This is a genomic window from Chitinophagales bacterium (assembly GCA_013816805.1).
Taxonomy (GTDB): domain Bacteria; phylum Bacteroidota; class Bacteroidia; order Chitinophagales; family UBA10324; genus MGR-bin340.
Genome location: JACDDS010000017.1, coordinates 1 through 57,671, shown reverse-complemented (window position 1 = coordinate 57,671; position 57,671 = coordinate 1). Strand labels below are relative to the sequence as shown.

Below are 57,671 nucleotides of genomic sequence, written 5' to 3'. Positions count from 1 at the left end.
GGAATATTAAAATCCTGGTCATTGCAGGTGTTTCTTACCGTAAGGGCTGGTGCGCAAGGCCCAATTGTATCTACCGGCATGGCGCATTTTTCTTCTGATAAATTTATTATGGGATTTACAAATCCCGGAGCTGAATAACTGCCGACACTTTTAACCACATAACAATGCTCGACCCCGTTTGCAAGGCTCTCATCGGAAAAAGAAAAAGAATTGCTGGTGCCAATAGAATCATATTGTGCCTGAGCATTTTTTCTGTAAATAATATAATAGTTATTAGTCCACGGCACGTCTAACTGCCACGAAAGAGTAACTGTGTTATCGCTTCCTGATGTTGTTAAATAGATACTTGATGCAGTGTTGGTTTCCCCAATCAGGTTTCCATTTGAATAAAAAACTATTTTATAGGAATATGGATTATCTGAAGTATTTAAATTTTTATCGTTAAAAACGGAATCGTTCAATAAATAAAAAGAAGGCGCTGAAAACGAATCAATCTTTTGCATAGCTGCTGCACCCGGAAAGCCAACAGATCGGTAAATCACATATTTATACGGCCCGGGATTTAGGAGGGTGTCTAAATCTGCTGCATTGGGTTTGGACCACGCAATAAACATATTGCCATTCACAACATCTGTTACAGTGACGCTTACATTTGTAATTACAGGGATTTCCTTACGCAAAGAAGCACAGCTTTCATCCGAAGGCAGGCTTTCCACATTATTGAAAAAAAAACCAGCGGGCGGCGCAGTACGATCTGCAAATTCTGCAAGCACCCTGTAACAGTATAACTTACCCCGCTGAACATTTTGATCGATGTACTGATAGTCGGTAAGATGTTCCCCAAGTTTGGTATATCCTTTACCTTCCAAACCTACATCACATGGGCCTGGAATAAAAGAGTCGCTTCCCTCCTTTCGCCACACTGAAAATCCTATAAAACGAGCAGTGGCAGCACAGGAATATGGATTTTGCCAGCTGACTATTATATTGTTACCCTGGGGGGTTACAAGCACATTTTGCGGGGGAGGAGCAACTACTGTTATCAGCCAATTCTTTAAATCAATGGCAGGTCCACCACTATAATTATCTTCTGCTTTAAAAACCACCTGATAAAAAGGAGCCCTGATATGTTCACATGTGGTATTCCAATTAAAGATTCCTGAAGCCCTGCCAAAGCCTGAGAAGGAGGTAAAAGTTGCAGGGCTTGACGGCACATCATAAGGGCCTCCGTTTGATATAATGCTAACTGTTTGGCCTGCATCGGGATCCGTTGCTGAAACATTCAGCACTAATGTAGAGCCGGCCACTATACACGTATCCCGTACTTCTGCTAATACCGGTTGACGGTTAAGTGCATTTAAAATAATTACTTCCATATCGCGCACCATAGTGCCTATTTCAAACCCATTCCTATATTCTTTAATCAGGATTGCAAAATTGTACACAATCCCTGCATCAGCAGGTGATGCACCAAACACAGGATGATCCCACACCACTTCCCCTGTGCGTGAGTTTATGGTAAAACTTTGGCAGCACGGAGTGCCCGGAACCTGGTTAGGTGGCACGTAACCATCCACATCATGTCCGGGGGCGGTACCCGGAACTATAAACTCAAAAGACAGAGAGTCACCATCAGGATCATATGCATTTGGGTTATGAATATAAACCTGCCCGGCATAACCGTAATCTACCGGAGGATTTAATAAGATCGGTGAATTATCGTACCCATAAAACTGGGGATCTAAAATCTTTAAGGTATCTGCAATAAAAAATGGCTGATTTACAGAATTAGGAATATTCCTGATGGTGGAGATCCGGTTAGGATCCGACATAGAAATTACAAAAGTCCCAAAGCCAGGATATCGGTGCACACCTGTATATTCATTATATTTTATATGGTTTTCAATTTCTACTCCGTTCCCATTTCCATTTGACCGGAATAAGGAATCTGTAGTTCCATCTCCCCAGCTTATTTGAAGTTTGGGTCTGTCTGCAGCATCAGACTCACCCCCAGTCTTGGTGTAAGTAATTATGGTGACCTGGTAAGTGAAACCATTTAAATGCTTGTAAACAATTTCCCCTGCCCGGTTATGAGTTGCAAATGCGGAATGAGTAAAAATTAATGATATAATCGAGAATAAAACCCGTATAACTATTTGTTTTCCGGATATACATTTATAGCTATGCATTGCGTATTCAGAAGTATGCAATTTACAACCTTTTTAAACGCTTAAAATTGTATTACCTCTTCTAAAAATTTGAACCGGGGCCTGTGATTTAAATCTGCGATAGAGAAGTGAATTAAAGCATCTATGGTTTACTGTAAGAAAGACTGGCTTTCATATATTCTCTATTCAGGCGGGCAATATTGGTAACGGAAATTTCCTTGGGACATTCAGCCTCGCATGCATTTGTATTGGTGCAGCCTCCAAATCCTTCCCTTTCCATTTGTACAACCATATCGAGAACACGGCCAGAATGTTCAACATCGCCTTGTGGAAGTAAAGCAAGATGAGAGACTTTTGCAGCCACAAACAGCATCGCAGAAGAATTTTTACAGGCAGCTACACAAGCACCGCAGGCAATGCATGCAGCAGATTCAAATGCAATGTCTGACTTATCTTTTTCGACCGGAATCGAATTTGCTTCGGGTGCCTGGCCCGTATTTACTGAAACATAGCCGCCGGCAGCTATAATCCGATCAAATGCAGAACGGTCTACCACTAGATCCTTTATTACAGGAAATGATTTAGCCCTCCAGGGTTCTACAACAATGGTATCACCATCATTAAAAAAACGCATATGGAGCTGACAGGTAGTGGTAGCCTGGCGCGGTCCATGGGCGCGACCATTTATATACATACTGCATGTTCCGCATATTCCTTCCCGGCAATCGTGGTCAAAGGCTACAGGATCCTTCCCTTCATTGATCAGCTTGTCATTCAGCACATCAAACATTTCCAGAAAGGACGCATCTGCATCAACATTGTCTAAAAAATAGTTCTCAAAGCCACCTTTATCCTGGGAATTTTTCTGACGCCAAACTTTTAATGTCAACTTCATAGCTCAGGTTAAACTTTCTACAATTGCAAGATATTAGCCTTAAAATCAGAATTGAATAATACGCTATTTATAACTTCTCTGTGTCGGATGCACCGTTTCATAATTTAATTCTTCCTTATGCATCTGAGCATTTCCGTTTCCTGCATATTCCCACGCCGCTACATACATAAACTGATCATCATTACGCAAAGCCTCCCCCTCCGGTGTTTGATATTCCAGCCTAAAATGTCCGCCGCAGCTCTCTTCCCGATGCAAGGCATCCTGAATCATTAACGCACCGAGCTCAATAAAATCAGCCACACGCCCAGCCTTCTCCAATTCCTGGTTAAATTCATTTTCCTTTCCCGGAACTTTGACATTTTCCCAAAACTCCTGCTCAATTTTTTTTACTTCTCCTTCGGCTCTCAATAAACTTTCCCTGCTCCGGGCCATGCCACAATCATCCCACATTACCTTACCAAGCATCCTATGAAAATAGTCAACCGTTTTTCCCCCTTTATTGTTTAATAATTTTTTAATGCGCGATCTTACATTTTCTTCGGCTTCTATAAACTCCATGCTATTGGTGTTTACATTTCCTGAAAGTATTTCTCCTGAAAGATATTCTCCAATAGTGTAAGGAAGCACAAAGTATCCGTCTGCAAGTCCCTGCATTAGTGCCGATGCCCCGAGGCGGTTTGCACCGTGGTCGGAAAAGTTGCATTCGCCAATAGCATAAAGCCCCGGAACCGTAGTCATCAGATTATAATCAACCCATAACCCTCCCATGGTATAATGAACTGCAGGATAAATCATCATTGGAGTCTTATAAGGATCGTCTCCGGTAATCTTTTCATACATTTCAAAAAGGTTCCCATAACGAGCACTTACTACATTTTGACCCAGTCGTTTTATAGCATCCTCAAAATCCAGGTATACTGCCAGCCCGGTAGGTCCTGCGCCTCTGCCTTCATCACACACTTCTTTAGCCGCGCGGGAGGCAATGTCGCGCGGCACCAGGTTTCCGAATGAAGGATATTTTCTTTCCAGGTAATAATCCCGCTCACCTTCCGGAATTTCACTTGCCTTTCTTTTGTCGCCTTTTGTTTTGGAAACCCAAACCCGGCCATCATTGCGCAGCGATTCGCTCATCAAAGTAAGCTTTGACTGATATTCGCCGTGCACGGGAAGGCAGGTAGGATGAATTTGTGTAAAGCATGGATTCCCAAAAAACGCGCCTTTTTTATATGCTTTCCAGATTGCGGTAACATTACATCCCATGGCATTGGTAGAAAGAAAAAATACGTTTCCATAACCTCCTGTGGCAAGAACTACAGCATGTGCACCATGCCGCTGGATCTCACCCGTAATTAAATCACGCGCAATAATGCCGTTCGCATTTCCATCGGATATTACTACGTCCAGCATTTCGTGCCTGGAATACATTTTAATATTTCCTAAACCTATCTGCCTTTCCAGCGCCTGATATGCTCCAATTAATAATTGCTGACCTGTCTGACCGCGGGCATAAAATGTACGCGATACCTGCACGCCACCAAAGGATCGATTATCCAGCAACCCGCCATACTCACGCGCAAAAGGCACACCTTGCGCAACACATTGATCAATAATGTTGACACTTACTTCAGCCAGACGGTACACATTTTCTTCGCGAGAGCGGTAATCACCACCTTTTATAGTATCATAAAATAAACGGTATATACTATCGCCATCATTACGGTAATTCTTTGCAGCATTAATTCCACCCTGGGCCGCAATGGAGTGCGCTCTCCTGGGGCTATCCTGAAAACAAAACGCTTTGACCTTATAGCCTAATTCGGCGAGAGATGCTGCTGCAGATGCACCCGCTAAACCCGTCCCGATTACAATAACTTCCAGCTTCCTTTTATTTGCAGGGCTTACCAATTTTATGGTAGAGCGATATTGTGTCCATTTTTGATCAAGTGCGCCAGGTGGGACTTTGGATTGTAATGCCATTCAACAGTTATTTATTTAAATATTGAGACAGATAAAAATATACAGGCATAGATAAAAAGCCTCCGGTAATGATTACAGTATATATTTTACCTATCCAAACTATTGCTGGAGTGTATTTTTTATGCATGATACCCAAAGAGCGAAAGGCGCTCTGGAATCCATGCCATAAATGGTAGCCCAATGCGATAACCCCTACGGCATATATAACGTCATAGTACCAAATAGAAAACACAGATATTACTTCAGGATAGAGATTAATTATTTCACTTTGAGCATCATCGGTTATTTTATCTGTAAACCGAAGATCCCAAAAGAAATTTCTCAGATGAACTACCAGAAAGAAAAAAATTAATGCGCCTAAGATTCCCATATACCTGGAATACCAGGGCGTAGCATTGGTATTCCTAACTACTATATAAGGGATCGGTCTTGCTTTCTGGTTCTGACGTGTTAAAGTATAAGATTGAATAATGTGAATAATGAAACCCGCAAAAAGGATATACTCCATTGCCCGAATCAAAATATTATGTTCCATGGAAAAGGTAAATGTGTTAAAGGTTTTTCCATTGTCGGGAACATATAGCAGCATATTTCCAAACCAATGAATAACGAGGAAGCTGCAGAGAAACAAACCGGTAAGCGCCATTACATATTTCCTGCCGAGAGAAGAATTAAGCATTTGAATCATCCAGCCCATAAAAACTGCATCCGGATTTAGTTAAAGACGCTGCAAAGCTAAATCACGAACGTTAATCTTTATAATATTAAACAGGAATGATTATGAATCAGGCAGACTTTGCGAGGGAAATTAAAACTGCTATCCCTTAAGGAAATAATCACACCATTAACAATAAAGAATTATTTGTACCAAATTGAAAGTCTGTAGATGAGGTCGGGCTTTATTAATAAAAAGGAATCACAATCTTAATAATGATACCATCCATTGATAGTGCGAAAGATGCTATTCCTTTAAGAGCTTAATCCGGTATAATTCCTTATTATACCCTATCTCTAAAATGTATAATCCCGAAGGATGGCGGGTTAAATCAATCGGTAAAACATTTTTTCCACTATCAAAAAAATGTGTGTCAGCTAAAATTTTTCTTCCCACAGGGTCAAAAACTGTATAACTGATAGTGGCGCTTCCTGGAAGTGAAAAAGAGGCATTAAACTTTTGGGCCGGATTGGGATATACATTTAAGAAATTTCCTTCCGCATAGGTAATGACAGCATCCGGATCAGGAGGATATTTGCAGTTATACTCCATCCGGTCACTGTCATTTAAAAGCCGTGCAATAAATGCATCAGTTTGTCCATGAAAAATATCAATTCGTGTTTGAAACTGAGTGCCTACAGCCTGCCGGATGTCGTCACTGTAAGTATTCAATGCAATATACAATTCGCCGGTGGTGGCCATTGCTAATGTTGGGCTGTAGCTAAACTGCTGGTTTCCGTTTATTTCCGGCTTTGATCCACCTAAATAAGACGAAAAAATAAGAGATTGACCCAATGCCGCATCGGTGAGCTCGGCAATATATGCATCCGTTTCGGTTATGTTAGGACAATATGCTGTATCCGCATATCCGCTAATATAGTTTTGCAAATCGCCCAGTATAGGAAAAACGGGAAAATGCAGACGGTTTGGTGTAGGAAGGCAACGGGGATTTTGCGAACTATTCGTTATTCCTGTTATAAAAACCCTGTCTCCTTTTGCACTACGGTTCCAAAGTACGCCCATCTGCTGATCGTCATTATAGCCGCCAAAGTATGTGCCCCAGATTGGCATACCTCCGTCATTGGGAATCTTAATTACGAAGCCATCAATATCACCGTTATAAGTAGAATCATATCCATGAGCCCACGTTAAAGAATCGCTTTGAGTTTGCCCACTCATTATTACATTACCTTTATTGTCAAGATCAATATCCCTTCCCCGGTCATTTCCGTCTCCGCCTATGTAAGTACACCAAATTCTTTCGAATTTTCCAGTACCAGAAGTATCTTCCCATTTTCCTACAAATGCATCAGGCGCTGCGGTTAACACACTATCAAATCCAGTCCCCGCGAAAATTCCATCCACGCTCTCGGTGGTACCATCAATAAATAATTGTACTGATCCCGTATCAGGCTGATAAATTTTAATTGCATGACACCGGTCCTGTCCGCGCCCCCCCACATATGAAAAATAGGATAGCGTATCAAGGTTAGCCGTAAATTCTGCAATAAAACCGTCTCCGCTCTGACCATACCTTGAAACACCTTTTATGCGTGCACCTTCATCCAGATCTTTGGACTCTGTGTAACCCACTGCGAACACATGATGGTTATAAACGGCCAGCCCAAGAATTTGATCAACGCTTGAAACAGAGTCCGGCTCAGTACCTCCAAGGTAGGTCCACCTCTGAAGATCTCCGGTTTCATCATATTTAGCAACAAAAGCATCCCACGTTGCAGCCGGCTTAATCTGGAAGGGAACATTTCCACCATCACAAATAACAGCCTTAGGGCCTCTGCCATTGGTCTTCATTTCACCTCCTATATATATGGTCGTGTTACCAAAAACATCATAATCCAAAGCCATATTATATCCATAATCCGTCTTGTTTTCATTGCCCAAATATCTTGACCATTGAAGTGCACCGCAACGGTCATATTTTGCAAGAAAGACATCTCCGGGACCGCCATAAAATAAAGTATCGCTGTCACATGGCATGCTGTAACCAAATGTAGATTTCGTCATTCCCACTACATAAACATTCTGCGGATCCTGCTGATCGAGCTTTATATCTTCAATATACTCTTCCTCTGCAAAGCTGAAGTCAGTTGTGCTATCAGCAAAGTACGCACCCCAGTCCACTATACGATATTGTGCTGCAGAATGGCCTGAAAATATTATAGATAACAGGATACTTAAAGTAAAAACGGAAAACCATATTCTTTTCCCGCTATAAGCAGTGATAAGCTTCATATATCTTAAAGGGCTGACTATTAAATGATATCTAAATTAGATTGAATCTATAATGTTATAAAAATTTTATGGTGATCTATTCACCTTTACAATAAAATATATGACATAATAAAGTGGTATTAGTTTAATCTTATAAATGCTGATTTATGCTAGCATTCATAATGTCATTTATTTATCACGGTACTTCTTATTTACAGGCACGGTGTTTGAATAAACGATTATCTAACCTTATAAATTTTAACACAATCAAACCTTAATAACAATGAAAAATCAAATAAAAAAAGGAAACCTTTATAAAAAAGGGATTTCCATCGCAATAGCTGCAGGAATGCTTTTTACATTGCCATCTTTTGCGCAAACAGATTTGCCGAATTCCACTACACCTGCAACTAACCCAAGCACTACTCCGGCTACACAGGATCCGAACCAGTTACAAACGCATCCTACATCGCCCACCAATACTTATCCAACACCAACGCAGACAAGTCCAAGTCAGCAAACGACTCCTGCGCAGCAGACAAATCCTACGCACCCTACTACAACACCTAATTCCACATCACCTGCGCAGGATCCTAATCAGCAGAACCCCGATCCGATGACCCCTTCTACAACGTCACCCACCAATACATATCCTACGCCTACCCAAACTACACCTGCCGAGCAGACTACTCCTTCGCAACAGACCAACCCGACTCACCCTACCGAAGGAGTAAATCCGACTCATCAAACCACTCCGGATACAAAGTCGACTCCAGCGGGTACCACCGGCAAATCTGATAATATGTCCAACCAAACTTCACATTCCAAGCTTTCCGACGCTCAAATGAAGAAAATTACAGGGACCGATCTGTCAGCAGGAAAAGATGCAAAAGGCCACATGCTGTATAAAGATTCCAGCGGAAAAAAATATTATGTTAGTGATGATGGAACGAAAATTTATGTTAAATAGAAATTAATTTTTAAAGAAAAAGGTCGTCTTTTCCGAGACGGCCTTTTTTTATGACTTATTGGTAAGGGAATTTCTTCAAACTTTTTTACTTACAATTCATCTAATAATGGCAGGCAGGAAAACCGGTCTCAGTGCTGAAAAAAATGAAGACACGCCTGAATGCTTGTTTTGCAGAATAGCTTCCGGGCTCGAAAATGCTCATATACTTCACGAAGATGAATTTACGATAGCCTTTTTGGATATAAAGCCCGTCTTTGCTGGACATACTCTAATAGTTCCTAAAATACATTATGAGTTGCTGGAAAATATACCCGACCATTTAATAAAACCCCTGTTTAAGATAGCCAGGTTATTTTCGGTAGTAATGAAAGAATCTTTGAATGCCCAGGGTTCTTTTGTAGCTATGAATAATAAGGTTAGTCAAAGCGTTCCTCATTTTCACATCCATGTGATACCGCGAAGCAAAGGAGATGGTTTAAAGGGATTTTTCTGGCCAAGAAAAAAATATGATGATGAACATCAGATAAACACCGTCGCCAATAAAATTAAAAAAGTGCTGAAATGCTATATTTAACTGACAGCATTTACTAATTATAGGTAAGCTTTCTATGCCGGTAAACCATCAGGAATATTCCCGCTATTAGAAACAGCTCACCTGCTGAGAATAACCACCAATTAAAATCCTGTGGGATAAAATGTGGTATTTCATCAAATAGTGCTGCCTGGCTCACCGGTGTCCATATGGAACCGTTATTCAAAGAAATGTATTGTAAATAATCCCAGGTAAAAGACAGGACTACCACTGCGGCCCCAAGAATAAAAATTAACCATTCTTTATTACTGATCGTGACCCGGATGTCTTTCTCATGGTAATACACTACGCAAAGGGTAAGAACTATCATTGTAAGAGATACCAGGCAAGGTGCAAGTACCGGTCCTACCCACGGTACAGGAATTACGAATAAAATATCCTGAGTAAAAAGAGAGGCTGGCCAATGCAATAACAACTTTAGAAATATATAATAAAATATATCCCACACACCAAAGCATAACAGAAAAAAAGAAAACCGCTGAGCAGTATTTTTCCCTGCTATAATCCCCATCATCAATAACATTATAATTGTTGCCGCTTCTCTCCAAAATTCTACCACTGCTATCTTTTGAGGAATAACCGCTAATGGGAATTGAAATCCATTAGGATAAAATAGTTCGCGCAAGTATATTACTACCACAGATTCAAAGTAGCCCATGGCGATACTAAAAACTGCAAGGAACAGTATTGTAGCCCGTATAGCTTTCATACTGGAATTCTAAAATTTAATTATCCAACTAAAATCCTGTTTAGAGGAAGAATAGTTACTGACTTTCAGGATAAGGACCATATTGCTCTAACAGGAGCTGTATTTTTGCAACCCATTGTTCCTGCGCTTCCGATACAATGCCATGCGCTGTTTCCTCATCATATTGTTCCTGTGTCTTGCCCCATTCCTTATTAATGCCTGAAAAGATTTCTTTAGATTTTGAAGCAGTAAGCTGCCCGGCTTTCGATTTCATTTCAGCATATAATTTACGGGCATATAGTTCCGTAATATCGAAATGAAGCTGCTCATGATGAAGCACCGAAGAGGTATCAATTTTTATCCATGATCTTCCAGGTTCAAAAGACGCATAGACCGTATAAGCAGAAATTTTACCATTTACCGTTTCATAAGAAAAAAAAATTTTGCTTGACGTCAATCCAGCCCAAGGCGTATTCTCAGGGATAGCAGATTGAAAATTACAATAGCTAAGTTTATAATCTTTATTCCATTTAATTTCATTTGCAGTCTCCGAACCTTCTTTATTCTGAGCATAAACAGAATGAATGGCACAAACGAATAATAAAATCTGGAGACTTCTCAATTAAAGCTTTCTGTTTGTACTGATTGAATATCCAGGCTTAAACAAGCGCTAATTACACATCATCGTGACGATCGCCACCCAGACTATACGTATTATTTTCTTCATCTTCTTCCCCGATCATCTCATTATCATCATCTAATTCAGTACCCGGAACATCAAGATCTTCCCCTGTCATGTCAACAGGCCATACTCTGTTTTTAAGTATTTCGTCGTCTCCAAGGTCGGCGTTAAGCTCATCTGATCCTAATATTTCCAGATCTTCTTCCGTAACATCAGCTTCAGTTCCGCTAACAATTTCCAGGTCGTCTATTGCATCTGGCGGCATGGGGAATTCAACCGGAGCCCCTGAAGACTTAATGGAACTGTTTTGATAAGGCGCAGCTTCCACTTTACCCGGTGTAATACTATTATCCTCACTAAAGGGTTCTTTTTCTATGGCGTTCTTGGGATCCATTATATCTTCTTTAGAAGGATAATGGGGATAGCCTGGAAAATTTTCCCCTGCCTGATTTCCATTGCCGGAATCCTGACTAAGATTATTGTTTTTATTTCTTGGTGTAGCGTTAGATCTTTTTTTCATCTTCTGAATTTAAAGAGTGATTTAATAGTGACATCTTTTATAGAAAAACTTATGCCGTAAAACTTCCTTTACAGACTTAATTAATTTTGCTTCCTTGAGTATAAATTGTAATGATTGATATCTGCAATGTACAAAGGGATAAATAAAAAAAGGGCGCAGGAAACACCAAAACCTGCGCCTCTTTACGCCTTGTGATATCGCTGAGAACGATAAATACCAAAGCGGGATCTTAAATACTGCTTAATCTATTGTTGGTTTATTTCAATTTCGATCTTAATTCAGTGAGCTTATCCAGGTGCATTTGAATCTTGGGCAAGCCTGATGAGATCCAACTCTTTAATTGCTGCTCGCTTACTTCAGTCATTGCACTCTTAAATCTATTTATAATTGCACGATGACCTTCTATCATCATATCTGTCCAGGTTCTATCAAAGTCATCCGGCTTACTATTAGTTAGCATTTTGACATCGGTCATTGCTTTGCTGGAATCTATATCTGGATGCATCATGTTTTTTCCGCTTGTCATGTTCCTAAGATCGTTCAGCATCTTAGTGTGATCAGTTACTAAAGTTTTCGCAATATTCTTCAGCTCAGAATTAGAGGATTTAGCCTCACCTAATTTTGCCAACTTTATTTCTTCAGCGTTGGAGGCCATAGCATCTGCTATAAACTTTATCATTCCCTGATTTCCCTGGCCTGAGTTCATTTGCTGATTGGAAGGTGATCCCTGACCTCCTTTCATAGTATCATTGCTTATTTGTGCTGTACTGTTCATAATCAGAATTAGAATCAGTACTGGAGTAATCACAAGAATTAGTTTAAAGTACATTTTCATGTTAAGAGACTTATTATAAATAAGAGGAGATTCCAACAAAATACATTAAGTGGTGATGGTTATAGGATCATAAAAAATCATACCGTAAATTTATACTCTGTAAGGGTTTTACAATTTTTATAATTGTAGAAAACCAATAATTTTCTGTAGAAAAATATTCCCAATTGTCTTACAGAAATAAGCACCAAAAAATTAAATTACCGGCAATACAAATAGGATAATACGTGATAAATTATTTTTGTTTAACAAAAGAAATTGTAACTCCTAATTTTTATGACTACCGATCAACTAAAAGATATAAAGAGCCGACTTGAGGCACTGAGGAGGTTTCTTTGACTACGCAAACCGTGTAGAAAAAATTAAAGAGGATGGACAACTCACTTCTGCCTCTGATTTTTGGAACGATCCAAAAAAAGCAGAAGCATTGATGAAGCAGATACAGATTAATAAGCAATGGGTAAATCTTTATAATACTGCAGAAAAAGAGGTGGGTGAAACTGAGGTCTTATTAGAATTTTATCAGGCTGGTGAAGGTACCGCCGAAGATTTAGAGTTGCAATATAAAACAGCGTTAGACGCTATTGACGACCTGGAGTTCCGATCTACGTTTACTTCCCAGGAAGATCAGCTGGGTGCCATATTGGAAATCAATGCCGGGGCCGGTGGTACTGAGAGCTGTGACTGGGCAGCAATGCTGATGCGGATGTACCTGATGTGGGGAGAAAAAAATGGGTATAAAATTCACGAGCTCGATATTCAGAACGGTGAAGTGGCAGGCATCAAATCCTGCTCCATAGAATTAGAGGGTGATTTTGCTTATGGCTATTTAAAATCAGAATCAGGTGTTCATCGACTAGTACGGATCTCTCCATTCGATTCCAATGCTAGGCGTCACACGTCATTCGCTTCGGTCTTTGTGTATCCTTTAGTTGACGATACAATTAAGATAGAAATAAATCTTAACGACATCACATGGGAAACTTTTCGCTCTGGCGGTGCAGGCGGACAAAACGTAAATAAGGTAGAGACCGCTGTAAGGCTGCGTCATAAACCTTCCGGCATTGTAATAGCCTGCCAGGAAGACCGTACACAGGGCGGTAATAAGGATAAGGCACTCAAAATGCTAAAGTCGAAATTGTACGAAGAAGAAATCCGAAAGCGCAATGAAGAACGGGATAAAATTGAGGCAGGTAAAAAGAAAATTGAGTGGGGCTCACAAATCAGGAATTACGTGCTGCATCCCTATAAGCTGGTGAAAGATGCACGGACCGGCTTTGAAACCAGCAATACACAAGCCGTGCTCGACGGCGGCATCGATGACTTTATAAAAGCATACCTGATGGCGGAGAAAAATAATTGAATTCTTTTTTGATTCATACCTTGAACAGCCTTGGGTGTTTAAAAAATATAAGTGGAGTATACTATTAATGATATGCAATTTTATGCAGGCACCCGGGAAGGAAAATGCCTTAGTAAAGAATATGCAGAAATGTTTTCCAAGCTTATCTGGAAATGCAAGCAAGGACACGTTTTTGAAAGAGCATTTGCACACATACAGCAAGGTTCATGGTGTATGCAATGTGCTAAGAATGATGAAAAGAAAATACGGCTTAATAAGTTTCATGAGCTGGCACATGAACAAGGCTGCGAATGCCTCTCCACCACATACGCTAATTTAAAAACCCAGCTTCTTTTTAAATGCCATAATGGACATTGCTGGAAGGTCCAGGCTGCCGGAATAAAAAGGAAAGGAATACGATGTCCGATTTGTTCTTATAATGAAAAAACTGAAAAAAGAAAAAAGAAATATTTTAATATATACACCAGGATTGTAAAGAACCGCGGGGGCCAGCTTTTATCCACTGACTACGTTAACAATGCTACACGCCTTCAATTGCGGTGTGCACAAGGTCATGAATGGTGGGCACTTCCAAACGCAATACAGCGAGGTCAATGGTGCTTTCGATGCTTTCACACTGATATTGCTGAGAAACAAAAGGACAGCATTAAAATATTCATAAAAATTGCAAAAGATCAGGCTGGCAAATTGCTGTCAAAAACTTATGTGAATTGCTATACAAAATTAAAATGGAAATGCAAAGCAGGTCATGTATGGTGGTCTAAACCTCACAACATTAAGAATGGGAAATGGTGTCCCCAATGTGCTACCATTCGCAGTCATAAAAAATCGCTCTTTCCACTTGAAGTGTACGCAAAAATTGCTGAAAAGCGCGGCGGAAAGATACTATCTAAGGAGTACAAGAATATTAACTCGAGAGTAGAATGGCTATGCGGTGAAGGGCACCGATGGGTAACTGCTTTAAGAACGGTGAGACGCGGGAAATGGTGCCCTATATGTGCAAGAAACAAACGGCGAAAGAAATAGAGCCTGCTGACTGTAATAATCGCTATTTAATGGGGCAGTCAGGTTCAACCTACATCACTATAGCTTGAATTGTGTTGTGATTTGATGCCAACGGTTGTGATTTGCTTTCAGAATTTTTCAAATGATCTTTGACATACAGTTTCCATGTTCCGGTTTAATACTTCCGTATTGTTGTGATTTTGTATCATGTCCTCAACCCTTGCCGGCGTTCCGCCATAGCGAACTAACACGTAAGGAAACAAGTCTATTGGGATATCGAAATTAAAGCTGCGCGCTATCCACGGCATTTGTGAAACCATATATTAAGTATCAATAACTTTTGATGAACTGATTTTTCAAGTAAATTTACCCACGAAAAAATGATCTCCATGAAAGATAAAGTTTTCTCTTCCCAGTTTATTATTTTATGTCTGATTATCCTATGCGCTTCCTTAAGCCGTCTTTTATCCAACCAGCTTCACCTGTGGAACTTCACTCCAATTGCTGCAATGGCTCTATTCAGCGGCGCTAGTTTTCGTGAAAAGAAATACGCTTTCCTTGTACCCCTGATTGCAATGGTGGTCACTGATTTTATTATTGGATTTCATCCGGGCATCTGGGATGTTTATGGAGCATTTGCCATCATTACCGTTATTGGAATATATCTGCGAAACAGAGTAAGCGTACCGAATATAATTCTCGCTTCTCTCGTTTCCTCACTTCTTTTTTTCTTCATTACCAACTTCTTTGTTTGGCTTGGAGCAGGGCTGTATACGCAGGATGCACAAGGCCTTGGAAAGTGCTTTGCAGAAGGAATTCCGTTTTTTGGAAATACCATTGCCGGTGACCTTTTTTATTGCGGTGTGCTTTTCGGAGGGTATGAACTTCTTAAGAAAACAAACCCTTCCATAATAAAAGTGTAGTCTTATACCGGGATAAGGTCGATAAACCAGTATCCGATTTTTTCTAAAGCTAGATTGCTGAGTTTAATTTCAAGCGGCCGGAACACCTTTTCTCCCCTTTTAAATTTTACTTCATTTTTAAAAAAAGGACCATCGAATACGAATGTGTGATATTCCCCATTTTCGCCGCTAACATCAATGGAGGATGGTAACCATTTCCTCGAAAAAAAGTCGAGCCTTATTCCTGCAAACGACTGATCCAAAAAAGCGCTGTTCACACAACAGGTGATTGCTTTATAGCCTCTTGTCAAAAAAATTTGTAAAAGAAATTCTGTATTTTTTTTCCAGAGAGGAAAGACACCTTTCATCCAATTATCCGCCAACAAGCTTTCTCTATAGCTTTTTATCTCTTCCAGAAAAATATCACCGAAAATAACGTGATGTATTTCTTCCGATTTAAGTTCTTCCATCACCTTTCCGAATTCAAATTCATATTCCGCATTGGTGCTATTCTTTACATAAATCTCTTTTAGAGGTATACCAATAGCGCCGGCTTGTTTTCTAAGCAATTCAACGCGAATTCCATGCGTACTAACCAGACAAGGTTCGCCGGAAAAGAAGGTAACCAGATAAGCCACCTGGTATTCTGAAGATTGCATTATCTCATCAAGGCACAACGCCGAATCTTTCCCTCCGCTCCAAAAAATTGCTGCTTTAATCATTAACTCCTTGATAAACTAAAATTCAGATAAAAGATAACAGCTGTAGTAATGGCATGGCTTGTAATTTTAAAATGATCCTTTCAAGGTTAAATAAACTGCCCGTCCCTTAGTAGTAAAACCATTGATTTCCGTGTAATGTGTATTCAGAATATTTTCAATTTTTAAACTGGAGCCAAAGTGTTCTGAAAATTCATAATTAAATAAGCCATCAAACAAGACATATCCTTTAACGGGAATGGAGCCGAGCGCTCCGAATGGTCCAAGGTTTGAATCATAATAAATATCCTTTTGGCGACCACTCCAATAGGCACTTAACTGTGCGAAAAATTTTTGAAGAGGAAACCAGGTCGTTTTAAGGTTGGCCGTATTGGGTCGCCTGATTAATCCATTGGTAGTTATTTCTGAAGACGGAAAAGCGCCGTTACTATAAAGCTGTACATGGTTGCTTTCTGTATGCATTGTATCTATTGAAGAAGCCCTGTAAGTAAGTTTTCCTTTCACCACACTGATGGTGCCATCCACCTTAATCTTAGCAACAGGTTTGTAACTGAAGCTTAGTTCGGCACCGTAATTAGTCTGTGTTCCGATATTTATATAAGTATCGCCACGGTAATCATCCCGTGAAAAATCCGTACCTAATAAATTGACCGGAATGTCTTTATCCCATAAGTACACGTATTCAATTTCATTATCCACCACGCTTCGGTATCCTGAAAGCGCAAGGGAAAATGTATTTCCAATCTTTTGCTTATAACCTGCTTCAATAGATTGCGATGTTTCCGGCTTTAATGACGGATTCCCCCTGGAGATATCTGAAATATAATAAAAGTCCGGCGCATAAAGCTGGTACAGAGAGGGAGCATTGAAACCTGTTGACCACGATAAATAAACCAAGGTATTTGCCTTAATGCAATAAGACGGATTTATTTCATACATCCATTTGTCTCCGAAGAGATCATGGTGGTTCCACCGGATGCCCGCGATAATATGCAAGGAAGACAATGAACGGGTGATAAGCTCACCAGAAAAATCGGATTGGACAAAAGCATTATAAATGAAGGCGTGAGGATGTATGGAATCTACATTAACAACCGATTCATATGGGCCAAATATTCCATTTGTGAAGTAATCTGTCAGAAAAGTCATCCTTTCCCTCATCCCTCCTGCTCCGGCAGATACTGTGATGTTTTTCTGATTCCAGGTTACCTGCATATCATTGCTTAAGCTGGTACCCCTGTAGAAGCCGGAGGAAATGGTGTGATCAAAAACTCCATTATAGTTTACAATGGAAGAATCATCAATAGTATGACGATCTATCACACTTATGCCGCCGTTTAATTGCAGATGCCAGTGCGGGTCTATTCGATACGCTGCCTTGTAAGTACTAAGATGCCTGGTGGTAAAGATTCTGGTGCTGTCCCCATCGTACCAGGCATCAGGGTTTACCCCGTAAGGATCATTATATTTAAAACCTTTTTTATCGAAATCAGTACGTTCATCAGTATAAGAATACGTTCCGGACACATTCCATTTTTTATCAGTAAACCCCAATTTTGCATTTGCTTTTGTTAACCCGAAATTATCCCTGTCAAAACGTTTGAATGCATTTATGCGGCTAACCGTATCAGCGGTGGCATCCAGGCCGTTTACATTTTTATTAAAAAATTCAGCACTGCCATACAAGCCCTTTTTTGAAGAATAGTTAAGCGCAAGGTTCTCATCGAGCAGAAACGTTTTTTTACCAAACGTTCCTGCCTTAACTCTTACTTCACCATGAAAACCGGTTTTAACAGGTGTCGCTGAAATCAAATTAATAACACCTCCTATTCCAGCAGATCCAAATAGTGTACTGTGAGATCCGCGTACTATTTCAATTTGCTGCAATCCTGAAACAGAAAGCTCTGCCAAATCAATTGCATTATTCACAGACGAGGGATCAGAAATGCGGATGCCATCGATTAGTATAAGGGTTTGATTGCTATTGGCACCACGCATAAAAATACTTTCCGTCATGCCAGGATTTTGCCCTGCACCGATCACGGAAATGCCGGCATAGTTGGAAAGCAATTGTGCAAGATCATTTGCTGAGCTTTTTATTTCCTGTGAAGAAATCAGTGTAACCGATCTGCCAATACTATCTATGCCTTTTGGTGTTCGGGTTGCTGAAATAATTACCCCTGGTATGGCGTGAACAAGAATAGAATCCTGGGCATTTGCAGAAAACCACTCAACGGCCTGGAAAAAAAATAAAAAACCAATTGTTAAATGTGATTTTATTTCCATAATGCCGGTGTGTGCAGTCTTTCAGCCTTTAAAAAACTTCCGGGAAAATGAAATGAGATTGCATCTCACTTTGCTTTTTACCCGAAAGCAGAAAATGATTAATGGAATTGGCAGGTCTTCTGACTCTCCTGGCTTCTAATCACCTTCCCATTTCATAATTTTGAAACAGTGGCTGAAGAATTAAAAGCACTTCAAATATTTTATTGCAGGATCACAGCAGCGGGAACTGTTGAGGCATCTCACCTCATTCCCTTTTAATCAATCATTTTACTAATGAACTGAACCAATTACCCGGCGAAGATAAAATTATTTATCTTATAGAATGCAGCATAAGAATTCCCTGGATTAAGTTGCTTTGTAAGTCAAATCAAATTTCTTTGCACATCAATCCGTAATCGTTGCAGCAAATTTTTTTGTATTCAGATGGAGCCTGCTCCGGCAATCCGGGGCCTGGGGGTTACGGTGTCATCCTTAAGTTCGGAGCATCTGAAAAAGAGCTTTCGGAAGGTTTCAGAAGAACTACCAATAACAGGATGGAATTGATGGCTGTAATAAAGGGACTGGAACAATTAAAGTGGGATCATTGCACTGTAAAAATCTTTTCAGATTCAAAATATGTAGTAGAAGCAATACGGCAGGAATGGCTGTTAAAATGGGAAAAAAAGGGATGGAAAAAGGTGAAAAACCCCGATCTGTGGAAACTCTTGCTTCCCTTATACCTAAAGCATAGCATCTCCTTTGAATGGGTAAAAGGCCATTCCGGCCATCCTGAAAATGAGCGTTGTGATCAGTTAGCCGTTGAGGCACTGCGTGGGCCAGGGCTGCAGATTGATGCTGGTTTTGAACAGATGCAAAAAGATAAGCAGCACCTGATATAACAGTTATTGATCCTGGTTATGAAGAAGATTTATTCCGAAGCTTTCAAGCTCCTTAACGAGCCGGCAAACCGGCAGCCCCATTACATTGTAATAGCATCCGGAAATTTTTTCAATTCCCACCAATCCTATCCACTCCTGTATGGCGTACCCTCCTGCTTTGTCAAACGGATGAAATGTTTCTACATAATGGTTAATCACTGAATCGCTTAACTTTCTAAAATGCACGCTGGTTAATTCCGAAAATGTAACTGCTTTATCTTTCGTTAATAGTGTTACTCCCGTAATCACCTCATGAATGTTGCCTGAAAGAATGGTTAACATTTTTTTTGCTTCTTCTGTATTTTCCGGCTTTCCAAATATTTGATCTTCAAACAATACAACAGTATCTGCAGCGATAAGAAGCTCATCGGTCTTAATGAGATTGCGAATAGCGTCTGCCTTTTTAGCAGAAAGGTATTCAGGCACTTTCCCGATATGTAAATCAGCCGGATACGTTTCATCTACTTCAGTAAGCAGCAGCGAAAACCGGATTCCAAGATCGGAGAGTAATTGCTGGCGTCGGGGAGATTTGGAGGCAAGTATAATTTTCAAAGTAAATATTAAACTGTGGGTAAGTGATTTCAAAAATAAATGAATATTATAATCACAACAGGAACTGTATTTGACTGATATTGTTAAAACCGTTATTCCATTCGAGCTATGACCCTTGGTTTTTCTCCCTGCCCCAATGATACCTTTATTTTTTATGCAATGCTTCATGGAAAAGTGGATTGCAAAGGCATTCAGTTTTCGCCTGTTATAGAAGATGTCGAAACTCTTAACCGCCGGGCAGTAAACGGAGAGCTGGATATAACCAAACTAAGTTATGCAGCTTACTCATACACCCGCGATCATTACTCCTTATTACATTCAGGAAGTGCTCTCGGCAGAAATTGCGGACCTCTGTTAATCTCAAAAAGAAAGATTGCATTAGATGAAATAGCTGGTTGCTCAGTGGCTATGCCGGGACGGCTGACTACTGCTAATTTTCTTTTTAACATTTTTTTTAAAAACCACGGCGACCTTTGGGAAATGGTTTTTTCTGAAATTGAAGATGCCGTTTTGAATGAAACAGCCGATCTCGGAGTTATTATTCACGAAAACCGGTTTACGTATCAGAAGAAGGGGTTGCAGAAAGTGGCTGATTTAGGTGAGATGTGGGAAGCTCAAACACAAAGCCCTATTCCGCTTGGCGGAATTTTTATAAGGAAATCTTTCCCGCCTGATCAGTCGGAAATAATAAATAAAATTATAAGATCCAGTGTAAAATATGCTTTAACACATTTCGAAGAAGCACTTAAATTTGTTAAAGAGTATTCTCAGGAAATGGATGAAGAAGTGATATGGCAGCACATCCGGCTGTACGTTAATGAATTTACCATCGATTTAGGCAGTGAAGGTTTAAGAGCGGTTGAATTGTTTTATAAATATTTCCGGCAGCCAAAAAATTCTCTTGATCCAATACCATTTTAAAATAAATCTCATTGTAACTTTTCTCAGCATACGCTTGAAATCTGATGTACTTTAGCATATAATCCTTTCAAAAAATTTTAAATATAAACTGATTAACCATCTTTTATTGATCATGTAGTATCAGTAGTCTTTTAAAATTTTGCTGATCAAATGTCAACCTGTAATTAACATTTCTGTATCCTATAAAATGAATAATAATGATGAAATATACGCTACTACTCTTAAGCTTAATTGTAATTCCATTTACCCATTCTTACGCTCAGTGCTTTCTTCAAAAGCCAAATAACCTCCAGGTTACCAGTGTTTCCAGCTGTGATGCTGTTGTGGATTGGTCTGCCGTAACAGGTGCAACTTTATATAAGATTCAATATAAAGTTTCCTCATCTGCTGCCTGGATAACCGTAAACGCCGGAAACGCCACCAGTTACACCGTCACAGGTCTTGCTGCTGATACTAAGTATAGCGTGCAGGTGGCATCATTTTGCTCTGATAATACCACGCAGGGATATTCTAAACCGGTTATCTTTCAAACATTAGTTTGTTCGGCACCACAACAGGTTTTTATAACTGCAGTTACCGATTCTTCTGCAACTATAAGCTGGCAGGCAAAATGTAACAGCTCACTGTATAATTTAAAATACCGGGTGACAGGAACTTCAGGATGGACAAAAGTTAATGATCTGAATAATACTACGTATAAATTGAAAAAGCTGCTGCCTGCTACAAATTATGACGTGCAGCTGCAAAGTAATTGCGGCCAGAATACTTCTGACTGGACGGAGACAGTAACCTTTATAACTGCTAATTCCGGACAGCGGCCTAACATTTTGGTTATTTTGATGGATGATGGCCGGTATGATACTTTTCTGCCCACAGGTGGCCCTAACTGGTTTAAGTCACCTTCTATAAATCGCATTGCTTATGAAGGTGTGAATTTTCAATACATGATTCCATCCACTTCTCAGTGCGCACCCAGCCGCGTCTCCATTTATACCGGTTTGTATGGACATCACAATGGAGTACTTAATAATGGCAACCATATGAGCAATGGAACTCTTGTACAGCAGGTACTTACTGACAACGGTTATTATACAGGGTTCGTAGGGAAATACGGGCAGGGACAGGGAGTACCAAAAGGATTCAATTGGTATGCTGTTACTACCAATGATTTTTATAATGATCCTCCGTACATCGTAAATGGAAAAGATACTACCATAAAGGGTAACATCCTGGATACTTACCCCGCGCTGGCTTTAACCTTTTTAAAGGATGCACCTGCTGATAAACCTTTTATGCTTATGTTTTTTACACGGGCACCCCACACGCCATCCATGCCTCGTAAGGAAGATTCCCATCTGTACGAAAATGAACGCATGCCTTTTCCATCTAATTTTTACACCTATTCAAAGAATTATCCCGATTTCTTTTATGGAGGCTCTCTTCAGTGGAAGGCTGATTCGGCCACTACTATTTCAAATACTTTAAAAGAATACCAGACTCTTGCGGGCATAGAATATGATGTCGATACGCTGATAAGTTACCTGGAGAAAAAAGGGTTGCTGAACAATACCCTTATATTTTTTACATCTGATAACGGCTATTTAAAAGGAGAGCATTTATTGCAAGGCAAAGAAATTATGCAGGAAGAATCGATCCGCCTGCCGTTTTTTGTGCGCTATCCAAAATGGTTTTCAGATTCTGCTGTAATTAAAAATCAAATTGCTTCTACAATCGACATTGCACCTACCATGCTGGATGCAGCAGGCATCTCCAATACCTATAATATGGATGGAGTCTCTTTACATAAACTGGTAACGGGCGAAATCAAACGTCCTCTTTTCTATTATGAATTTGGAGGACAAAAGGGAGTGCCTTCAAACCGCGGTATCCGTTCCCTGGATTATACCTATGTGCACCACTATTGCAGTTCCACCACGGAAGAATTCTACGACCTGGTAAATGACCCAAAGGAAAATACAAATCAAATAAATAATTCAGACTACGCCCAGCGGATCCAGCAATACAAAAAAACACTTGATAGCCTTCAGACGGCATTGGGAGATACTGATCCTATAGAAGATATTTCCTGTTTTTTGAAGAACATAGTAAATACCCGGGAACCTGATTCTGATGATGAGGGTGTGGAAATGGCAGGGAATCTATTTACCATTTCCCCTAATCCTGTCGAAAACCAGGTTTCTATTAGCTTTTCTTCCGAAACGGAGGAACCGCTGAGTCTTTTTATTTACAATGTCCTGGACCAGCAGCTGTTTGCTGACAGGTTTGAATCCGGAAGCACGTTGAATATGCTAATCGATACCCACGAATGGAAGCCGGGCTTATATATGGTTACTATTAAGCAGGGCAACCAAAAGTTTACACAGAAAATGAATATTGTTCATTGAACTGTAAATAATCTGCCATTAAATAAAGGAAACTCCGTAATCTTTTGTTGGCTATCACCCGTAATAGCAGTAAATTCAATTCTGGATTTAATGTAAAATATTACCTAATCTGTAAGGGCTAAAATCTTACTGCCTGAAATCACGATTTTATTGAATTCATAAAAACCAGAATTTTATTTTGACGCTTCAAAATTTACTGATGAAGTGATCCATGAAAAAATATGCTCATAATAAGTATCTCTTGATTGGGGCTCTTTACTTATGGCCTGTTTTTTCTTTTGCTCAACCAGCACCGCCGGGAGCTTTTAAGGATGCGGTTTATCCGGAGATAATTAAAGCGATCAACATTCCATACGGTTCTAATTTTTAACTGGCAAACAAATCTGCAGGAGACACTATTTCTTGATATATATAAACCGAGTGCATCAGTTAATTACCTGCGACCCGTGCTGATATATGCTCATGGAACGGGAAGCGATAAGTGCTGCGACAAGGCAATTACCTTTGGTAATTATTTTGCTCAGCGGGGGTATCTTGTAGCTTCGATAAACTACAGGCTCGGCGTTGAAAATCCCACCACCCCCGCCGATAACTACGAAGAGGGATACGAAGCTACACAGGATGCAAAAGCCGCAATAAGATTCTTTAAAGCACATGGAGCCGATTACTGCGCCGACACTTCGGCTATATTTATGATCGGCACTTCTGCTGGAGCCTTGATTGCGCTGACTTGTGCCTATTGGGAACAGGAAGAAATCAATCCTTTTGTTGATGAGCAAAAGCTGGGGCCTCTGGATCAAAGCAGCGGCAATACCGGGTTTGGATCTGGTGTAAGGAGCATCATCGGTTGCTGGGGCGGAATCGTAGATACTTCCTGGCTAAAAAATGAAACTACTCCTCACTACCTTTTTCATGGAACGAACGACACCATTGTTCCCTACTTCCGGCTACGGACCCTCAGGAATCTATTTGTTCGGAAGCTTCGATATTCACGACGCTGCGCTTCGATATAATATGGAGTCGCATCTCCATCCTTTTCCCGGCATCGGCCATGGGATCTTGCCGCAATCACCGCAGATGGATACACTGCTTGAATTATCCAACGGTTTTCTTTTTGATCATTTACCCGAAGGCATAGGCAATGTAGCCTGCGCCACTGCGGTTCCTCCTCTCTCAAATTACCCACTAAACCTGCTCGTTATGCCCTTCTTTTACTACCGGTTCATTTGAAGTGATAAATAATGGTGAAAATGAAATCTTCAATGGAATTATGACGATAACCGGGATGAACGGAAAAATACTGTATGAAGAAAATTTAAATAATGCCACAAGGCCAATCCCGGAATTTTTCTCTCAATAATCTGCCTTCCGGAATGTGCCTGCTGCAATTCACCAGTTCCACAATTAACGTCGTTCGAAAAATTTTAGTGAATGGAAGTTACTGATTTGGATAGCTATACTTGCAATTTATTCGCAGGAAGAATGTGAACAAAGTACAATTTAATTAATATGTTTAAATATTTCCATTACTATGAAAGTATTTGCCTTAATTATAATCTGCGCTTTACTACCTTTCATTTGCACCGGACAAAAAAGTTTTAAATATCCGTATTATAAAAATTCAGCAGGCCTTGAACTGGGTACATTTGTGCCTTATTTATCAGAGGTAATCAGTAACCTGAAAGAGAAAAAAAGTTTTAGCAATAATATAATTCGCAATAGCGGCCTGGCATTTGAGTTTGATTCCAGAATAAAAAACAAGTTTTATTTTGAAGCTGGATTTATTCCTTATTGGTCCGGATCACCTAACCATAAATCATGGGGTGTAAAGGTATTCGCCGGAGGAAAGCTAAAATTTAAATTGTTTAAAAATGCCTATTTCAATCCATCATTCAATGGTTTTCTAAAATATTCTTCTGGCGTAGAAATCAATCGTGCCCCGGATAAACTTTTATACATTGGCGCAGGACCCTCAATAGGATTTGAATATTTTCTTTCTAAAAGAATTTCTCTAACTGCAAATCTTTTTGGCATTGCCTACGGGTTTCCGGTATATCAATCGAACAAGATTAGTAGTATACGTAAATTTGGAAGTTTCGATGTTTACCGGTTTTTGGGAATTGGAATACACTACAATTTTAATTGAGGAAGATAGGGTGAAGTAAAATATTTTTAATAAGGTGGTACAAAAACATCTTTAAATGCGCTTAATTTTTTTAATGCGGCTTTATTCACTTTGATTTTTAAAATGTTCTGTATTTAAAAACTATGCCTCACGCTATATAGTTTCACTTGTCTCCGATTATTGCACTTTTTCTTTTCTGAACAGAGTTCAAAGAATCCAATTCAGATTTTATGTTATGAATTACTCGGGTAACCGTATCATTTTCAAATACTACGACCTGCCTTTTACCATAGTACCACCAGTCAACACCAGTGTCCATGTTTCGCTTTAGCTTCGGTTCACCGATTTTTTCAATAACGGTATGGCTACTATATCCTCTTTTAATAGGCGCTACATCGTAGGTATTGCATGAAAAAAATAGAAACAAAGACATGATGACAACAAACAATTTATCCATATGTAATTACTTTTAATACGCAATAGAATTTCAAAGGAACTCTTACGTGAATAATAGGTGAAGTTAATATAGATTCTTCTTCAGCCCATTTAACGTAACCACTTTCTGATATATAAGCAAGCAATAAAATAACTGAATGTAATTAAAAGGCGTACCGGATTTTACAATACGGCATTTCGGAATGCACCATATCTATAAGTGCCTCCACCAACTCTTTTTTCAAACCTCTTTTATACCGCGCGTTTCTGCCTCCTGTCTGGCTGTATTTAACCTCCTGCAACTCCGGCTTCCAAAGCACCTCTTCTGCTTTGGGATGCCATCCCAAATTCACATCATGCAACTGCTCATTATGTGTAAGGAAAATAATTTCACAGACCAGCTGGCTTTTACTTTTCTCGTTAAGCTTGTCGTTTACTTCCTCAAATAATGTCATGTAATCTTCAATCCATCCCTCATAAAAAATTACAGGCGAAAAATTAACATTCACCTCATATCCTGCATCCACAAAATCATTGATTACATCAATCCGCTCACTAATAAAAGTGGTGCGCACGTCAACCAGCTTCGACATTTTATGCGGCATCAGGCTGAACCTGATCCTGGTCTTTAATTGTGGGTCGTATGCAAGCATCTCACGGTTCACAAATTTTGTGGCAAAGGTGAGCTTTGCATTGGGTATCTCTTGAAAAAGGTTCATCATATCTTTCACGTTGGCACAAATTGCTGCATCCACAGAGCAGTCGCTAACAGGCCATGGTACAGCCATTCGATTGTGAGGGTGCTACAAAATGAGAGCTGCGGGTGTTAGGCCTGGCAGTAAGTGATTTTTTTATACCAAGAATCAGAACATCCCGCTTGATCTTCGTCCAGTCATCTGCAGAACCCTCATTGCCATGCAGCTCAGGAATGTTCCAGTGCGAAGGAACCTCCACAATAGCTGCATGGGGATATTTGCTTAAAATTTCCAAGCCGCGTGGGTAATTCCTGATCGCGGGCTCCAGGTAAATTACCTTAATATCGATAAGTGAGTCTACCGTTCTATGGTGCATCATAAGCTTCCGACGAGTTAAAAACCGTATTGCTAAGAATACTTAGTATATACGCTCAAATAACACTTAAGAAAGGCTACCTGTTCAATGCACATTATAAAAAAAAGAGGTGCCATTCACTTTTCTGATTGAGAAATTCTATTCAAGCCTATTGTAATTGACAGAGCGAGATGGTGAATAAAAACTGAGTAATCATCATTCCATCCACCAGGAACAAGTAGTAATAATCAGACCGGCGCGGCAAGGCGCGCTCGACTATAATGTAAGTAAAACAAATTGATGCGGCCATTGCGATAGCCAGGCCACGGGAATGGTGCAGCACCACGTAATGAATGGCTGTGATACCAATAAATACAACAGCACTTATTCTATAAAGAACCCTGGTTCCTTTACTACCAAGAAGCACGGGTATCGTTTTTAAATGGTCCTTAACATCGAAGTGAACATCCCGCGCATCAAAGCATAATGCCAGTATAAAGATAAATACCATCCTTTCAGCCACTACCAGCCATACTTCCTGATTGCGGAGAGAAATGCCCGCGTTAAGTGCAGGCAGCAGCGTGGTAGCAATCGCCCAAACGCCGGTGATCATAAAGATCTTAAACATCCACAGATTCCTGATCTGGTTGAAACGGTGCTTATACCTAACCAATGGCAATTCATATAACAAGGAAAATGCGCCAAGCGGAAAAAGAAGAAGCAAAATTGAAGGCACAATATGAAAAACAAATATCCCAACCCCGCCTGCGCCGATTATGGCAAGCATCAGCAATACAAACTGGTTGCGCGCAGACCATCCTGTGATGATGCCGTAATCCTCTGATTTAATTCGCCCAACCCCCATCAGCCGGTGAAAATTGTACAGAAATAAGGTGGCAAAAAAGACCACTCCGGCAAGCCCGTCCAGTTTTATTTTTAATCCGAATAATACATACGTTTCAAGCAGCATCGAAAGGGTGCACAGCGAAATGATGATGCTCCCGAAGAGGAAGGGATTGGCTATACGGCGGAGAATCTCACTGAAGTTTTTATTCACGCAGTAATGGAGGTTTTTTCAGTGTTTCCTGACCGTGCAATTACTTACACTATCCCTGGGTTTTCGCTTTCATGTTTTCTGAATTCTAAAACTGTTGTCGTGCTTACAGTGGAATGTTTCCATGTTTTTTATTCGGAAGCTTTGCCACCTTATTTTCGAGCATTGAAAATGCTTTCATAAGCCTTATCCGTGTTTCATCGGGACGGATCACTTCATCAATAAATCCCCTGCCGGCTGCACCGTAGGGATGCGCAAATTTCGCAGCATACTCGTCTACTTTTTCTTTCAGCTTCTGCTCTTTATTTTCTGCTGCATTGATCTCCTTCCTGAAAATAATTTCAGCAGCTCCTTTAGAACCCATCACTGCTATTTCAGCAACCGGCCACGCATAGTTTAAATCTGCACCAATGTGCTTTGAGTTCATTACATCATAAGCACCACCATATGCTTTTCTGGTAATCACGGTAACACGCGGTACGGTTGCTTCACAAAACGCATAAAGTAATTTTGCACCATTGGTGATAATCCCGTTCCACTCCTGGTCAGTTCCAGGCATGAATCCCGGTACATCTTCAAGCACCAGCAACGGTACGTTAAACGCATCGCAAAAACGAACAAACCGCGCTCCCTTCACCGAGGCATTGATATCCAACACACCTGCAAGCACAGCAGGCTGATTCGCAACTATGCCAATGCTTCTGCCTGCTAATCGTGCGAAGCCTACAACGATGTTTTCTGCAAAGTTCTTATGCACTTCAAGAAAAGAACCCGCATCTGCTATTAGCGTGATCACTTCCTTAATATCGTAAGGCTGGCTGGGCAGCTCCGGAATTATGGTATTCAATAAAAGCCGTGATTCATCAGCTGCTTCATAAGCATAGACGGGAGCAATATCCTCGCAATTTTGCGGTATGTAAGAAAGCAGCTTTTTTATATTCTGAATGCAATCCAGCTCATTCGTACAGGCGAAATGAGTAACACCGGATTTTGTTGCATGGGTAAGCGCACCACCTAATTCTTCAGAGGTCACCTCTTCGTGTGTCACTGTTTTCACTACGTTAGGTCCGGTAACAAACATGTACGAGGTATTCTCCACCATTAAAACAAAATCGGTAATGGCCGGTGAGTAAACTGCCCCACCGGCACAAGGCCCCATAATGGCTGATATCTGCGGCACCACCCCTGATGCAAGTGTGTTCCTGTAAAAAATATCGGCATAGCCCCCGAGGGAAACAACCCCTTCCTGTATCCTTGCACCACCGCTGTCGTTTAACCCTATTACCGGAACTCCATTCTTCATGGCCATGTCCAGCAGGCGCACAATCTTTTCCGCATGTGTCTCCGAGAGTGATCCTCCGAAGACGGTGAAATCCTGCGAATAAACATAGACCATCCTTCCGTCTATAGTTCCATAACCGGTAACTACTCCATCTCCTAAATAGACCTCTTTTTGCATTCCGAAATCATGAGACCGGTGCGTAACGAACATCCCTATCTCTTCAAATGATCCCTCATCCAGCAGCAGGTGCAGGCGCTCCCGCGCAGTCAGCTTCCCTTTTTTATGCTGTTCCTCAATTCGCTTCTGACCACCGCCTTCCAAAGCACTTGATTTCTTTTCTTCTAATTGCTGCAGTTTTGTTTTCATAATGGTATCTGGCCTGAGCTGTTACTGCTGTAAGTAATTTAATTTAGTTTCTTCCAGAAATAACGTAAAGAAATATCTTTTCATGAAAAGTTTCTTCCCCTTATTTTTGACCCGCTAAACTAATACCTCTTATGTCGCAACAATTTATTGCTGAACAGTTTGAAGCTGCCCTTATTCAACTAAAATATGAGATCAGCAGCTATACGCATCGCGGTAATATCTGGCAAATCCACCGTGACATAAAAAATTCAGCCGGCACTTTGTGTCTTCACCTGCTGGGCAATCTGAACCATTTTATCGGCGCAGGCCTCGGAAATACCGGTTATACAAGGAACCGAGATCTCGAATTTTCGGAGCGAGACATGCATACTTCAAAAATGATGAAAGATATTGATGAAGCTACTTACCGTGTTAAAGTTATTATTAGCGGTTTGAGCGATGAGCAGATGAAAACGGAATATCCGCTGAAAGACGGAAGGCCTGGAAATACTACCGAAGAGCGTTTATTCCATTTGATTGCCCACCTCAATTATCATATTGGTCAAATCGACTATCACCGTAGATTGATCGAGCCGCCTACAAGCTTTCCGGATGGAGTGGAGAAGCTGGAGAATAGAAATTTACTGCCGTAATACTTAATGGTTGCATGGAAGCCTTTCAATGCTCAGCCAATTAAAAAAAATTATCCTGTTATGGGGCGGAAAGGATGTTTAATTGCAACCTGAATTAATACTGTTAGCATTTCACATATTCAGAGCAACAGGGATATACTCGTATTTTGTTCTTGGGAAGTTTTTTTTAATAAAATAATTCGGAATCAGTAAGGCGACACTTACTGCCGTTAATCCGATGCCACTGTAAAAAATTGCATCCTCTGCGCTGCTGCGCTGGTTATCTTTTGAGCTGGCGGTAAACGCTATTGCTGCCAGTCCGATCACAGCCCCAATAGCCGCTGCCACTCCAAGAGCGTTTCCCGGATTAAATTTAAAATTCGTGATGCTGCTGATTGCGTAGTTTTTATAATCGAGTGAAATGGAATCTTTAGAGATTGCACGCACCTTACCCGATATCAGCACACCGTTGTTAAGGTTCGCAACAATCTTAGCATTGCGATATACATGGTACGCTTTACCTCCGTTTACCGGCGCAAGCGTGATTACATATTGCACCGGCCGCAAAAGAGCTGGTGCATTTGTCTCATGGGTCTGAGCCCTGACGGCAAAATTTTCGAAAGAAGAAAAAAGAAGAAAAAAAATAAGTGTTAATAGAGGAGGTGTATCAATATTTCGCAAAAAAAATGGCATTAGTGAATTAACGTTTAGTGTATTCCGATTACAAAGTTAACCGAAACATTCAGAGGGAATAGACTGCCACATTCTTATTTTTGCAAAGTAATTGTTGCCTATATCAACCATGCTTAAGAAAAAGAAACTGGTAATACTCACCGGTGCAGGCATTAGTGCAGAAAGCGGAATACAGACCTTTCGTGATTCCGATGGCTTATGGGAACAGCACCGTATTGAAGATGTGGCAACTCCATTTGCCTTTCAGAAGAACCCGCAGCTGGTGCTGAATTTTTATAATGAACGGCGGAAAAAAGTACGCACCGCTCAGCCTAATGCCGGCCATAAAACGCTGGCAGAGCTGGAGAAATATTTTGATGTAACCATCATTACCCAAAACATAGACGACCTGCATGAGCGGGCAGGGTCCAGCCATATCATCCACTTGCACGGAGAAATTTTTAAATCGAGGAGCTGTAATAATCCGTCTTTAATTTATGATTGCCCCGATACAATTAACCTGGGAGATCTGGCAGAAGATGGCAGCCAGCTCCGGCCCCATATCGTCTGGTTTTATGAGGATGTTCCTCAAATGGAAGCAGCAATCGGTGAAACACAGCGAGCGGAAATTCTAATGATAATCGGAACCTCACTCCAGGTTTATCCTGCTGCCGGCCTTGCCATGTATGCACCTTATGATGCTTTAAAATTTTTGGTTGATCCGCACATCCCGGAGGTAAGTCACATACCGAACCTGGAAATTGTAAATGCGAATGCCACCATTGGTGTTCCGGAACTGGCAGAAAGATTAATCAATGAATATGGAGGAGATAGTACTTAAATTTCTGACGGAATAAATAATACCATTTTCAAAAATTAAAATCTTATAACATCTAAAATTAATTTTAATGTCTGAAGAGAATCCCTGGAAAATTAACGGCACCAATGAATATTACGATAATCCCTGGGTAAATGTGTCGGAGCATCAGGTCACTAACCCTATTGGAAAACCAGGGATCTACAGCGTGATTCATTTTAAGAACCTCGCCATTGGTGTATTGCCTCTGGATGAGCACTACAACACCTGGATAGTAGGTCAGTTTCGTCTTCCGGTAAAAGAATACAGCTGGGAGGTTCCGGAAGGCGGAGGCCCCCATGGAATCGAGCCACTGGAATCGGCGAAGCGGGAACTGTCGGAAGAGTGCGGAATAAGTGCAGCCCGCTGGATGAAAATTGCAGAGTGTCATCTTTCCAATTCAGGTACTGATGAGAAAGGGATTCTGTTCGCCGCTAAAGAATTAAGCTTCCACCAATCCGAGCCAGAAGAAACTGAGGTGCTCCAGGTGAAAAAAATTCCTTTCCACGACCTGTACCAGAAAGTGATGCGCGATGAAATTAAGGATGCCCTCACCATCATAACCGTGCTAAAAGCAAAGCTATTGATCGATCAGGGAATACTGTAAAACCATTCGATTTTATTTTATAAGAGCCAGCTTTAAAACAGACTGTTTGGTGCCCGTATTTATTTGAACTAAATAACTTCCTCCGCTGAGGTTTTCGGTATTTAAGGGAATGGAATGATCCCCCATAAGAAGGTGATGTCTTTCTGAAGAAATCATATTTCCAGGCAAATCAAAAATGGTAACTGTAAAGTCATCCCGGGTTTTATTCCTGATTATAAGGCTGGATGCTGAAGTGGCAGGATTGGGAAACAATGAGGCAACAAATTCTTCCTCAGAACCAGGAGCCAGGTTGCTTTGCATTCTGAAAGGAATAGTGCTGCCGGAAAGGCTAAGCGTATAACATTGGTTTGCACTATAGCTGAAAGAGTCAATTGGTATTACCGCCACGTAATAGCGTTCGCCCACAATTACGTTGTTAAACAGGATGGTATCTTCTGTTAATCCTGCATTCGTGGAATAGCCAACTTCCTCCTCATTAACATTATATAAATACAGATCATAGTTGGCAGACAGGCCAGATAATATCACCTTTAAATAAGGAGTGGGTGGAACAATGGCGAAATAATCCACATCATTGCTTTGTTGTATTAATGCGTGAATGGTGACCGTATTCTTTACCGGGTTAAAGGGGAGGTTCGGTGCCTTGCCATAATTGTCATTCGGCTCAAACGGATCCTCATCGCCCCCGCAGGCATCCGTAAACTTAACCACATAAACATCCATCTGATCCGGCCTTAAGATGGAAGTGCCGTCCGTCGAGATACTGTCCTCGCTGTTCGTACAGGAAGCAATGTAAATATTCCCGGCAGGATCAATATCCAGTGTGCCTTCATAGTATGCATTGTTATAAGGAGTCTCATCAATTGCGCCACCATAAAAAGAAGAATAGATAAGTTGAGATCCCTCCCAGTTAATCTTTGCAAAAAAATTGTCTGACTTTCCATTGAGCACCTTTTGATAAGCATCCTCTGTAACAGGATTATTTCCGCTCCGCGTCATTCCTTCTATATATATTGGAGCTCCTGCCGGGGCCACCTTTATGGAGCGCACAATATCATTCCCCCTGCCTCCGAAGTAGCTCGCCCATATTCTTTGACCTGTAGAATCGAATTTCACCACAAAACCATCATCATCAGGGGTCGGATGAACAGTCTTAAAGGATCCCTGCGAGGCTAAGTCAAAGCATATCGTGTCTTTGCATACATTATTGGTGTAACCCACATTATATACATTACCTCCCTCATCTGCACAAATCCCCCGTCCATGCTCCACGGTGCTACCTCCATAGTAGGTGAACCATGCTACTTTACCTGTCGAAGTCCAGCTGCAAATAAAGGCATCAAGGCCGCCCGATTTACTCTTGTCCCATGCTCCCCAGGTTGCAAGATTTTTGGACGAACCTTCAATCGTGCCGGACTGATAGACATGTCCGAAAGGATCTACGCAAACATTATGGCCCCTGTCGCGGCCGCTGCTGCCATAATAAGATCCCCAGATCCGTTCCGTAAGGGCATTATTGAATTTCATCATTATTATATCACCATCCAGGGTATCAGGATCCAGAAAATCACCGTACGTCGAATCCTCTACGTCTCCCAATACAATACCCGTATCGCTTTCCGTATAGCCACTGGCATATATATCGCCGGCAGCATCACAGGCAATGCCCAGAATTTCATCGTTCCCCGGACCGCCTAAGTAAGTGCTCATCTTTAAAGTCCCTTTATCTGCTGTAAACTTTGCTAAAAAACCATCCAGGCTTTTTTTTGTGTATTTACACTGTATGGTACACTTTCCGGCATAGCTGGCAATCCCGGTATCGCTTTTAGTTTTTCCTCCAATAACAACTTGCTGGTTCGGATCTACCAATACTCCATAGGCAACATCATCTCCCCTGCCCCCGTAATAAGTAGCCCATTTCAATTTACCATTTGAATTATACCGTGCTAAGAAGATGTCGTCTTCATTATCATAATGGGTATCAAATGCATTGCTTGTTGCAATCTTCGAGCTCGATTTCGTGCGGCCGGTGATATAGCTGTTTCCGGAAGAATCTACTGCTATTTCGTCGGGAAGATCCAGAGATCGTCCACCATAATACGTACCCCATGATATAACGGGGTCAATAATCAGTGTTTTATCCAAACCCGTTTTTAACGCTCCAAAGGAGATACTGTTATTCTTAACGATGAATGATATGGCTCTTTTCGAAGTGCCGTCGTCAAAAAATGCTACCGGCTTTGTTTCATTGATAAATCCAAGAGCGGTAACTGCATGCAGTGAACCATCGGGGTTCACAGATATCCCGGCAGCTCCGTAATAGCTGAGCTGTATGTTACCACTTTTCCCGCCAGGATGAATATACCACTCATACTGGGGTACTCTTTTTCCGCTTTGGTCTTCGGTAAATGAAAATACTAAATCAATGTCTTTATATACATTTTTATAGGTAACCTTATTGAATACCGGTACCTCCGTTTGAGGGTTTGCTGAAGTATAAAAATTCAGGAAGAAATTTTCCGGATCACTTCCAGTAACATCGATATTTTTTTTGCAGTTCACAAAGCCGATATCTATGCGGTTAACTAAAGACCGTTCTCTTATTTCTATGGCCGCACCGGCATCGTCTTCATCCAAATTTGCATTATCAATGCCTGACTCATTTTTGTTTGCCCCCGATGATACCTGGCTCCATTGCTCGTAACTAAAGCCGTTCTTCCGCAGCACCAGCTTAAAATCATAGGTACTGAACAGGTACAGGACATCTGCCCTGCTTTGGTAATACTGATCTGCTACCTGGCCCCTGTTTTCAACAAAGCCGGTATTGGGGTCCCGATTTTTTAAATCAGCAGCTTTTGAATGGAGTCCAATAAAAAAAGCCGCCGCCAGGATTAATTTGTATTTATTTTTCATAAGGCGTAAAAATTGAATACCGTAAAATTATTATCAATGAAAAACTATCGTTTCATTGTTATGCAGATCAGGTCATATGCTGAAGCTTTACGAAATTAGAAAAAATTAAAACTGTAATTATTAATAAATAACATATCCGATGGAAGGATTTCTCATAAAATAAAATGTTGTTAATGTGCCTGGGGATATTGCAATTCCACCTGGAATTTTGCATCCAGCACCCCTAATTGCTTCGCGGCAGAAGAAGAAAGCTTAATAAGAATGTTATGATTTTCAGAAGTGGCCGGAAGCTTACCAATCACCTTCACGGATACCGTCCTGTTATTCATCAGGTTTTTCACAGTTATTTCGCTCCCAATAGGTGCGGTCGGGTGCAGCGCATACAACCCCCCGTTATCATCCACACTCCGTATCCACAGGGCAGCCCCTTTTTGCGTAACCATTGGTCTGGCAGGATCCGAAGATTCGTTCTTAGGGACATCACCTTCTTCGTCTTCAACTTTTGATTCCGTTTCAGCAGCAACGTCATTCATCTTTTTCAATGCCTCATTCTTAAATCCGACAATCAGCTGCTGGCCTTCTTGCACCGTTTCATCAGCAAGGTCATTCCATTGCCTCAGGGTTGCAACGTTGGTATTATTGCGTTTCGCAATTGAATAAAGTGTTTCCTTTTTTTGTACGGTATATACAATGGCATCCTGAAGCATCTTCTCCCGTTCCTTATCCTTTCTCCTGTCTTTTCTCGATATAAAAGGAACATTAATGGTTTCGCCAATAGATACTGCCTTATTCTTAATGGCAGGATTGATGGCAAGAAGCTCATCTACGGTAGTATGGTAACTGCGTGAAATGCCGTAGACGGTTTCGCCCTGAACCACAACATGAGAATCGTATGGCGTTTTATGCTTGTTTTTACCGATGCCCAGAAATTGCGCCTGCACGGAAGAGCAGAGCATCAGCAGGCAGGCTGCTGAAAGTAACCGAAGCTTCATTTTTTTAGACAATGATAATTTTTATCAACCTTTGTAAATATAAATTTAAGTGGAAGAGATCATGAGTTCAAAGATCAAACCAAAGTTATTTACCACACTTTCACTCCTGGTTTCATTATCTTTTAATCTTCCGATGATAACTGTGGCAGCACCTCCTGCACCACAGGAAAAGGTATATGTCTTTGAAATCAACCAGGGCATCTTTCCACCGGCGTGGCGCATGGTAAAGCGCGCGCTCGATGAGTCAGAAAAGCAACACTGCAATTATGTAGTCGTCAAATTAAACACCTACGGAGGCCAGCTGGATATCGCAGATTCTATCCGGGTGCGTCTTTTACATGCGAAGCCTGTAGTGCTGGTCTGGATACAGAACAATGCCGCTTCTGCAGGCGCACTGATAGCCATATCCTGCGACAGCATTTACATGCGGCGTGATGCCAAGATCGGGGCAGCTTCTGTGGTGAATGAATCAGGGGAAGTGATGCCTGATAAGTACCAGTCTTATATGCGCGGCATCATGCGCTCTACCGCGGAGCAGACAGGCCGTGACCCCAGGATTGCTGAAGGCATGGTAACGCCTAACAACTATCTGAAAGATATTGCAGATACCGGCCGAATCATCACACTCACCGCACATGAGGCAGAAAAATATGGCTATTGCGATGGCATCGCGGAATCCACGGAGGAAGTGCTGAAGCAGGCTCACGTAGCCTCGTATTCCATAATAGAATACGATACCACATGGCTCGATTATTTTATATCATTCCTGCTCAATCCTTTCGTGAACGGCATCTTACTCATGCTGATACTGGGTGGTATCTATTTTGAGTTCCAGCATCCGGGAGCCGGCTTCCCGATACTTGCAGCCATCACCGCAGCGCTGCTCTATTTCGGCCCATTGTATTTAGACGGCCTTGCCGAACATTGGGAAATCCTGATTTTTGTGGTTGGTGTTATTTTTCTTGCCGTCGAAATTTTTGTGGTGCCCACTATTGGCGCACTGGCTGGAATAGGCATCGTCTGCATCGTCTCCGGCCTTACGCTGGCACTGGTCAGGAATGAGAACTTTGATTTCTCACTCACTAATACGCACGATGTGTTGCTTGCCCTGGTACGGGTACTACTGCCGCTCGCCACGGCATTCTTTTTATTCCTTGCTTTCGGGCGGAATATTTTCAAAAGCCGGATGCTCAAAGGGTTTGTGCTTACTCAGACACAGGAATCCACCTCCAGCTACCATGAGTCACACTCCAGCCATCGGTTAAATTCTTTCATCCATAAAACAGGTATTGCAATCACCACGCTGCGTCCCTCCGGACAAATTGAAATAGATAACGAGCGCTTCGACGCCATGGCAGACAGCGGCCTCATCGAAAGAGGAGAACAGGTAACAGTAATTGAGGTAAGTGGAAATATACTGGTTGTGCGAAAAGCAAAAACGATCTCTTAGCCTTCCTGACACCCTCACCCTGAACTTATCCCGCAACCCCTTTTGTCCCCTAAAGGGGAAAATCCACGCTCAACTAGAACAGTGCGGAGCGATTCTCCCTTTAGACAGTCAGAGGGTAGCGGAGAAGCGGCTTTAATCATGCCCCGCAACCCCTTTTGTCCCCTAAAGGGGAAAAACCACGCTCAAAAAAAACTTCAAAACAATGCCGAGCGGTCCTCCCTTTAGGCCTGTCCCGCCAACTCGGGAGAGTCAGAGAGTAGCAAAGCAAACAGTCCCCCATTCGTCACCCTGAACTTGATTCAGGGTCTAAAGTATTTTGAGAGATGCTGAAATGAATTCAGCATGACGGAAAGTAAATAAGGCTCGTCAACGGGTATTTTCCTGCTTCACTTATATGCCCCGCAACCCCTTCATTTCCTAAAGGGGAAACTCCACGCTCAAAAAAACTCGGAACAGTGGGGAGCGGTTCTCCCTTTAGGGAATCAGAGGGTAGCGGAGCAAATAGCCCTCCATTCCTCAAACCGTCACCCTGAACTTGATTCAGGGTCTATAATAATGATGAGAGATGCTGAAATGAATTCAGCATGACGAAATAAAGTAAGGCGATGCAGTAAATGCGACTCAACCTTTAAATTGGCCTTCGGAAAAAAAAGCATATGCAATGAACTGAGCGATAGCAAAGGAAAAATGTGCTACATCAAAGCGCCGCAAACCAACAGCACCAGCACTTCAATAAAAGCTTTCATTTTTCCGAATGAGGATGGGCAGCGCTTATTTTTCCGGCAGCCTTGATCTTTTGTTTCTTTTGGATCAAGCCAAAAGAAATAAAGTGAGTTTGATAAGATACTGAAATGAATTCAGCATGACGGAAAGTAAATAAGGCTCGTCAACGGTAATTTTCTGCTTCACTTAATATAGCACCGCAACCCCTTCATCCCCTAAAGGGGAAACTCCACGCGCAAAACAACTCGAACAGTGGGGAGCGGTTCTCCCTTTAGGGAGTCAGAGGGTAGGGGAAGCACCATGCGATCCGTGCTGCGCAAACTTTTAACTGGCCTTCGGAAAAAGAAGCATATGCATTGAATTGCGCGATCGCAGAGGAAAAATGTGTTACATCAAAGCGCCGCAAACCAATAGCACCAGAGCTTTAATAAAAGCTTTCATTTTCTGGGAAGCGCTTCGTTTTCCGGAAGCCTTGACCACTAATAAATCGAGATGTTTCTTTTGGATCAAGCCAAAAGAAATAAAGTGAGTTTGATAAGATGCTGAAATGAATTCAGCATGATGAAATAAAATAGGGCCCGGCGATACGTAATGCTCAAACTTTTAACTGGCCTTCGGAAAATGAAGCATATGCATTGAATTGCGCGATAGCAAAGGAAAAATGTGCTACATCAAAGATGTGCAAAACCAACAATCTATAGTTTTTATTAGAAGCTTTCATTTTTCCGAATGAGGATGGGCAGCGCTTATTTTTCCGGCAGCCTTGATCTTTTGTTTCTTTTGGATCAAGCCAAAAGAAATAAAGTGAGTTTGATAAGATACTGAAATGAATTCAGCATGACGGAAAGTAAATAAGGCTCGTCAACGGTAATTTTATGCTTCACTTAATATAGCACCGCAACCCCTTAGTCCCCTAAAGGGGAACTTCCACGCTCAAAAAAACTCGAACAGTGGGGAGTGGTTCTCCCTTTAGGGAGTTAGAGGGTAGGGGGAAGCAGCCATGCGATCCCTGCTGCTCAAACTTTTAATTGGCCTTCGGAAAAAGAAGCATATGAAATGAATTGCGCGATAGCAAAGGAAAAATGTGCTACCTCAAAGCGCCGCAAACCAATAGCACCAGAGCTTTAATAAAAGCTTTCATTTTCTGGGAAGCGCTTCGTTTTCCGGAAGCCTTGACCACTAATAAATCGAGATGTTTCTTTTGGATCAAGCCAAAAGAAATTAAGTGAGAGGGTGCGGAGACCGTTAAACAAACTTCATATAATTAAAAAAACTCACCATATCTTTGATGAATAATAATCCTCCTAATATTATTGAAACTGGGTAATAGTAAGAATATCGCTAAATATGCGGATACTGATAATCTAATCAAACGTAGTTTCACGCCCGAAATATCCGCATCCCTTCCTATATACCTGCGGTCCTCAATACCAAAATCAGTAAAGCATCCATTAAATAAGTGCGCTTGAAGTAAGTTTTGTCCATCAAAATGAAAGAAACCCGGTTGCCTATATAATGAATTTTTACACTCCCGATTTTTCTTCTAATGTTCTCAATAGCCGGCCCATCATAGGCTCCGGCTATACTTGTTCCATAAAGAGAGCCTGTTTACCACTGTTACCTCGCAACTCTGCAGAAAGATTCTTTATTCACCATAGCATCATAAATCATTAAGCCCTGTCACCAGGACTAAAAAAAAGAAATCACCCATTCCAAGCTAAATTAAGAAAATGATAAACTTTTACACTGCTGCTTCCAACCGAACCAAAGGCAATCAATCAGTACGTTGTCAATCGTTCAACCGGGTGAAACGCTTTCAGCTTTTTGCAGGACTGCTCTCCATAGTCCTGCTTTTGTTTTTTAATGGGGTGAATGCACAAGTTTCTGTTACCGCCACTGCCGGAACTATAGGTCCAACAGCCTACAGTAATTTAAATTCTGCATTTACAGCAATCAATGCTGGTACCCACCAGGGTGTGATTACGATTAAAATAACGGCAAATACTACGGAGCCGGCTACACCCACCCCATTGTTAACAAGCGGAGGTACATCCAGCTACACAAGCATTTCCATCATGCCTTCGGGAAATGTTACAGTTAATTCCGCATTAGTACCCACAGCAAGCAGAGGTATTATTGAACTGCATGGCGCCGATAATGTCACCATTGATGGCGATGACCCCGGAACTACCGGCACAAGAAATCTAACTATTGCCGTGGCAACAAATGCAAGTACTGGAACTGCTGCAATTGTTTTGGGATCTAAGAGCACTACCGGCTTGGACGGCGCCACCAATAACACCATCAAAAACTGCCTGATTTTGGGTGGAAGGAATAGTGCTACAGCCACAACATCTTCTTACGGAATTGTATTCTCAAACAACGCAAGTAGTACTAGCATTACAACGGCTGGAGCTTACAGCAATAATAATATTACTATTCTTAACAACGATATAAGAAGATGCTATCAGGGTATTAGCGCTACCGGGGCGTCTGCAACTTATCCTAATAACACTTTGAAAATACAGAACAACATCATGGGCAGTAGTACTGCCACGGATAATATTGGGTCGCGTGATATACTTATTTCCTATACTTCTGCTACTGCCGGAGCAACTTCCGCTCTGATTGAGGGAAATGATATGCGCGCAGGGGATGTAAGCGCATCTGGCACTGGTTATAGTGTAACCATTGCCGGTATAGAAATAGGAACAGTAAATGCAGGTGCTACTGTACGGAAAAATAACATTCATGATATTATGCAACCAAATACCGGGGGTTATGGAGCATATGGAATTAGTATTACCGGTTCTGCAACAAATGATAATATCAGCATCTATAATAATTTTATCAGAGATATTGTAGGAAGTAAATATTCAACTTCACTTTTGTCACCATTCGAAAATTATGGCATCTACATTTCAGCCGGTGCTACCTTAATAAAGATCAATTTTAATACAATTGCTTTCCTCGTAGCAAACAGTACAGGAACAACTTCAAATAGTTTTTCAGCTTGCATTGGAGTAACATCTTCTGCAACAATTTCACAATTTCAGAATAACATTCTTGTCAATAACAATATAAGCACTGCTGGCTATTGTTTCTATACAGGTGCTACAACAAATATTTCCGGTGGAACTATAAACAACAACGACTATTATGCTCCAAGTGGAAGTGTTGGGTATTACAATGCTGGTACCCAGACTACATTGGCAGCTTGGCAAACTGCAACAGGAAAAGACGGTGCTTCTGTTAGTACTAATCCTCCATTTGTATCTGCAACTGACCTGCATCTTATTGCCGGTTCAGCAACCCAACTTGAATCGGGTGGAACTTCTGTTGCAGGTATTACCGATGATTATGATGGACAAACCAGGGGTGCCACCACACCCGATATTGGCGCCGATGAATTTACAGGCACCGCTGTTACAGGGGTAACTATTAATAGTGTCTCTATAAGTCCGACAGGTAACCAGTGTACTGCAACAGGCAGGACAGTTTCAGCCACTATAACGGCGGGTTCTTCTAATATAATATCAGTGGTATTGAAATATAGCTTAAATGGAGGTGCACCCATTAGCGTTACTATGACGGGTGGGACTGTAACAGCAGGCACAACTTCAACCTGGACAGCTCCTATTCCAGCTTCGGGAAATTCAACAGTAACCTGGTCTGTAACCGCAACCGATGCAACAACTTCCAAAACTACGAATGGCACTTCCTACCAGGACGCACCTTTAACCGGCGTAACTGCAACTGCAGCTGCTTCGCCTAATCCTGTTTGCTCAGGTAATAATCTTACATTAACTGGGAGTTTTACAGGTTTAGGATCGGGTACTATAGGTTCCGGTACTTCGATTAGTGGTAGTTCAAGTGTAACAGGAACCCTATATCCCAGTTATTATGGCAATGGAAGGCAGCAGTATATTATATTGGCCTCAGAATTAGCTGCTCAAGGTTTTTCATCAGGTAATTTAACTTCTTTAAAAGTTACAGTAAATTCAATAGGAAGCCCTGCAACCTTACCATCTTATACTATTAAGTTAGCTTCAACAAGTGCAGCTTCATTTGCGTCTGCAACTTTTTTGACACCAACTTTTTCAACAGTATATGGCCCATCTTCTTATACTCCAGTTATAGGAGTCAATACACATAATTTTACCACTCCTTTTAATTGGGATGGCACTTCAAATATTGTCGTTGAAATTTGTTTTGGTTCAGGCACTTCCGGTTCAAGCAGTACGACAATGACTTATACTTCAACCTCCTTTACCTCTGTTGCTTATTTTTATAGTGATGTAACAGCAGGTTGTGGTCAAAGCGCTATTTCGACAACGACATTGCGGCCAAATATAACCTTCACCGGTAACAAGGCGGTTACCTCATTAAGCTATGCTTGGAGTTTAGATGGTACAAATTTTAACTTAGGTTCAGGTAATCCTTTAACCATAAATCCTACTAGTGACAATACTTATTATGTAAAAGGCACTGATGCCAATGGCTGTTCAATTACTTCATCAGGTGTTACCGTTACTGTAAATCCTTTGCCAACTGCCCCTACCGGTATTAATTCAGCACAATGCGGTGCAGCGGTACCAACAGCTTCTGTATCTGATCCTAATGGATTTACCACACCGACCTTTAAGTGGTATTCAACTAATACCAGTACAACTGCACTACAATCAAGCATTTCAACTACATATACTACTTCCATCAGTGTTACTACTACATTTTTTGTGTCGGTGGTAAATCCTGCTACCGGTTGTGAAAGCGCCCGCACGTCAGTAACAGTAACAGTAACAAATCCGGATGCAGTTACAGCCAAAGCAAATGGCTCAACAACACCGGCAACAGTATGCCCGAATACCAGTGTATCATTAACGGCTGAACAAGCCGGGACCAATAATATTTACAGTTTTACCTGGACTGCGAATCCCCAGGTAGGAAGTGGCATACCACCTGGTGGAACAACTGGTCAAAATATAACAGTTACACCTACAACCGGGGGTACTTATGCATATACCGTAACCGCTTCTGATGGTATTTGTACCACAACGTCTACTGTATCATTGACAGTTACACCTCCTCCAACGATTAGCTCCGCAACGGCTACACCATCAACATCCTGCGCGGGTTCTAACGTAACATTAACAGCAACCACACCAGCTATAGGTGCAGGAACCGCTGTGGTCGGTGCAGGAGGTACTACTCAAAGCGGTAGTGGACTTTCACCATTTGCCCAAGCCTGGGAAGCACAGCATACTCAGTACCTTATATTGGCTAGTGATTTAACATCAGCAGGACTTGTGGCAGGTAACCTTACTAGTTTAAAATATACCATATCTACAAAAAGCAGTACCCTGCCATATGCAAATTATGCAATCAAAATTGGCTCAACTTCTGCTACAACATTAACTGCATTACTTTCACCTACTTTTACATCCGTATATAGCACCGCTTCTTATTCTTCGGTATTAGGTGCCAATACATTTACATTTAGTGCCCCTTACAATTGGAATGGCACTTCAAACATTGTTATAGATATTTGTTTCGCTAATGATCCAAGTGGCACAGGAGGTATATTATACAGCAGCAATGATGCTGTCACAGCTACCACGAAAAGTTATACAGCGGTATATGGCTATTACCAGGATAACGCAAACATTTGTGGAATTGTAGGAACCACATCGACGTCAAGTGCGGCTTTACCAGTTATAACTTTTGGAGGTCAGGTACAAACAACAGGCTCAGGATCATTAACCTGGACCTGGAATCCTGGCGGTTTAAATGGTAACACCGTTACTGTTAACCCTTTATTAAGCACTACTTACACCGTAACGGCTTATAACCCGGCCACCACATGTTCTAATACTGCAACTGTAAGTGTTACAGTTAATCCTGTTCCAACTGCTCCCACTGGTACAAACAGCACTCAATGTGGTACCGGTGTGCCAACTGCATCAGTTTCAGACCCCAATGGATTTGCATCTCCTATATTCAAATGGTATGCAGATAACAGCACTTTGATAGCCTTGCAATCCGGTACTTCAAATACTTATACCACATCAATAAGCTCTACTACTACTTTCTACGTTTCAGTATTGAATTCTGCAACCGGTTGCGAAAGTTCCCGCATCCCAGTAACAGTAACCGTTACTCAACCGGATGCTGTAACAGCCAAGGCAAATGGTACAGCAGGTTCTGCATCGGGTTGCTTAAACAGTGGTTTAGCGCTTACTGCAGTACAGACTGGAACTACTAATACATACAGTTTTACCTGGACGGCTAATCCCCAGGCTGGAAGCGGAATTCCTGCAGGCGGCACTTCAGGACAAAATATAACGGTGACTCCATCTGTGTTAGGTACATATGTTTATACAGTAACTGCAACAGATGGTTTATGTACTACTACCAATAGTGTAACTGTTATTGTTAATTCAATACCTCCGGTAACAGCTTCTGCCTCTCCTTCTACTACTTGTTCGGGTGGCCCTGTTACTTTAACCGCATCAAGCTCTGTATCGGGGACGGCTGCTATTGGCACTCAAACAACTACCGAATTCGGCGGAGGTGTTTATCGCTATGGTTACGGAACAGGAGATTTCAGGCATGAAATGCTGTTTAAAGCTTCTGAACTGACCAGTGCAGGATTTGTTGCCGGAAATCTTACCGCCATTACTTTTAATGTAACCAGCCTTGGCAATGGTTCCGCTTCTAACTATACTATTAAATTAGCAAACAGTGCTGCAACAGTGCTTACCACCACCTTCCAAACAGCAACCTTCACCACAGTTTACACAGCGGCAACTTACACACCAGTAAGCGGCAATAATGTTCACACCTTTACAACGCCATTCAATTGGGACGGCACTTCAAATATCCTCATAGATATTTGCTATACTGTAACTTCAACCGGCAGCACTTCAACTTTAGCAGCCACCACACCTTCCTTTATAGCAAATACCAATTTGCTTGGTACAACAGGCGCGTGCACTGCTACTACAGGAGCAACTACCTATGCAAACAGGCCACTGACCTCCTTCACAGGACAACTCGGAACTTCCAGTTCAGGATCAACTACCTATACCTGGAATCCTGGCAATTTAACCGGCAGCACCGTAACGGTTAATCCAACAGCTAATACAACCTATACCGTAACAGCAAATAACACTTCCACAAATTGTTCAAATACCGGAACAGTTTCAGTTACTATTGGGCCTATATTCACTGCTTCTGTTAATTCACCCACCATTTGTTCCGGTACTTCTACTACCCTTACAGCTACTACTTCCGGAGCGGGAGCGCCTTTCACCCACCAATGGTCTACCGGTGCCACCACTGCATCCATCACCGTATCGCCTACTTCACAGACTACCTATACCGATAACATTACGGATGTCTGCGGAAATGTGGTAGTTGCGTCCGGCACGGTGTTCATGAATCCCTTCTACGTCTGCTACTGCACGGCCGGCCTCGGCGGCTCGTGCACTGCCAATGATATTTCGAATGTAGCAGTACAGGGTACTACCTTAAATTCGAATTCTACCTGTACCACTTCGGGAACGAATGCCTACACTTCTTTCCCTGCAGCAGGAAACACTACAGCGATCCTTGCACGTGGATTTAACTATACGTTCTCCGTTACATCAGGATCAGGAAGCCAGGTTGGCTTCTGGATAGACTATAATCAAAATGGCGTCTTCGATGCTTCTGAATATACCTCCGTAACTACCAACTCAGGAGGCACACCCTCCACTGTTAGCATCACCATCCCTGCAACTGCACTTACCGGCATTACCGGTATGCGCGTTCGCTCAAGCAGCACCGCCATTGCCGATGTGAATGCCTGCTCTGCCTTTACCCTTGGAGAAACAGAAGATTACCTGATTACGATATCTACTACCCCGGCTTGTAATTCCAAGCCTTCCACCTCCAATACGCTTTCTTCTGCCAACCCGGTTTGTGCGAACTCGCCTTTCGTTCTTTCCCTGAGCACTTCTTATACCTTGTCAGGAATCACCTTCCAATGGCAAAAATCTACTGATGGCGGTGCTACTTATACCACCATCACTGGCGCTACCAATGCCACCTACAATGCTACCCAAACCACTACCACCTATTACCGTGCAGTAGTTGCCTGCACCTTAACGCCGGGCGATTCATTGATCTATTCATCACCGATCCCGGTGAATATGAACACGCCGGCTTATGCCGTGGCTCCTTACGTGGAAGATTTTGAAGAATCACCATGGCTGAGCGTATGTGCCACAGATGACGTTCCTAATAACAACTGGAATAATATTCCATCCAGCGGCAATAACTCCTGGAGAAGAGATGATGATGGCAGCAGCGCCGGCTGGACAAACACCAGTGGTGCGTATACACCTGCATTCAGCCACGGAGCCCATTCGGCAAGGTTCCACTCTAAAAATGCAGTAGCCGGTACTACCGGTGATCTTGACCTTTACATTGACCTTTCTGCTGCAGGCACGAAGACATTAACCTTCGATTACATCAATACTTCCGGTAGCGATAACCTTAAAGTGTACCTGTCAACCGATGGTGGTGTTACGTTTGGGGCTGCAACCCTCAGCCTGACCACTGCATCTGCATGGACCAATGAATCCGTCGCAATTACAGCCACTTCGGCAACGAGCGTTATCCGCTTCGAGGCCACTTCGGATAACGGAGCTTCCGATATTGGCATCGATAACCTGATCCTGTTTGCTCCATGTACGGGCTCGCCGTTCCAGGCAAATGCCCAGGCATCTCCAAGCTCCGTATGCAGCACTACCAGCTTTACCTTATCAATTGATTACACATACCCTGTAACGGGTTTAACTTATCAGTGGCAAAAATCTACTGACGGATCTACGTTTACCAACATCAGCGGTGCAACCAATACTACTTATACCACTACCCAATCAGTTACTACCATATACCAGTTAGTAGTTACCTGCACCGCCAGCGGTCAATCCACCACATCTAACCAGGCTACAGTACAGATGAATCCGTTCACTTCCTGTTATTGTACTTCAAATGCAACCAGTACTGCAGATGAGGAAATTCTTAAAGTCACCTTTGGGACGTTAAGCAATACCAGCACCTGTGCTACAACCGGCGGATCAGGATCTATATTGAACAAATATTCAAACTTTACCGGCCTAACTCCACCGGATGTAGAGCAAGCTGCATCTATTCCGTTCTCAGTTCAGGTAGGAACCTGTGGTGGCACCTTTACTAATGCAGTAGCCATATATATCGACTACAATCAGAATGGATTATTCTCAGATGCCGGCGAGCAGGTCTATCTCTCTGCAGCAGGCATCTCAGGCCCTCATACAGAATCCGGCAATATCACCATACCGGTTTCTGCTTTGCTTGGAATTACTCAAATGCGTGTAATTTCCATGGAAACCAGTACTCCTTCTGCTATCAGTTCATGCGGCACCTATAGCTGGGGAGAAACGGAAGATTATTATATAAACATTACTGCTGCTCCTTTCTGTACTGGCAAGCCAGCTGCTTCCACTACCCTTTCTTCGGTAACATCTGCCTGCAGCAATACACCCTTTACTTTATCTCTTGGAACTACCTATGCACAGAGCGGCACTGCCTTCCAGTGGCAGTCTTCTTCGGATGGTATTAATTTCACTGATATCAGCGGTGCAACCAACCTCACATATGCTGCATCTCAAACAGCTCCTACCTGGTACCAGGCAGTAATAACCTGTACCAATACAGGGGATACTACCCAATCTCAGAAGAAGCAAATCCTGATGAACAATTTCCTGAACTGCTACTGTACATCAAATGCTACGAGCACTGTTGATGAGGATATCTTTAATGTCACACTCGGAACATTGAATAATACTTCTACCTGCAGCACTACAGGTGGCGCAGGTTCCTTACTCAATAAATATTCAAACTATACCGGTGTAACTGCGCCTTTGGTACAGCAGGGAAGTGCTACTGCATTCTCGGTTCAGATCGGGACTTGCAACAATTCTTATACGTATACTAATGGCTTTAAAATTTACATTGATTATAACCAAAACGGCTCTTTCAGTGATGCCAATGAACTGGTATATACATCTCCTTTCGTTTTAGGAAATCATACGGAATCCGGAACCATAACAGTCCCTGTGACTGCTACGACCGGCACTACACAAATGCGGGTAGTGAGTGTTGAAACTTCGTCAGCTTCCGGTATTAGTCCATGTGGAACCTATACTTACGGCGAAACAGAAGATTATTACATCAATATTACGGCGGCTCCGGATTGCGGCAGCGCCACCGGAGGAACAATTACTCCAAATACAGTTGCTGTGTGTGCCTCAAACACCGCTACCACACTTACTGCTACCGGCATACCAGCTTTATCAGGGTTTACCTATCAGTGGCTTGTTTCTTCCGCTTCAGGAAGCGGCTATGTGGCTGTAACCGGCGGATCAGGAGCAACCACTTCCAGCTATACTACTCCTAACAATTTAACAGGCGGAACCTACTATTATGTGCTGCAGGTAACCTGCACCAAGTGCGGCTCCTGTGCAACAGCCTTATCAAATGAAGTTGCGGTAACCGTAAACGATCCGATGATAACAGGAACGACTCCTGCTGCCCGTTGTGGAACCGGAACAGTGAATTTACAGGCAACGTCAACTTCAGGTTCTACGGTGAACTGGTATACTGCTGCAACCGGCGGAACTCCTTTGGCAAGCGGTAATTCATTCACCACTCCGTCAATAAGCACTACCACTACATTTTATGCAAGCGCTTCTGTGGGCGGTACAAGCGGTACCTTAGGTCCGGTGAGTCCTTCGATCGGAGCTTTTAGCACCAGCTTTACAGGGTCCTACGAAATATTTGATGTCACCTCCAATGTAACGCTCAACTCCGTGGACGTCTACGCCACAGCAGCTGGCAATGTGATCGTTACCGTGCTGAATTCCTCGGGCACGGTGTTACAGACGAGCGCAACAGTAACCATTACTGCTGCTCAGGCTAACTCTACATCCACCACGGTCGGGACCCCGATCACCATTCCTTTAGGATTTGCTTTAACGCCGGGTACCAGCTACAGGCTCAATTATGCAAGCGGTTCCACGGCCACATTGCTCCGGAATTCTTCCGGCGCCACAGCTACTTATGGCCCGGTAAATGGGGTAACCATTACAGGAAATTCTAATGCAACCACAGGTTACTACTATAATTTTTACAACTGGTCACTATCGTCAGGATGTGAATCAGCACGGACCGCTGTTGTAGCTACTGTTACTACTCCGCCTGCGATCACCAGCGCAACGGCTACTCCTTCCACGATATGCGCCGGGCAAAGCACCGTCCTCAGTGCAAGCAGTACTTCAAATCCGTCTTATACATTCGTGTGGAACCCTGGAAATCTGCCTAATAATACTTCTGTAACGCCAACAGGCACTACTACATACACAGTAACTGCTACGGATAATACAAACGGAACTTATGGCGGTTGCTCAGCCACAGCCACAGCCACAGTAGTGGTAAATCCGCTTCCGGTAATTTCTTCAGCTACTGCTACTCCGGGTGCCATTTGCCCTGGTGGCTCTGCAGTACTATCGGCGAATTCCGGATCAGCAGGTTCTGCAACTATCGGAACATCTACCAGCACAGAACTTACCAACAGCCCATATCGTTCAGGCCTTACACCTTCAACCCGGACGCAATACTTATTTACTGCTGCTGAATTGAGCGCTGCCGGGGTTACAGCAGGCAGCATAACCAGTATTTCCTGGAATGTTACTTCAGCAGGAAGCGGTACCATGACGAACTACACCATCAGCATCGCCCCGGTTACTGCAACCTCATTTTCATCTACCACTTTCCTGACCGGAACCTTTACCACCGTTTATACGGCGGCTTCTTATAATGCTGTTGTAGGAACCAACCTGCATACCTTTAACACTCCGTTTACCTGGGATGGAACATCAAATATTGTAGTCAACCTTTGTTATGATGTGGTTTCAGCAAGTGGTTCCTCCACTGTTTCATCGAATACTACTGCCTTTGTATCAGTAGACCAGAAGGCAGGATTTGCCGGCGCCTGTTCGTTAACAACGGGCACCACCGGCTCAAACCGTCCTTTAACAACCTTCGGATATAACAGTGATCAGACTTCTTCCCTGACATTTACCTGGAATCCAGGAAATTTGAGCGGAGCCAGTGTCACCGTAACACCGAATGGCACTACTACATACACAGTTACTGCGAAGAACCCTGCAACAACCTGTACCAGCACGGCAACGGTATCGGTAACAGTTAACCCAAATGCCAATGCAGGTACTATCAGCGGTGCTTCTTCAGTATGTGTTGGATTAACAACTACACTTACCAGCAATGGTGATGCAGGTGGAAGCTGGTCGAGTGATAATACAGCTGCGGCCACAGTAAGCTCAACCGGTGTGGTAACCGGCGTAAGTGCAGGAAGCGCTACTATAACCTATAGCGTTACCAATACCTGCGGAACGGCTACAGCCACGAAATCAATAACAGTGAATCCGAATGCCAATGCGGGTACTATAAGCGGCGCATCATCAGTTTGTGCAGGATTAACTACCACACTTTCCAGTAATGGAGATGCAGGCGGAGCCTGGAGCAGTGGTAATACAGCCGTTGCTACCGTAGGTACATCTGGTGTGGTAACCGGTGTTAGTGCAGGAACTGCCACTATAACCTATAGCGTTACCAATACCTGCGGAACAGCTACAGCAACAAAATCAATAACTGTAAATCCAAATGCCAATGCAGGTATTATCAGCGGTGCTTCTTCGGTATGTGTTGGATTAACAACTACACTTACCAGCAATGGTGATGCAGGTGGAAGCTGGACCAGCAACAACACATCTGTTGCCACGGTGAACAGTTCTGGTGTTGTAACCGGTGTAAGTGCCGGAAGTGCTACGATTTCTTACACGGTAACCAATACATGCGGAACGGCTACAGCAACGAAATCTATAACAGTTAACCCAAATGCTAATGCAGGTATTATCAGTGGTGCATCATCTGTATGCGCAGGTGCTACTACTACCCTTTCCAGTAATGGAGACGCAGGCGGACCGTGGAGCAGCGATAACACAGCTGTAGCTACGGTAAGTTCTTCCGGTGTGGTAACCGGTGTGAGCACTGGAACTGCTACCATCTCTTACACAGTAACCAATACTTGTGGAACGGCTACGGCAACAAAATCAATAACTGTAAATCCGAATGCTAATGCAGGTACTATCAGCGGTGCATCATCGGTATGTGTTGGATTAACAACCACACTTACCAGCAATGGTGATGCAGGTGGAACCTGGTCGAGTGATAATACAGCCGTTGCTACGGTAAGCACATCTGGTGTGGTAACAGGCGTAAGTGCAGGAAGTGCAACGATTACTTATACGGTAACCAATACCTGCGGCACGGCTACAGCCACGAAATCAATAACAGTTAACCCAAATGCCAATGCAGGTACTATCAGTGGTGCTTCTTCAGTATGTGTTGGATTAACAACTACACTTACCAGCAATGGTGATGCAGGTGGATCCTGGAGCAGTGATAATACAGCCGTTGCTACGGTAAGTACATCGGGTGTAGTAACAGGTGTGAGTGCAGGAACTGCAACCATCACCTACCAGGTAACCAATACCTGCGGAACAGCCAGCACAACAAAATTAGTGACGGTCAATCCGAATGCTAATGCCGGGACGATCAGTGGTACCGGATCAGTATGTATCGGAACAACAACCACTTTAACAAGTAATGGTGATGCCGGTGGAACATGGACAAGCGGTAATACAGCCGTTGCAACTGTGAATGCGAGTGGTGTAGTAACGGGAGTAAGTACAGGAACTGCTACCATCACATATAGCATAACTAATACCTGCGGAACAGCTACAGCTACGAAATCAATAACAGTTAACCCGAACGCTAATGCAGGGACGATCAGCGGATCAGGATCGGTATGTTCCGGTGCAACTACCACGCTTTCCAGCAATGGGGATGCAGGTGGAACCTGGACTAGCGACAATACAGCCGTGGCCACGGTAAGCACATCTGGTGTGGTAACAGGCGTAAGTGCGGGAAGTGCTACTATAACCTATAGCGTTACCAATACCTGCGGAACGGCTACAGCAACGAAATCAATAACAGTGAATCCAAATGCTAATGCCGGGACGATCAGTGGTACCGGATCAGTATGTATCGGAACAACAACCACTTTAACAAGTAATGGTGATGCCGGTGGAACATGGACCAGCGATAATACAGCCGTTGCAACCGTGAATGCGAGTGGTGTAGTAACGGGAGTAAGTACAGGAACTGCTACCATCACCTATAGCGTGACGAATACCTGTGGAACGGCTACAGCAACAAAATCAGTCACTGTTAACCCGAACGCCAATGCAGGCACTATCAGCGGCGCCTCTTCAGTATGTGTTGGATTAACAACTACACTTTCCAGCAATGGAGATGCAGGTGGTACCTGGAGCAGTGACAATACAGCCGTTGCTACTGTAAGTACAAGCGGCATGGTAACAGGTGTGAGTGCGGGAAGTGCTACTATAACTTATAGCGTTACCAATACCTGCGGAACAGCTACAGCAACAAAATCTATAACTGTAAATCCGCTTGCCAATGCAGGTACTATTACCGGCGCATCATCACTATGTGCTGGTGCCACTACTACGCTCTCCAGCAATGGTGATGCAGGTGGAACCTGGTCGAGTGATAATTCAGCCGTTGCTACCGTAAATGCGAGTGGTGTAGTAACAGGGGTTAGTGCGGGAAGTGCCACGATTACTTATACAGTAACCAATACCTGCGGAACGGCTACAGCTACGAAATCAATAACAGTAAATCCAAATGCTAATGCAGGTACTATCAGCGGTGCTTCTTCGGTATGCGCTGGTGTTACTACTACGCTCTCCAGTAGTGGAGATGCAGGTGGTACCTGGAGCAGTGACAATACAGCTGCGGCCACGGTGAACAGTTCTGGTGTGGTAACAGGCGTAAATGCCGGAAGTGCCACGATTACTTATACGGTAACCAATAATTGCGGAACGGCTACAGCCACGAAATCAATAACAGTAAATCCAAATGCTAATGCAGGTACCATCAGCGGTGCTTCATCGGTATGCACAGGTTCTACTATTACACTTTCCAGCAATGGAGATGCAGGGGGATCCTGGAGCAGTGATAATACGGCGGTAGCTACAGTGGATGGAAATGGGCTGGTAATGGGCGTAAGCACAGGAAATGCAACGATCACTTACACAGTAACCAATACCTGCGGAACAGCGAATGCGACTAAAACCATTGCCGTAAATGTGTGCAGCTCTACAGTGAATATTAAAATGTTCATCCAGGGTTATTATCAGAATATAGGATCACCTACTCCTATGGATAATTTTGGAGCCGGTGGATGTTTGTTTGTAACTGGATTATCTGCTAATGTTAATGATGCCGACAGTGTTACAGTCTGCCTCATAGATCCTAACACACTTTCTCAAGTAGATTGTGCTAAAGGAATTCTGCAAACCAATGGACAACTATCTGTCAGTTTCGCAGGCAGCGTTACGGGTAACTATTACTTGAAAGTAACACACCGTAATACTATTGAAACATGGAGTGCACAACCCGTTGATATTAGCTTAGGCTATGACTTCACAACAAACAGCAATAAAGCATACGGAGGAAATATGGTAGAAATGGAGCCTGGAATATGGGCGTTCTATAGCGGGGATATTGCTGATGCTGGCTTAGGACTTGGATTCCAGGATAATGTAGTAGAAAGTTCTGATTATAGCGAAATGGAAAATGCTGTTTACCTGGTCCTTACCGGATATATTATCCAGGACATTACCGGTGATGGAGTTGTTGAATCATCTGACTATTCTATCATGGAAAATAATACATACTTGGTTATTTCTTCAATTCACCCATAAGAATTAAAAAGCGATTAATGAAAATTCAAAATCTAAATACAATGAAAGCTTACTTCTCCAGCTTTAAAGTTTTAATTTTTATCATTTTGATGTCCGGTGTGGGCAAATTGAGCAATGCGCAATCATTCAATTGCTACATTGCAAATGACCAACTAACGAGTCCTACCACTCTTCAGTGGGATGTGTATATGATATCTGCCAGCACGGATTTCAATTTGCGAACGATGCAGTATGCTTTTAACTTTAATTCAGCATTTATTCCTGCTGGTGCCACCATTACTCCCTCGGTTGTTAATGGAGGTAGTATGAACAATTACAGTCCTGGTTCTATAACATGGAGCAGTTCAGGTAATGCCTTTCAAATAGGCGCTAATACCGGCGTAAGCTGTGTAACAGGCACTCTAATTAGTACTGCGCCTGTAAAGGTTGCAACGATAAAATTGAGTAGTTCTTTACCTTTTAATTGTGCTCCGCACAATATTTCAATGGTTCGCCCTGCTGATGCGGCACCATCAGGATTAACTTTAAAAATGGCAGTCAGTAAATGGAATTCTACTGATTGTAGCACTGGTAGTCTTAATACCATTATCTCGAATAATGGAACCTATACAAATTTTGCTGCAACTTCACTCTATGCTTCGGTCAATAATATGAAGCCCAAAATTACCGGTCAGCCCGCCTCACAGACGGCTTGTTCAAACGGTACTGCAGTATTTACAGCAACGGTGGCTGGAAATGGTACTTCAAGTATCGTATCATATCAGTGGCTTGCGAATGGCGTTCCCATTTCAGATGGAGGCGCTTATAGTGGTACCAATACTCCCAGCTTAACCATCACCAATCCCAGCAGTTCTTTAAATGGTACTACCTATACCCTTCAGGCATCCCAGTGTTCACCTGCTCTAAGTGTAACGTCATCACCTGCCACTATAACCGTTAACCCAAGTGCAAACGCAGGCACCATCAGTGGTGCCGGATCAGTTTGTGCCGGGTCAACAGCTACCTTAATCAGCAGCGGAGATGCAGGCGGAACCTGGACCAGCAGCAATACTTCGGCAGCTACTGTAGACGCAAATGGCGTAGTAACAGGTCTGGCTGCAGGTACTACGACTATAACTTACAGTGTAACCAATTCGTGTGGAACAGCTACAGCAACCACCTCTGTAACCGTAAACCCAAGCGCTAATGCAGGTACGCTCAGTGGTGCCTCCTCGGTGTGCGTGGGAACAACGATTACCTTAACCAGTAACGGAGACGGCGGTGGAACATGGTCCAGTAATAATACCGCAGCTGCTACCGTAAATGCTAACGGAGTAGTGACCGGCGTAGGTCCAGGAAGCGCTACTATTACCTATCAGGTAAGCAGCAGCTGCGGAACGGCAAGTGCTACCAAATCGGTGAGTGTGAATCCCAATGCCAATGCAGGCACCATCAGCGGTGCTTCTTCTGTTTGCCCGGGAACAACGACTGCCTTAACCAGTAATGGAGATGCAGGCGGAACATGGTCCAGTAATAATACCGCAGCAGCTACCGTAGATGCAAACGGCGTAGTAACAGGAGTATCTGCAGGAAATGCTACTATAACCTATAGCGTTACCAATACATGCGGAACAGCTTCTGCAACGAAATCAGTAACCGTTAACCCGAGTGCCAATGCAGGTACGATCAGTGGTGCCTCTTCAGTATGTGTGGGAACAACGACTACCTTAACCAGTAACGGGGACGGCGGCGGGACATGGACCAGTAATAATACCTCCGCAGCTACTGTAGATGCAAACGGTGTAGTAACAGGAGTAGCTGCAGGAAACGCAACGATAACCTATAGTGTAACCAATACCTGCGGAACAGCTTCTGTAACGAAGTCCGTCACTGTTAATCCAAATGCAAATGCAGGTGCCATCAGCGGTGCTTCTTCAGTTTGCCCCGGAACAACTACTACCTTAACCAGTAACGGAGATGCCGGCGGAACATGGACCAGTAACAATACTTCTGCAGCTACTGTAGATGCAAACGGCGCAGTAACCGGTGTAAGTGCAGGTACTGCTACAATAACCTATAGTGTAACCAATACGTGCGGAACAGCTTCTGCAACAAAATCAGTAACCGTTAATCCGAATGCAAATGCAGGCGCGATCAGCGGTGCTTCTTCAGTTTGCCCCGGAACAACGACTACCTTAACCAGTAACGGAGATGCAGGCGGAACATGGACCAGTAACAATACTTCTGCAGCTACTGTAGATGCAAACGGTGTAGTAACCGGTGTGAGTGCAGGCAATGCTACTATAACCTATAGTGTAACCAATACCTGCGGAACCGCTACTGCAACGAAATCAATAACCGTTAATCCAAATGCTAACGCCGGTACCATTAGCGGTGCCGGATCAGTTTGTACCGGATCAACGACTGCCTTAACCAGCAGCGGTGATGCCGGCGGAACCTGGACCAGCAGCAACACAAGTGCTGCTACTGTTAGTGCAACAGGCGTGGTGACAGGAGTTAGTGCAGGTACAACCACTATAACTTATAGTGTAACCAATACCTGCGGAACGGCTTCTGCAACGAAATCAGTAACGGTGAACCCAAGTGCCAATGCAGGGACTATCAGCGGTGCTTCTTCGGTATGCGTGGGAACAACGATCACCTTAACCAGTAACGGAGACGGCGGCGGAACCTGGACCAGTGACAATACCGCAGCAGCTACCGTAGATGCTAACGGTGTAGTAACCGGCGTAGGAGCAGGAAGCGCTACTATAACCTACCAGGTAAACAGCAGTTGCGGATCGGCAAGTGCAACAAAATCAGTAACCGTTAATCCAAATGCAAATGCAGGCACTATCAGCGGTGCTTCTTCAGTTTGTCCCGGAACAACGACTACCTTAACCAGTAATGGTGATGCAGGCGGAACATGGTCCAGTAATAATACCGCAGCAGCTACCGTAGATGCAAACGGCGTGGTAACCGGTGTGAGTGCAGGCAATGCTACTATAACCTATAGTGTAACCAATACCTGCGGAACAGCTTCTGCAACGAAATCAGTAACCGTCAATCCGAGTGCCAATGCAGGCACGATCAGCGGTGCTTCTTCTGTTTGCCCGGGAACAACGACTACCTTAACCAGTAATGGAGATGCAGGTGGAACATGGACCAGCAGCAACACAAGTGCTGCTACTGTTAGCACAACAGGTGTCGTAACAGGCGTTAGCGCAGGTATCACGACTATAACTTACAGCGTAAC

35 protein-coding genes, 1 pseudogene and 1 riboswitch (1 of these 37 running past the window's edge) are annotated in these 57,671 nt (G+C 42.6%); of the genes and pseudogenes, 17 read left to right on the top strand and 19 right to left on the bottom strand.

Going from position 1 to position 57,671, the window contains the following annotated elements; all coding sequences use genetic code 11:
• From H0W62_13385 to H0W62_13365, 5 genes are all read right to left on the bottom strand, one after another.
• Positions 1 to 2,210, bottom strand: the 5' portion of a protein-coding gene (locus H0W62_13385) for a gliding motility-associated C-terminal domain-containing protein (protein MBA3649521.1). Its footprint begins 538 nt before the window's first position; the window shows 2,210 of its 2,748 coding nt (coding positions 1-2,210); the start codon lies at positions 2,208 to 2,210; its stop codon lies beyond the left edge, outside the window.
• Between the two features lie 100 nt (positions 2,211 to 2,310).
• A complete protein-coding gene (locus tag H0W62_13380) occupies positions 2,311 to 3,063 on the bottom strand; it encodes a succinate dehydrogenase/fumarate reductase iron-sulfur subunit (GenBank protein ID MBA3649520.1) in 753 nt (250 codons plus the stop codon).
• A gap of 63 nt (positions 3,064 to 3,126) precedes the next feature.
• Complete coding sequence (locus H0W62_13375; GenBank protein MBA3649519.1) at positions 3,127 to 5,040, bottom strand: fumarate reductase/succinate dehydrogenase flavoprotein subunit; 1,914 nt, start codon at positions 5,038 to 5,040, stop codon at positions 3,127 to 3,129.
• 7 nt (positions 5,041 to 5,047) lie between these two features.
• Positions 5,048 to 5,737 carry a succinate dehydrogenase cytochrome b subunit gene (locus tag H0W62_13370; protein ID MBA3649518.1) on the bottom strand — a complete coding sequence of 230 codons (690 nt, stop codon included), beginning with the start codon at positions 5,735 to 5,737 and terminating at the stop codon, positions 5,048 to 5,050.
• Positions 5,738 to 6,001: 264 nt separating this feature from the next.
• On the bottom strand, positions 6,002 to 8,008 hold the full coding sequence (locus H0W62_13365; GenBank protein ID MBA3649517.1) for a T9SS type A sorting domain-containing protein: 2,007 nt from the start codon (positions 8,006 to 8,008) through the stop codon (positions 6,002 to 6,004).
• A 262-nt stretch (positions 8,009 to 8,270) separates the two neighbouring features.
• Here H0W62_13365 and H0W62_13360 point away from each other — a divergent pair, with 262 nt between their 5' ends.
• Both H0W62_13360 and H0W62_13355 read left to right on the top strand, forming a co-directional pair.
• Positions 8,271 to 8,957, top strand: coding sequence for a hypothetical protein (locus H0W62_13360; GenBank protein MBA3649516.1), 687 nt, complete (start codon positions 8,271 to 8,273; stop codon positions 8,955 to 8,957).
• A gap of 106 nt (positions 8,958 to 9,063) precedes the next feature.
• Entirely contained in the window at positions 9,064 to 9,531 is a 468-nt protein-coding gene (locus H0W62_13355) for an HIT family protein (GenBank protein MBA3649515.1), read from the top strand.
• A 13-nt stretch (positions 9,532 to 9,544) separates the two neighbouring features.
• Here the strand turns inward: H0W62_13355 and H0W62_13350 are convergent, their stop codons facing one another.
• The 4 genes from H0W62_13350 to H0W62_13335 form a co-directional block, all read right to left on the bottom strand.
• Positions 9,545 to 10,207 carry a hypothetical protein gene (locus tag H0W62_13350; protein MBA3649514.1) on the bottom strand — a complete coding sequence of 221 codons (663 nt, stop codon included), beginning with the start codon at positions 10,205 to 10,207 and terminating at the stop codon, positions 9,545 to 9,547.
• Between the two features lie 106 nt (positions 10,208 to 10,313).
• Complete coding sequence (locus tag H0W62_13345) at positions 10,314 to 10,859, bottom strand: hypothetical protein (protein MBA3649513.1); 546 nt, start codon at positions 10,857 to 10,859, stop codon at positions 10,314 to 10,316.
• Between the two features lie 52 nt (positions 10,860 to 10,911).
• On the bottom strand, positions 10,912 to 11,439 hold the full coding sequence (locus tag H0W62_13340) for a hypothetical protein (protein ID MBA3649512.1): 528 nt from the start codon (positions 11,437 to 11,439) through the stop codon (positions 10,912 to 10,914).
• A 256-nt stretch (positions 11,440 to 11,695) separates the two neighbouring features.
• Positions 11,696 to 12,214: a DUF4142 domain-containing protein gene (locus H0W62_13335; GenBank protein MBA3649511.1), complete on the bottom strand. Its 519-nt coding sequence runs from the start codon at positions 12,212 to 12,214 to the stop codon at positions 11,696 to 11,698.
• A gap of 333 nt (positions 12,215 to 12,547) precedes the next feature.
• On the opposite strand from H0W62_13335, the gene prfB reads away from it, so the two are divergent.
• From prfB to H0W62_13320, 3 genes are all read left to right on the top strand, one after another.
• Positions 12,548 to 13,634, top strand: a protein-coding gene (gene prfB / locus H0W62_13330) for a peptide chain release factor 2 (GenBank protein MBA3649510.1) whose coding sequence is annotated in 2 segments (ribosomal slippage) — positions 12,548 to 12,607 and positions 12,609 to 13,634 — 1,086 coding nt in all. Because the reading frame shifts where the segments join, the coding sequence is not laid out codon by codon here.
• A 51-nt stretch (positions 13,635 to 13,685) separates the two neighbouring features.
• Positions 13,686 to 14,660 (top strand): hypothetical protein, encoded by a 975-nt coding sequence (locus tag H0W62_13325; GenBank protein ID MBA3649509.1) that lies wholly within the window; start codon positions 13,686 to 13,688, stop codon positions 14,658 to 14,660.
• 368 nt (positions 14,661 to 15,028) lie between these two features.
• Positions 15,029 to 15,562 (top strand): hypothetical protein, encoded by a 534-nt coding sequence (locus tag H0W62_13320; GenBank protein ID MBA3649508.1) that lies wholly within the window; start codon positions 15,029 to 15,031, stop codon positions 15,560 to 15,562.
• A gap of 2 nt (positions 15,563 to 15,564) precedes the next feature.
• Here the strand turns inward: H0W62_13320 and H0W62_13315 are convergent, their stop codons facing one another.
• Entirely contained in the window at positions 15,565 to 16,263 is a 699-nt protein-coding gene (locus H0W62_13315) for a diphthine--ammonia ligase (protein ID MBA3649507.1), read from the bottom strand.
• 66 nt (positions 16,264 to 16,329) lie between these two features.
• Positions 16,330 to 18,546, bottom strand: a complete 2,217-nt coding sequence (locus H0W62_13310; protein ID MBA3649506.1) for a TonB-dependent receptor — start codon at positions 18,544 to 18,546, stop codon at positions 16,330 to 16,332.
• A 91-nt stretch (positions 18,547 to 18,637) separates the two neighbouring features.
• Positions 18,638 to 18,849: riboswitch (cobalamin riboswitch) on the bottom strand.
• Between the two features lie 95 nt (positions 18,850 to 18,944).
• Here H0W62_13310 and rnhA point away from each other — a divergent pair.
• The gene (gene rnhA / locus H0W62_13305; protein MBA3649505.1) at positions 18,945 to 19,424 is read left to right on the top strand and encodes a ribonuclease HI; all 480 of its coding nucleotides are present in this window, start codon (positions 18,945 to 18,947) and stop codon (positions 19,422 to 19,424) included.
• 3 nt (positions 19,425 to 19,427) lie between these two features.
• Here the strand turns inward: rnhA and maf are convergent, their stop codons facing one another.
• Positions 19,428 to 20,183, bottom strand: coding sequence for a septum formation protein Maf (maf, locus tag H0W62_13300; GenBank protein MBA3649504.1), 756 nt, complete (start codon positions 20,181 to 20,183; stop codon positions 19,428 to 19,430).
• Between maf and H0W62_13295 the strand changes: the two genes are divergently transcribed.
• The 5 genes from H0W62_13295 to H0W62_13275 all read left to right on the top strand — a co-directional run bounded on the left by H0W62_13295 (position 20,124) and on the right by H0W62_13275 (position 25,487).
• Complete coding sequence (locus H0W62_13295) at positions 20,124 to 20,936, top strand: 1,4-dihydroxy-6-naphthoate synthase (GenBank protein MBA3649503.1); 813 nt, start codon at positions 20,124 to 20,126, stop codon at positions 20,934 to 20,936. The genes maf and H0W62_13295 overlap by 60 nt on opposite strands.
• Before the next feature lie 197 nt (positions 20,937 to 21,133).
• Positions 21,134 to 23,341 carry a sulfatase-like hydrolase/transferase gene (locus H0W62_13290; GenBank protein ID MBA3649502.1) on the top strand — a complete coding sequence of 736 codons (2,208 nt, stop codon included), beginning with the start codon at positions 21,134 to 21,136 and terminating at the stop codon, positions 23,339 to 23,341.
• 362 nt (positions 23,342 to 23,703) lie between these two features.
• Positions 23,704 to 24,354, top strand: a complete 651-nt coding sequence (locus H0W62_13285) for an alpha/beta hydrolase (protein ID MBA3649501.1) — start codon at positions 23,704 to 23,706, stop codon at positions 24,352 to 24,354.
• 1 nt (position 24,355) lies between these two features.
• The gene (locus H0W62_13280; protein ID MBA3649500.1) at positions 24,356 to 24,571 is read left to right on the top strand and encodes a hypothetical protein; all 216 of its coding nucleotides are present in this window, start codon (positions 24,356 to 24,358) and stop codon (positions 24,569 to 24,571) included.
• A 301-nt stretch (positions 24,572 to 24,872) separates the two neighbouring features.
• Positions 24,873 to 25,487, top strand: a complete 615-nt coding sequence (locus tag H0W62_13275; GenBank protein ID MBA3649499.1) for a hypothetical protein — start codon at positions 24,873 to 24,875, stop codon at positions 25,485 to 25,487.
• 142 nt (positions 25,488 to 25,629) lie between these two features.
• On the opposite strand, the gene H0W62_13270 is transcribed toward H0W62_13275, so the two are convergent.
• From H0W62_13270 to H0W62_13255, 4 genes and pseudogenes are all read right to left on the bottom strand, one after another.
• On the bottom strand, positions 25,630 to 25,923 hold the full coding sequence (locus H0W62_13270; protein ID MBA3649498.1) for a hypothetical protein: 294 nt from the start codon (positions 25,921 to 25,923) through the stop codon (positions 25,630 to 25,632).
• Positions 25,924 to 26,065: 142 nt separating this feature from the next.
• Positions 26,066 to 26,972 (bottom strand): annotated as a pseudogene (locus H0W62_13265) (spore photoproduct lyase family protein).
• A gap of 148 nt (positions 26,973 to 27,120) precedes the next feature.
• Positions 27,121 to 28,008: a hypothetical protein gene (locus H0W62_13260; GenBank protein ID MBA3649497.1), complete on the bottom strand. Its 888-nt coding sequence runs from the start codon at positions 28,006 to 28,008 to the stop codon at positions 27,121 to 27,123.
• Between the two features lie 103 nt (positions 28,009 to 28,111).
• Positions 28,112 to 29,653: an acyl-CoA carboxylase subunit beta gene (locus tag H0W62_13255; protein MBA3649496.1), complete on the bottom strand. Its 1,542-nt coding sequence runs from the start codon at positions 29,651 to 29,653 to the stop codon at positions 28,112 to 28,114.
• Between the two features lie 131 nt (positions 29,654 to 29,784).
• Between H0W62_13255 and H0W62_13250 the strand changes: the two genes are divergently transcribed.
• Entirely contained in the window at positions 29,785 to 30,285 is a 501-nt protein-coding gene (locus H0W62_13250; protein MBA3649495.1) for a DUF1572 family protein, read from the top strand.
• A 111-nt stretch (positions 30,286 to 30,396) separates the two neighbouring features.
• Here the strand turns inward: H0W62_13250 and H0W62_13245 are convergent, their stop codons facing one another.
• Complete coding sequence (locus H0W62_13245) at positions 30,397 to 30,957, bottom strand: hypothetical protein (GenBank protein MBA3649494.1); 561 nt, start codon at positions 30,955 to 30,957, stop codon at positions 30,397 to 30,399.
• A gap of 109 nt (positions 30,958 to 31,066) precedes the next feature.
• Between H0W62_13245 and H0W62_13240 the strand changes: the two genes are divergently transcribed.
• Together H0W62_13240 and H0W62_13235 are read left to right on the top strand one after the other, a co-directional pair.
• A complete protein-coding gene (locus H0W62_13240; GenBank protein ID MBA3649493.1) occupies positions 31,067 to 31,777 on the top strand; it encodes an NAD-dependent deacylase in 711 nt (236 codons plus the stop codon).
• A gap of 67 nt (positions 31,778 to 31,844) precedes the next feature.
• Positions 31,845 to 32,399: an NUDIX hydrolase gene (locus H0W62_13235; protein ID MBA3649492.1), complete on the top strand. Its 555-nt coding sequence runs from the start codon at positions 31,845 to 31,847 to the stop codon at positions 32,397 to 32,399.
• Positions 32,400 to 32,411: 12 nt separating this feature from the next.
• Here the strand turns inward: H0W62_13235 and H0W62_13230 are convergent, their stop codons facing one another.
• Together H0W62_13230 and H0W62_13225 are read right to left on the bottom strand one after the other, a co-directional pair.
• Positions 32,412 to 35,312, bottom strand: a complete 2,901-nt coding sequence (locus tag H0W62_13230; GenBank protein MBA3649491.1) for an SBBP repeat-containing protein — start codon at positions 35,310 to 35,312, stop codon at positions 32,412 to 32,414.
• Positions 35,313 to 35,482: 170 nt separating this feature from the next.
• The gene (locus tag H0W62_13225; GenBank protein MBA3649490.1) at positions 35,483 to 36,304 is read right to left on the bottom strand and encodes a LysM peptidoglycan-binding domain-containing protein; all 822 of its coding nucleotides are present in this window, start codon (positions 36,302 to 36,304) and stop codon (positions 35,483 to 35,485) included.
• Between the two features lie 61 nt (positions 36,305 to 36,365).
• On the opposite strand from H0W62_13225, the gene H0W62_13220 reads away from it, so the two are divergent.
• From H0W62_13220 to H0W62_13210, 3 genes are all read left to right on the top strand, one after another.
• Positions 36,366 to 37,754, top strand: a complete 1,389-nt coding sequence (locus H0W62_13220) for a nodulation protein NfeD (protein MBA3649489.1) — start codon at positions 36,366 to 36,368, stop codon at positions 37,752 to 37,754.
• 2,453 nt (positions 37,755 to 40,207) lie between these two features.
• Complete coding sequence (locus H0W62_13215; GenBank protein ID MBA3649488.1) at positions 40,208 to 54,436, top strand: Ig-like domain-containing protein; 14,229 nt, start codon at positions 40,208 to 40,210, stop codon at positions 54,434 to 54,436.
• Positions 54,437 to 54,453: 17 nt separating this feature from the next.
• A partial coding sequence (locus tag H0W62_13210; protein MBA3649487.1) for an Ig-like domain-containing protein occupies positions 54,454 to 57,671 on the top strand: 3,218 nt, incomplete at its 3' end.

Bases quoted from the DNA above. Each gene is read 5' to 3' on its own strand.
- H0W62_13255 (MBA3649496.1), bottom strand. From the start codon at position 29,653: ATGAAAACAAAACTGCAGCAATTAGAAGAAAAGAAATCAAGTGCTTTG.
- H0W62_13230 (MBA3649491.1), bottom strand. From the start codon at position 35,312: ATGAAAAATAAATACAAATTAATCCTGGCGGCGGCTTTTTTTATTGGA.
- H0W62_13295 (MBA3649503.1), top strand. From the start codon at position 20,124: ATGACCCTTGGTTTTTCTCCCTGCCCCAATGATACCTTTATTTTTTAT.
- H0W62_13250 (MBA3649495.1), top strand. From the start codon at position 29,785: ATGTCGCAACAATTTATTGCTGAACAGTTTGAAGCTGCCCTTATTCAA.
- H0W62_13360 (MBA3649516.1), top strand. From the start codon at position 8,271: ATGAAAAATCAAATAAAAAAAGGAAACCTTTATAAAAAAGGGATTTCC.
- H0W62_13245 (MBA3649494.1), bottom strand. From the start codon at position 30,957: ATGCCATTTTTTTTGCGAAATATTGATACACCTCCTCTATTAACACTT.
- H0W62_13220 (MBA3649489.1), top strand. From the start codon at position 36,366: ATGAGTTCAAAGATCAAACCAAAGTTATTTACCACACTTTCACTCCTG.
- H0W62_13375 (MBA3649519.1), bottom strand. From the start codon at position 5,040: ATGGCATTACAATCCAAAGTCCCACCTGGCGCACTTGATCAAAAATGG.
- H0W62_13275 (MBA3649499.1), top strand. From the start codon at position 24,873: ATGAAAGTATTTGCCTTAATTATAATCTGCGCTTTACTACCTTTCATT.
- H0W62_13320 (MBA3649508.1), top strand. From the start codon at position 15,029: ATGAAAGATAAAGTTTTCTCTTCCCAGTTTATTATTTTATGTCTGATT.
- H0W62_13365 (MBA3649517.1), bottom strand. From the start codon at position 8,008: ATGAAGCTTATCACTGCTTATAGCGGGAAAAGAATATGGTTTTCCGTT.
- H0W62_13315 (MBA3649507.1), bottom strand. From the start codon at position 16,263: ATGATTAAAGCAGCAATTTTTTGGAGCGGAGGGAAAGATTCGGCGTTG.
- H0W62_13240 (MBA3649493.1), top strand. From the start codon at position 31,067: ATGCTTAAGAAAAAGAAACTGGTAATACTCACCGGTGCAGGCATTAGT.
- H0W62_13235 (MBA3649492.1), top strand. From the start codon at position 31,845: ATGTCTGAAGAGAATCCCTGGAAAATTAACGGCACCAATGAATATTAC.
- H0W62_13340 (MBA3649512.1), bottom strand. From the start codon at position 11,439: ATGAAAAAAAGATCTAACGCTACACCAAGAAATAAAAACAATAATCTT.
- H0W62_13290 (MBA3649502.1), top strand. From the start codon at position 21,134: ATGATGAAATATACGCTACTACTCTTAAGCTTAATTGTAATTCCATTT.
- H0W62_13215 (MBA3649488.1), top strand. From the start codon at position 40,208: ATGATAAACTTTTACACTGCTGCTTCCAACCGAACCAAAGGCAATCAA.
- H0W62_13225 (MBA3649490.1), bottom strand. From the start codon at position 36,304: ATGAAGCTTCGGTTACTTTCAGCAGCCTGCCTGCTGATGCTCTGCTCT.
- H0W62_13310 (MBA3649506.1), bottom strand. From the start codon at position 18,546: ATGGAAATAAAATCACATTTAACAATTGGTTTTTTATTTTTTTTCCAG.
- H0W62_13380 (MBA3649520.1), bottom strand. From the start codon at position 3,063: ATGAAGTTGACATTAAAAGTTTGGCGTCAGAAAAATTCCCAGGATAAA.
- H0W62_13370 (MBA3649518.1), bottom strand. From the start codon at position 5,737: ATGGGCTGGATGATTCAAATGCTTAATTCTTCTCTCGGCAGGAAATAT.
- H0W62_13280 (MBA3649500.1), top strand. From the start codon at position 24,356: ATGGAGTCGCATCTCCATCCTTTTCCCGGCATCGGCCATGGGATCTTG.
- H0W62_13335 (MBA3649511.1), bottom strand. From the start codon at position 12,214: ATGAACAGTACAGCACAAATAAGCAATGATACTATGAAAGGAGGTCAG.
- H0W62_13355 (MBA3649515.1), top strand. From the start codon at position 9,064: ATGGCAGGCAGGAAAACCGGTCTCAGTGCTGAAAAAAATGAAGACACG.
- H0W62_13350 (MBA3649514.1), bottom strand. From the start codon at position 10,207: ATGGGCTACTTTGAATCTGTGGTAGTAATATACTTGCGCGAACTATTT.
- maf (MBA3649504.1), bottom strand. From the start codon at position 20,183: ATGAAGCATTGCATAAAAAATAAAGGTATCATTGGGGCAGGGAGAAAA.
- H0W62_13270 (MBA3649498.1), bottom strand. From the start codon at position 25,923: ATGGATAAATTGTTTGTTGTCATCATGTCTTTGTTTCTATTTTTTTCA.